Here is a 56,998-nt window from a genome sequence, read left to right on the forward strand (position 1 = left end):
AGTTATCCTTGATCGTCAGCTCATAAGAAGCATCAATGCCGGATAACGCGCTCCACTGTGTCAGCCACTTTTCCAGACGCTGCTCCAAGCTCCCTTCCTCCGGCAAGGCGCGCAGGTTGAAAATGGCTTGGCGTACATGATTGTCGATCGCAGAGACAGCGACACGAGCATCGTCGAGCTGGCCCTGCCGCAGTTTGACATTCAAAAAGAACAACGACTGGGCGATTCCGTCATGCAGCTCGCGAGCGAGCCTCTCTCTTTCTTCGTAGACTGCGCGGCGGGCTTGTTCCTCTACAATCTTGCCATTCATCCGCTCAATGGTGCGAAACATCCACGTGGCAAACAAAAAGGATAGCAGCAGGGTCAGCAGCGTGATGTAGACATTCCCTGTCTCCATGGACATATACGGTAATAAAAAATCGTGCCGGACAAATTCGAAGCCACCAATGGTGACGGTGGGGACCAGGACGGTCAACCAGTAAAAAATGCGGTAGCTCATAGTGGAAATCCCTTCCTTGCCTGTATCAATCAATCCTAGTATACCGAAGCAGCCGGTCGGATGATATACTCGGTATCAGAACAAGCGTCTGCAGGAGGGAGAATATGAGCAAGAGAGCAACAGCGTTAACGATAGCAGGATCGGATAGCGGCGGCGGTGCAGGGATTCAGGCCGATCTCAAAACTTTTCACCAGCTCGGTGTTTACGGAATGAGCGCCATCACGGCAGTGACGGCTCAAAATACATTGGGTGTCGCAGGAGTGTACCCCATTCCTGTGGAGGCAGTATCCCAGCAGATTCGTGAGGTGCTGAGCGATATCGGGGCGGATGCAGCCAAGACTGGCATGCTCTTTGACGCAGCCATCATCCAGGCAGTCGCAGAGGAGATACGCGCGTTTGGCATTCAAAAGCTGGTAGTCGATCCGGTGATGGTGGCAAAAGGCGGAGCCAAGCTTTTGCTGGATGAAGCCATCGCGGCGCTCAAACAGCATCTGCTACCGGTAGCAGAAGTGGTCACTCCAAACCTGCCGGAAGCGGAATGTCTGACTGGCATGCCTATTCGTACACCTGAGGAAATGAGGGAAGGAGCACGTGCCATACACGCGCTGGGGGTACGCAACGTCCTCATGAAGGGCGGTCATCTGGAGGGGGATGTCGTCGTTGATATGCTGTTTGACGGACAGTCTTTTTACGAAATTTCCCACGAACGGGTCCAGACTCGTCACACCCATGGGACAGGCTGCACCTTCTCCGCTGCTCTGACTGCCGAGCTGGCCAAGGGAACGCCTCTGGTTTCCGCTGTGGAACGGGCGAACCGTTTCATTTTCGAAGCGATAAAAACAGCGCCGCAGCTGGGCGGCGGCCATGGTCCGACCAATCATTGGGCTGTGGTTGATTAAAAAGGGAAGCCCCCGAAGTGGAAATTGGGGGCTTTTATTATTTATTCAGTGCTTCACTTCAACGGTGAAGCCTTCAGAAAGGCGTGTCGGATAGTCCGCGAGAGTGAAACTATACGTGTCGGGAGCACCTTTCGTTGTCGTCCGTTTGTACAGCTCACCATACATTTGGCTCGAATCGGTATCCCCGGAAGACGCTGTGGAACTCACGCTCTCGTACTTGTTTCCCCGATTATCGGTGAGTTCGTTTCCGAATGACATGAAACGATGTTCGTCCATTTTATCGACTAGCAGGGTAAAGTCCATTCCCACTACATTTTCATTTTGCCTGATGGCTGTAAGCCGTAGGCGGGAGTCTGGCGACTTGATCAAGGTACCCTTTTTGCCATCAATGATGACCTGAAGCTTGTCTTTGTCCAGTGCGCGGATTCCATCCGCTTTGAGGGTCAATTTTTGCGGCTGTTCAAAGTAAAGGCTCTCCAAATTGTAGGTGATCTTGTTTTCCCCCTCTTTCTTGGAGGGAATACCGTTTCCCCAGAATGCATAAGTATGCCCTTTCTCATCTTCCAGACGCAAACGGTCGAAATCAAAAATATGCTTGGTATTCTCAGGATCAAATTCGATGGTGACCTCGGTCTGTGTCGGGTATACGACCATTCGGGAAACAGTGAAGCGCTGGCCATCTACAGTCACTTCCCGATAGACGGGATAGACGCTTTCCTCCAATGTCTCGTACTTGGTTTTGTTGATGGGAAATGTGACTTCGAAAGGAGCATCAAGCTTCTTTTTGTCTACGGAGATCGTGACTTTTGCGGTTACGCTATCCGGAATGGGGGATGTTTCCTCCCAGTAAATGTCCACTCGGTTTTGCACCTTGCTTGCCGGCCCCATATCTCCGTTGAACGACCACGAATAGCCCGCTTTCGATTCTTCTCCATTTTTGTCGTAAAACGTCATTTTCTCCAAATCCAACGAATGACCCTCGAGCTCATGCTGGATCGTATAAAAGAGCAGCATCCGCCTCTGATCCATAAGCACCTGGTTCACGGTAAAGCTCACTCCGTCATGAGACGCAGTAGCCCCGATGGATTGCACCAAGTCATGCTCGGCAGCCATTTGCAGTCCTTTGTCATCCCGGATCAGGTCCACGAGTTTTTCCATGCCGGGCAGATGGCTTACATAAGCGGCAACAGCGGGGGAGAGGCGTATTGAAAAGAACATCCCTACCATCAGAATCCCAACGACGATCGCCGATCCCCATCGGTTTCTGACGATCCGCCGATCTCTTGCTTTCCGTTGCTTCGCCTGCTGCATTCCGCTGCGTATATAGGAATCAATGTCACTCGGTACCGTGACGTTGTCCATCCGCTCCTTTTCATTCCACAATTCTTGCTCGAGCCTTGTGAAGGTCTGATCCTCATGCATGCTTTTACCACTCCTTTCCCAGATCGTTGCGAAGCGCCCCCAATGCCTTGTGCAGCCACGTCTTGATGGTGCCCTCGGGATGCCCCAAAACCGCAGCAATTTCTCGAATGGTCAAATCCTCAAAATATTTCAGGATAATCACGTGACGATGCAAGGGGGCGAGCCTGGCAAGCGCATCCTCCAGATGCAGCCGGGTAGCAGCTTGATCGCTCATGAGAGGCTCTTTCCTCTCCCGATGGTCCAAGTGGGACGAATCCAGAATCCAACGCTTTTTCCGTTTTTGCTCATCCATGCACACATGAATGACGATGCGTGTCAGCCATGTCGAGATATATTCCGGCTGCCTGAGCTGGGAGAGCTTGAGATAGGCTCTGCAAGTAGCTTCCTGGATGGCTTCGAGGGAATCCGCTTCATTGCGAAGAAACGCGTACGCCACTTTATACAGTTTGTCCTTGTGCAGATAGATGAGTTGGTAAAAAGCCTCATCGTCTCCTCGCTGCGCCTCGGCAACCAGCTTTTCGAGTTTCACGTTCACCCCTCCTACATGATTAGACGCGCGAGCAGGGGAAACGGTTTTTTAAAAAGGAAAAAAGTGTGGGAGCGAGGGAGAACGGCGAACCAAACGCCTAGTTGGCGCTTACTTTATTAAGGAAAAGAAAGGTGAGGCGAAATGAATGTGGATCAAATGGGTAACGATTCATGAGTCGTACGGTCTCCCGCGGGTAGCCCAGGAATGCCGCCTCTATTTGGAGGGGAAGGGGATTCGGGTCAGGCTTTTTTCCAAACAGACGAAACGGGCCGGGCATCTTTACATGCTGCAGGTACCTTCTGATCAAGAAGAAGAGGCGAGGAACTGGCTGCGGGAATTCAAGAGCTCCTTTCAATAAATAAGGGGCAAACGAGACTGCCAGCCTCCTCCTGAAGGGTAGAGCCTGTGGCGGGGTCATACTAACCTGAGGGGGAGTCAAACCATGACCACCACAGTTTTGGAACCGCCAAAGCAACAGTTCGAGCAAAAGAGGTCACAGCTATTTGTACCCGATTTCGTATTTGTGGAGCCGCATGCCCTGGATTACCCGCTCGGGCGAGAGCTGTACGAGCGCTTCAGGCGAGAGGGCATCCCGATCCAAATGACCACGAGTCACAATCAAGTACGCGGGATACCCGGTGACACGGATGTGGAAAAATACCGCAATGCCAAACGGACACTGGTGATTGGCATACGAAAAACGCTGAAATTCGAGACGTCCAAACCATCCGCTGAATATGCCATTCCTTTGGCAACTGGGTGTGCGGCGCACTGCCATTACTGCTACTTGAATACCAACGTAGGAACAAAACCGTACATCCGTGTCTATGTGAACACGGATGAGATTCTCCATCAGGCAGAAAAGTACATTCTCGAGCGTCCGGGAGAAATTACTCGCTTTGAGGCTGCATGTACCTCTGACCCCGTCAGTATCGAACATATCACGGGAAATTTGAAGCGCGCGATTGAGTTTATGGGCAGGCAGGAATTTGGCAGGCTGCGTTTTGTCACCAAGTTTCATCACGTGGATACCTTGCTGGACGCGAAGCACAACAAGCATACGCGGTTTCGCTTTAGCATGAACGCGGATTACGTCATCAAGAACTTTGAGCCAGGCACCTCCAGCTTTGAGCAGCGTTTGGAAGCAGCGGGCAAGGTGGCGAGGGCAGGGTACCCTCTGGGGTTTATTTTGGCGCCCCTCTACTGGTTTGAAGGCTGGGAAGCAGGCTACACCGATCTCTTGGAGCGATTGCGCAGCCAGCTGGTTCCGGAAGCGTTGGAGGATTTGACCTTTGAGCTGATCCAGCACCGTTTTACGAAGATCGCCAAAAATTTGATTCTGCAGCGCTACCCGAAGACGAAGCTGGAGATGAATGAAGAGGAAAGAAAGTACAAGTGGGGCAAGTACGGAAAAGGGAAGTACGTCTATCCAGACATCAAGGCGAAGGCCTTGCAAGCCCATTTGGAAAGGGAAATCAAACGCCTATTTCCGCAAGCGAAAATCGAGTATTTCACATGAGAACGGAAAAGGAAAACTGCCTGGTTAACGGGTGGTTTTTTCTTTTTTGACAGGAAACGAATCTTTTCGACAAACGTATGCAAGCATGCTAGAATATGGAGTGCTCTCATTTTTTTGAAAGGAATCGAAGGATACATGAAGTCCATACTGATTACCGTTGAGGGGCCTATTGGGATCGGCAAGACATCGCTATCTCGGGAATTGAGCAAAGCCTTTCAATTGGAGCTGCTGGAAGAAATAGTGTACGAAAACCCGTTTTTGGGCAAATTTTATGAAAACATAGCGGAATGGAGCTTTCAGCTCGAGATGTTTTTCTTGTGCAATCGGTACAAACAGCTGCAGGATATTCATTCCCAGTACTTAAATCAGGGAACCTCGGTCGTCGCCGATTACAATATTTTCAAAAATACGATTTTTGCCAAACGAACATTATCCGGCGACAACTTACCCAAGTATCTCAAGATCTATGATATCCTGACAGAGGACTTGCCGCAGGCGCATTTGGTCATTTATTTGACGGCCTCCATCGACACGGTCATGAAGCGAATCGCTATGCGCGACCGTGATATTGAGCGAAGCATGGACATCGCATACATGGAAAATCTGATTGCGGATTACAACGAATTCATGCAAGCCTTTGAATTGCACCATCCAGAGGTGCCAGTGATCAAGTTCGACTGCGATCAACTGGACTTCGTGCATCGGCCAGAGGATTTGCGCTACGTTCTGGAGACAATCGCGCCAAAAGTACGGCAGCTGCAGGCAGAGCAGGGCTAAAACGATAGGACGAGCTTTACGCTAGTATGTGAATAAGGAGTTGCGTACATGTCGAGGTTTCAAAACAGCCACATTCGTGAAAAATACGGAATACCAAGTAATGCGGTCATCACCATCGGGGGTACAGTAGGTGTCGGCAAATCAACTTTTACCCATGCGCTGGCCGAGCAGCTGGGCTTTCGGGTGTCTGTAGAAAAAGTGGACAATAACCCGTACCTGAGCCGTTATTACGGTGATCTGTCACGTTGGGGCTTTCATTTGCAAATATTCTTCCTGGCTGAGCGCTTCAAGGAGCAGAAGCGGATGTTTGACTACGGCGGGGGATTCGTTCAGGATCGTTCCATTTACGAGGATACCGGTATCTTCGCCCGCATGCTGTACGAGCAAGGAAATATGACGGAAGAGGACTACCGCACCTATACCGAATTGTTTGAAGCGATGGTCATGACACCGTATTTCCCGCATCCGGATATTCTGATTTACCTGGAAGGCAGCTTTGACGACATTGTCGACCGCGTAAAGGAGCGGGGGCGCCCCATGGAGCAGCAGACCCCCGTGGACTACTGGCAGGACTTGTTTGGCCGTTACGAAAAGTGGATCGGGTCGTTTACTGCCTGTCCGATCCTGCGAGTCAATATCAACGAGTACGACGTGGTAGAAGACCCTTCATCCGTCGAGAGCATCATCGCCCGCGTAGGGGAAAAGATTCGCATCGGCAGGGCGACTCGCCTGTAGAGCCATTATCTATTGATTTTTTGCGTACCCCTTTCATGGCTACTCAGCCCGGGAAGGGGTATTTTTGTGGACGAAGGCCGTACTTCCATGGAAGGGAATTCAGCCTCGAACAAACCCCGGTGTGGTATAATCATCCTAATCTTAGATCAAAGGAGCTCATACATGGCAGAAGAATGGTTTGAACGCAGCTTTCGCGAAGATTACGTGCTGGTGTACCGGCATCGAGATGATTCAGCCGCCGACTCAGAGGTTGCGAATCTTCTGGCACGATTGCCAATCAGGGACACGGGGCGCGTGCTCGATCTTTGCTGTGGGAGCGGGCGTCATTCCCGTGCGCTGGCTCGCCGGGGGTATGAAGTGGTTGGCGTGGACTTGTCGCCTGTTCTCCTGCAGCTGGCAGAGGAGCAAAACGATTTTCCGCAGCTGAGTTTTACCCGCTGTGACATGCGCAACATCCCGTATCGGGAAGAGTTTGACATTGTCGTCAATCTGTTCACCAGCTTTGGATACTTTTCCACTGACGAGGAAAACGCAAAAGTGGTGCAGAACATGGCGCAAGCATTGAAATCGGGGGGAGAAGTCGTCATTGACTATCTCAGCCCAGTCTACGTAAAACAAAATATCGTGCCCGAATCTGACAAGGAAGCGGAAGGCATGTTGATTCATGAGAAGCGATGGATAGAAGATGGCTTCGTTAAAAAGCGGATTACCATCACCGACGATTCTTCCAAGGAACCGCGCGAGTATATGGAGCAGGTGCGTTTGTTTACAGTCGATCAGATGATTGCCATGCTGGAGGAAGCGGGCTTTCGGGAGATTCAGGTATTCGGCAACTACCAGTTTGAGCCGTATGTCGCCAAGGAATCTCCACGGATGATTTTCTACGCTATCAAGCAATAAAAGGCGTTTGATCTGCGTGACTATCCAGTTTGTCCGGTGAATATGATGGTGTTACAACCGTTCATCGGACAAAAGGGGGGCGCTGCTTTTGAGCAAGCTGTCTTTGGAGCAGGTCAAACTGTATTTGGGCAAGGTGCCTGGTTGGAAGCTAATCGAGGATCGGATGGCGTTATCCCGCACTTATCAATGTCGTGATTTCGGTACGGCGATCAGCTTCGTGAACCGGGTGGCAGAGCTGCTGGAATATGACGGCCAGCATGTGGAAATCCACGTAGTGGGCGGGATGGTAACGTTTACTTTGGCGACCCGCGAAGCAAAAGGACTGACCGGCAAAGACTTTGCTCTTGCCCAAATCATCAGCAAAGTGAGCTAGACCAGCAGGGATGAGCCGCTTCGTCAGTTGAAGCGGTATTTCTTTTGGCTTTCGGCATCAGGTCTGCTATGATGGGCAATAACATCACTTTCGGAGGGATAGACATGGATATTCAGAAGCACGAACAACTGCTCCGCCTTTTGACGGACCAATTTGAAAATCAACAGGCGCTCATCACTTTTACCCAATGGGATACAGAGCGGGAAGACGAGGAAGAAGAGACTCAGTTCAAGGGAAAGCTGACCGGATTTAAGCTGTCCGACAATGAGTTTGACGAAAAGGATCTCCTGCTCCTGTTTGTAGACGAAGAGGCTGAAACCGTGGAAATCCTCATGGAAATTCCAGGAGAGGAAGTGGATTTGGCCACTTTTGAAGAAGGACGTCTCTCCATTTTCGGCAACGAATCGGAAGTCATTCTGGAGAAATGAAGCTGCAGCAGCGATATCGATATGTGGGTACGCCAGAGCCGATGACGCAAAAAGAGGCGTATCACTGTGAAAAATACATGAAGAAGCATCGGGATGATTTCATTCGGGCAGGCGAATACTTGGTCGATGTGTCGGCTATGCTTGCTCTCTTTCACCTCGATTGCTGGAATTGCCGGTCAGTTCATCGCGAGACATGCTGTGAAGGTGGGCAGCCTTATGCTGTAGAACAGCCGCAGATCCCCATTTTGGAAGAGGCTCTCCCTTCGATTTCAGCTCGCTTGAAGGATGAAAGGGAGCGTGCCAATTGGCAGGAGTACGGCATTTGGGATAGGGGACAAGTACCCGGCACGATCCGCATGCGCCACGGGAACTGTCTTTTTTATCAAGAGAACAACGGGAACTACGGCTGTGCCATTCATGCCTATGCCGAAGACGCCGGTCAGCAGGTCACGCCGCTGAAGCCCTTCAGCTGTCAACTGTACCCGATTGACCTGATCGAGACTGAGGAAGGAATCCTGCTCACAGCGGTTACGACAGAGACCTCGAGCTTCTCGCGCTGGGGGACTGATTATCTGGAGCATTTTTACTGTGCAAGTCCAGACCGACGAAAACAAGCTGCCCATATGGATGAGGACTTGTTTTCGCTGGATGGGTACCGTCCTGCCTACGAATGGAATTTTCCGTTGCTAAGGTTTCTCCTGAAGGAAAACGCTCCTCGTGTGGAAGCCCTTCTGGCAGAACGCCATCAAAGCGTAGGTGCAGGTATGTGATTGGAACGACGGTTGCCTTGTGATATGATGGGAACGTCATTTAGTAGATTCGCAAAGGAGCAGCAGCAATGAAATTCAAGACAACACAAGACTCTCGGACCATTCAAGCTTCTCTCGTTCAGCCTTCTGATACGAATTACCACGGTACGATCTTCGGGGGCACGATGATGGCCTATGTGGATGAAGTGGCTGCGATCGCTGCGATGCGCCACTCGCGCCGCCCTGTCGTAACGGCTTCTATAGATTCCATCGATTTTCTGGCGCCCGTGAAAATGGGGCACTCCATTTGCCTCGAAGCGTTTGTTTCTTCCACAGGCAGAACATCCATGGAAGTGTTCGTGAAAGTCATCTCGGAAAATCTCCAATCGGGAGAGCGGATTTTGACAGCAACCTCGTTTCTCACCTTCGTCGCTTTGGACGAGGCCGGCAATCCTACGGAGGTTCCTAGCGTAGTTCCGGAAACGGACGAAGAGAAGCGACTGTTGGCTTCTGCGGAAGAACGCAAAAAAATGCGCAAAGAGCGCAAAGCCAACACACAGGCGTTTATTAGCCAGCTGACGATCGAAAAGACAATCTAAGCACAGGCCGCAACTGAGCGACAGTTCGCTCAGTTACATAGGCTGATGAAGGGGAGGGATTTGCATGAAGTATCGCAGACTGGGGAAGACGGATCTGTCAGTATCTGTGGTTGGCGTGGGGACATGGCAATTTGGCGGAGAATGGGGTATGGATTTTTCCCAGCAAGATGTGGATCAAATCCTGAACAAGGCAAAGGAACTGGGAATCAATCTGATCGATACGGCTGAATGCTATGGCGATCATTTGTCTGAGAGCCTGATCGGGGGATACCTGCGAAAGGATCGTCGAGAAGACTGGATCGTAGCCACCAAGTTCGGCCATCACTTTCATGACAAATTTGCCCGTACGAATGAGTATGGAGCGGCAGATGTCTTGCAACAGCTGGAGCAATCCCTGGCAGCACTGAAAACCGATTACATTGACCTGTACCAGTTCCATTCCGGTCCGGATGAAGCCTTTGACAACGACGAGCTCTGGACGATGCTAGACAAGCAGGTTCAGGCAGGGAAGATCCGGCATCTGGGCCTGTCCATCGCGAAGAATACTAACCTGCATCAAACGCAGTCCGCTTCCAAGGTGCATGCAAAAACCATTCAAGTCGTGTACAACCGGCTCGACCGCAATCCGGAGGAAGCCGTCTTTGCTTCCTGCGAGCAGCAAGACTTGGGAGTCCTTGCACGTGTGCCGCTTGCGAGCGGATACTTGAGCGGAAAGTACAAGCCAGGCTCCGTATTTGCAGGAAATGACGTCAGACATCGTCATGATCAGGAGCATGTCGCAAACCTGCTCAAACAGGTAGAAGAAATCAAGCAAAATGAGGTGCCTGAGGGGATGGATATGGCACAGTGGGCGTTGGCCTGGTGCCTGCGTCATCCCGCAGTCACAACCGTCATCCCGGGTAGCAAAAGCCCTGCCCAGGTAGAAGCGAATGCAAAAGCGGCAGATCTCGTGAGCGATGAACATCCGCAAGCGATTGCCCGATGAGAGGCAAGGAAAAAGTATAAAAGAGACAGAGGCAGTCCAGGATAAGAAAAAAGTCCAAGGGCTGCCTCTCCCATTGCAGGCTGACTACAAAAGGGGCTGTGTCTAAGACACGCCCCTTTTGGCTGGCACGATTTTCTATTCCAAAAAACGAGATCGGATGTCGGGAGTAGGCAGCATGCAATGCTGGGACTGCCCAAACCAGCGATAGCGGTTTCGTGCGATCCAATCGTACATCGCATCACGAAGCTTTTGCGGGAGCGCCATCCCTAAAAACGATAGGGTAGGCCATGCACCGCTCAGCTTTCGTCCTACGCGCAGGATTGCATCCGATCTTGTATATAGCACTCCGTCCTCGATCAAAACGACCGATTGGAGACTGTCCGGATAGGCGTAGGCAGCGAGAAGGTCCTTCCCTTTTTCCGATTGCAGGGAAGCAAAGTGGATTCGGCCATGGGGATCACGCTGCAGAATAAATTGAACGGCACCGTGACACATATGGCAGACGCCATCAAAAAGTAAAATAGCTGCGGGTTGGACTGGCTGTTTGGATTCTTGCATGGAGCAGCCCTCCAGTTTACGATTGCTTTCTCCATCATCATAACAGACAAAAGCCGTAAAATGAATGGGGCAGTACTGGACAGCTTATTCCCACATGAGCACACCCTCACGCACCAGATTTTCGGCTTGGAGCAGATCGGGCTGCATTTCCCTGTCATCAGTCAGGCGAGGGATGACTTTGCGAATTTGCTCATAGGCGCGGCTGGTACCTTCACCCAGCGCACCCGTACCAAATTCAATCGCCTGCGCTGCCGCCAAGTACTCGATAGCGAGAACCTTCGTGGTATTGGAAACGACAGTCCGCAATTTTCGGGCAGCCGTCGTTCCCATGCTCACATGATCCTCCTGATTGGCGGAAGAAGGGATTGAGTCGACTGATGCGGGATGACACAGCACTTTATTTTCAGAGACGATCGAAGCAGCCACGTACTGGGTAATCATAAACCCGGAATGCAGCCCGCCATTTTCTGTCAGGAATCCGGGAAGACCGCTTAGCTGGGGATTGACGAGTCGCTCCGTACGACGCTCCGAGATGTTGGCCAGCTCTGCAATGGCGATAGCCAGAAAATCGGCTGCAAAGGCCATCGGCTGACCGTGGAAATTACCGCCGGAGATAATATCGCCTGTCTCGGTAAACAAGATCGGATTGTCAGTGACACTGTTGCATTCGCGGGTAACCGTTGTCCAGACGTATTCCAAGGTATCGCGAGTTGCGCCGTGCACCTGCGGGATGCAACGCAGGCTGTACGGATCCTGCACGCGCAATTCGCCTTGATCGGTCGTACGCTCACTGCCATGAAGATGGATGAGCAGCTTGCGTGCCGATTCCTGCTGGCCAGGATGAGGGCGAACGAGATGCAGCTGCGGGTCAAACGCTTTCGGTATTCCGCGGAGTGCCTCCACGGTCATGGCGGAAATCACCTCTGCACTCTCCATGAGAACGCGGGAGTCGTAGAGAGCCAAGCAGAGCTGTGCGGACATGGCTTGTGTCCCGTTGATGAGGGCAAGCCCTTCTTTTGCCTGCAATCGAATCGGAGCGAGGCCCACTTGCTCAAGAGCAGCTTTACCAGATAAGCGCTGACCGTTCACCTCCGCTTCCCCCCTGCCCAGCATGACCAAAACCATGTGAGCGAGAGGGGCGAGATCTCCGCTTGCTCCCAATGAACCCTGCTGAGGTATCACGGGATGGACTCCGCGATTGCACAGCTCTACGAGATGAAGCAGTGTTTCGACGCGAATACCCGAGAAGCCTTTGGCTAGCGCGTTAATTCGAAGGGCCATGATCGCGCGGACGACTTCCGCAGGATAAGGATCTCCCATGCCGCAAGCATGGCTCATGATCAGGTTCTCCTGCAGATTGCTCACATCTTCCCCGGAGATCATGACATCCGAAAATTTCCCGAAGCCGGTCGTGATTCCGTACACCACGCGCTGCTCCTTGATGATTTGCTCTACCATATTGCGCGAATTGCGTACATTTTCGATTGCTTCGGGTGTCAATTCAATTTGGACATTGTTTCGTGCGATTGCTACCACATCCTCGATGCGCAGGTGATTCCCATCCATTTTGCGTACATTTGCTGGCTGATTCATTTTTCTTTTCCTCCTTTAGCATAGCAGAGAACGAAAAGAAAGAGGGGTTAGGATACTAGATCCTAACCCCTCTTCCTGGGCGTGTATGTGATTGGGCAAAACGTGAAAGCCTGTTTCCAAGCATACGTCTTTCCTCACTTTCGTCCGCGCGTAGCTGTCTGATTATTTTTATAAGTATTTCAATTGTAACCTATGCATCTGCGCAGTCAAGTGGAATGTTGTCACGGCGACTACACTATTTTTTCAAAAAACGGGCTTAGTCCTTTTTCTCAAAATGGGCGATTGTCGTTTCTTGAGCGGGATAAATGTCATACCATGTACTGTGTGATTTTACTAGAAAGGACGTGTTTCATCCGTGGAGAAACGACGTAAAGTACCACCGAGTATGGCACCGATGCCTCCGGCAATGCCGAGAAGGCCGAAAGAGATGCCGAAGGAGATGCCAATGCCAAAACAGGTGCCAAAACCGCCTTCGATGTCACCATCCCCGAATATGCCGTCGCCGAACCTTCCATCGCCGAACCTTCCATCTCCGAACGTGCCGTCGCCAAATGTACCATCGCCAAATATTCCATCACCAAATATTCCATCGCCGAATCTGCGTCCGTCGCCAAACCTGCCATCCCCTGAAATGCCGAAACGGCCGAAGCCGGAAAAACCAATGCGTCCCATGCCGCAACGGCCGATTCTTCCCGTGCCGAATCAATCGATCCCGAAGGCACCGAACAAAATGCCTGCTAACCCGATCGCACCGAATCGCAGACCTGCCAATCCGATGCCACCCAATATGGGGATCCCGGCTCCGAATCGCAGACCAGCCAATCCGATGCCGCCAAACATGGGAATCCCGACTCCGAATCGCAGACCAGCCAATCCGATGCCGCCAAATATGGGGATTCCAACGCCGAATCTCAGACCTCCTAATGCTTCCCCTAATATGCCGCACCGCAGAATGCCAAACTCTCCACCGAACATGATGCCGAACCGCAGGCACCCAAATTCTTCTCCAAACATGATGCCGAACAGAAGACATCCAAACTCTTCTCCAAACATGATGCCGAATTGGGGCTCGCCAAATGCATCGCCTAATGCACGGGCGCCACGAGAAAATGCGGGTGTGGAAATTGAATTGTACCTGTTCAAATTCCAATTCCACATGGATCGCATGCAGTATTATCACCACAAATGCGAGGAGCACCGTGAAAATCGCCGCAAATACAGCGAATACCACAAACACTACAAGCATCATAAGCGTCGGATGAAATACTACCACGACCGGTGCCAAGCATGGGATCACAAAGGAAGCAGCTCATACGGTTCACATGGGCGCAGGGGATCTTCTTCAGGATGCGACTGCGATTGCGGCTGCTCCCTATAAATGGCAGAAAGACGCCACTGCTACAGCGGCGTCTTTTTTCTTATTTCAGGCCTGTGACGCAAAGGCTTCTGAGTCAATTCCGCGTTTTTTCAGCTCCCGCCGGAGAGTCAGCAGTGCATCGTCCTTATTTTTGCATTCCAAGATGATATCGACGTTGTAAGGGGCCAGGGAAGAAATGAATTTCACGAACTCCTCTGGATGAATGTTGTCAGCGTGAGCGCGAAAATCTTTTTCCGACTTGGGGGAGGACATGTGCATTTTTGGTGTTCTTTCTCCCCAGGTCTGGATGATCCGCGGCAAGTAGTCCACCCAGTTTTCTCCATGATTCAAGCAGTGATGATGATGAATGTCCAGGACCATAGGGATGCCAAGCCTCTCGCACAGCTCTAATGCTTCCACCATCGTGAAGGAAGTGTCATCATTCTCGACGACCAATCGTTTCTTTACGGAATCAGGGAGCAGCTCGAAATGGGCAGCGAACCTGTCGAGAGCAGCGGCTTTATCCTCGACTCCTCCTCCGACATGAGTCACCAGGACCGAATTGTCATCCAGACCGAGTAAATCAAATACTCGGGCATGATAGCTGAAATCCGTAATCGCTGTCTGCACGACGGAGGGCTTGTCGCTGTTCAAGATACTGAAATGTCCGGGGTGGGCGGTCATCCGGATGCCATGGCTACGTATGAATTCACCTGCTTTTTGAAAATCCCAGGCGAATTCTTTTGCCCAGTCCCAGTTTTCTGCAACAGGGTGAGTGGCAAGCGGTACAAATTCTGAGGGCAGGCGGTATACAAAGATGTGATTCTCGACGTTGTAGGCAAGCAGGTCCATCAAATTGAAAAAGTTTGTCTGCAAAATCTGCCTCAGTTTCTTCAAGCGTGCCTGCGGCTCTAATTTATTCAGCTGCGCGACTGTCGTTTTCTTGTTTGGGTTGTTTTTGGTATTCACGCTAATACAGGCATATCCCAAACGGAACAAGGCGCTCACTCCCTTTACGGCGTCGTCGTCGATTTAGTATCCCCGTCTTGCACATGTTTTTCGTGATCGAAAAGTTGGCAGAACGAAAGCGATGCACGGCTGCGCGCTTCTTGTCAGTTGAAAATAAAAGGGATAAGATAGGGGGATATTGCCATGTCCCAATGAATGAGACTCCGGTTAAAGGGGAATGAAATGAATACGCTCAGCCAAACCTATAATCTTGCACTCGTTTCCTTTTCTTATTTACTTGCGGTTTTAGCTTCATATACAGCTTTGAACGTGAGCGCGCGTATTCACCGATCTCCAAGCAAGGGACGTTTGATCTGGTTATGTACAGGTGCAGTCTCAATGGGGCTGGGAATTTGGGCGATGCATTTTGTCGCGATGCTGGCTCTGCACTTGCCAATAGACGTTCATTACGATGCTGCGATTGTCCTATTATCGATCCTGTGTGCCATCATCGCATCTGGCATTGCCCTTTGGGTAATCAATACCGAAACCCTGACGGGCAAAAGACTGATAACAGGTTCCCTGTTTATGGGAATCGGGATCGCTTCCATGCATTACACCGGAATGGCAGCCATGCAGATGAAGGCGGTCATCCGATACGATTGGTTTTGGTTTGCCATATCCATTCTCGTCGCGATCATCGTGTCTGTCGTGGCTCTGCTTCTGACATACCGATTTCGAAATGAAGACAGCGTCAAGGGAGTGGGATGGAAATTGCTGGCGGGCATGCTGATGGGGGCTGCCGTTGCCGGGATGCATTATACAGGCATGTACGCAACAAGCTTCATTGGCGGCCATCATTCAACCGTCCAGCAATCGTATATGGCAGCTGATACGAGGATGATGGCCTATGCCGTGGGGATCGTCACGACTTTCATTCTCGGTGCGACGCTTGCATCCATTTACATGGACAAGCTGTTTGCAGGGAAAACCTTTCGGATCATGGAGAGTGACCAGCGATATAAATCCTTGTTTGAGCATAATTACGACGCTGTCATGTTTTACTCGATCAATGGCGAGGAAAGTGTATTAAATCCTGCTGCAGTGCGATTGACGGGAGAAAAAAGCCTGCCCCTGCGTACGTTCATTCGGATGTGCAGCGCCGAGGATGGGGAGCGAGTGGCAGCTAATTTTGAAGAAGCCGCTCGTGGAGAAGCGAGAAATTATGAGATTGTCATCGCGACACAAAAACGCCAGATTCATCTGAACTTGACCAATGTTCCCGTATTTGTGGACCAGAATGTGGCAGGCGTCTTTATCATTGCGCGTGACGTCACGATACAAAAGCAAGACGAAGCCAAGATCAATTACCTCGCCTTTCATGATGCGCTGACAGGGCTTCCCAACCGCAGATTCGTTGAAGAAAAGCTGGATTTGCTGATCGAAGAAGCCAGGCGGGCGAGCTTTATGGTGTACGTCATGTTCTTGGACCTCGATCGTTTCAAGCTCGTAAATGATTCGCTCGGCCATGATTACGGTGATTTGCTGTTGAAGGAAGCGGCGATTCGTCTATCCAATTGCATAGGAGATAGGGGCACTGTCAGCAGATTGGGCGGTGACGAGTTTATGGTCATTATGGCAGACGTAACACAGGAATGGGTCGTGAAAGTCGCCGACTCCCTGAACCGTACGATCGAGCAGCCATTTCTCATCAATGGCCACGAGCTCTACATCACCACGAGCATCGGCATCTCCCGGTATCCCATGGACGGGGAAGACAGGCATGATTTGATGAAAACAGCCGATACCGCGATGTACTCTGCGAAAGAGCGGGGTAAAAACAGCTATCATATGTTCGCTCCTGATCTCCAGAAAATAACCAGCGATAAAATGTTCATCCAAAACGAGCTCAACCGGGCGCTTGCACTAGGGGAGCTGACCTTGTATTACCAGCCCCAGGTGAATGCGAAGGACGGAGCTATCGTAGGGATGGAAGCGCTGATTCGGTGGAATCATCCTGAGCGTGGTCTCGTCTCCCCCGATCAATTTATTGCCGTCGCAGAAGAAACCGGCCTGATTGTGCCCATCGGTGAGTGGGTCTTGCGGACTGCGTGTCAGCAGAACAAAGAATGGCAAAACCAAGGCCTGCCGCCCATTCGCGTAGCGGTGAATCTATCCGCCCGCCAGTTTTTGAAAAAGGACTTTACCCAGATGGTCGCTTCCACGCTCGAAGCTACGGGCCTCTCGCCACAATATCTGGAGCTGGAAATAACCGAGAGCACGATGATTGACGTGCATCGGGCAAGCAACACGCTCGCAGAATTAAAGCAGCTGGGTGTGCATATCGCAATCGATGATTTTGGAACGGGATACAGCTCCTTGTCGTATCTCAAGGAATTTCCGTTGAATCGGCTGAAAATTGATCGCTCCTTTGTACGAGATATGAAAAAAAGCCCGGGCAACCGCGCAATTGTCTCCACGATTATTTCAATGGCGCACAATCTTGAGCTCAATGTGATTGCAGAGGGTGTGGAAACGGATGACGAGCTTGCGTTTCTGCAGGAGAACCTGTGTGAAGAGGTGCAAGGCTATCTGTTCAGCAGGCCGCTGCCCCGAGATGAAGTTACGACATTCATGGAAGAACAGAAACGAAGAATATCATGACGCAGTGGCACCAAGCGCAGGATCGCTCCTGCGCTTTTTTCATTCCGATGGAAACATTCAGCGTACGCCTTTGGTTGGTATAGCCTCTTGTTTCATACGTACAATGTACTAATCTTGTGGTCTTGACCATGTGATGAATCTGGGAAAAAGGAGGGGGACACATGCTCTGGCTTGGTCTGCTGTTGATTGTTGTGACCATTGGAGCCGCGATCGCCATTGGGTATCGGGCAAATGAAAGTGTACGTCGCTTTGAGGAAGACGAGCACGAGAGCTTCATCGGCTCGAAGGCAAACACGTAAGGGGGGATCACGCATGCAGCAAGATAGAGAACATCAATTGCTGGAGGACAAAAAGGACTTAAATAAGTTCGGCTACGCGCAGGAGCTTCTACGCGATATGGGGGGCTTCTCCAACTTTGCGATCTCTTTCTCCATCATTTCGATTTTGACAGGCGCGGTATCTTTATACGGACACGGGCTTCTGTATGGCGGTTCAGGCATGATGGGCTTTGGGTGGACGATCGTCGCCTTCTTTGTCATCTTGATTGCGGCTTCGATGTCAGAGCTGGCGTCGGCGATTCCGACCGCGGGTGCCTTGTATCACTGGGCTGCGATTTTGGGCAGCAAACGATGGGGCTGGTATACAGCCTGGATCAATCTGATCGGGCAGATCGGAATCGTCGCCGGCATTGATTATTCCTTCTCGTTGTTTGCAGACCCGCTCCTCGCAAGTGCGTTCGGGTATACGTCTACGGAAACGACGACATTGGTTCTGTTTGGTATCACTTTACTCTTGCACGGCATTTTCAATCACATCGGAATTCGACTGGTCGCCCGTCTCAATGATTTTTCCGCTTGGTATCATATTGGGGTTGTTGTGATTCTCGTAGGCAGTCTGGTTTTCTTTTCTCGCCATGAATTGCAGCCGCTCGATTACCTGTTCCAGGTCGGGCAGACTTTCTCCGACAAACCGTACGCCATCGCATTCCTGATCGGTCTTTTGCAGGCACAGTGGACGTTTACGGGCTACGATGCCTCCGCCCATACGATCGAAGAAACGATCAACCCGCGGGTACGCGCAGCATGGGGAATCTTCACTTCAGTGGCCTTTTCTTTTATTTTTGGTTTTATCATGCTCGCGTTCGTTACCCTTTCCATCAAAGATGCAGCGTCAGCAAGCGAGGCGCCAAATGCCTTCATCTATGTGATCAGTGAAGCCTTGGGTGGGACTTTTGGCTCGGTCGTCTTATGGCTGGTCACCTTTGCGATGTGGTTCTGCGGCTTGGCATCCATCACCTCCTTCTCCCGGATGCTGTACGCTTTTTCCCGCGATAAGGGGATGCCGTGGAGCCGTCATTGGGCAGAAATATCGAAAAAGTACCGGACGCCGGCGAAAGCCATCTGGCTCGTCGTTATTTTATCGTTTGCGCTGGCCTTGTTTGATTACATCGTAAAGAGGATCAATCCGGACACGACGTATACGACACTCGCTTTCCTGACTGCGGTAAGCGTCGTCGGCCTCTATGTAGCCTATGGCATACCCTTGTATCTCAAGCTTCGTGCGGAGGCTAAAGGGCTCTTTTTACGCAAGCATTACGGGCCGTGGAATCTGGGGAATTGGAGCAAGACGATCAACGTATTGAGCTTGATTTGGATCATCTTCATCTCGATTGTGATGGTCATGCCACCGAATCAGACAGCAGGCTACGCGCTGATCGCCATGTTTCTTTTACTGCTGATCATGGATCTGGCTTATTACAAAAATCATTTCCCCGGTCCGCAAGCCGCACTGAACAAATCAGAGGAAGAGATTCAAATTCAGGAAGCGAAATTTAGAAACAAGTAGGGAAACGGAAGCAGCCAATAACAGCTTTTCTGCCGTTGCGGGGCAGAGAGCTGTTTTTTTTGCATAGCGCAGGGCGGGCTGCGGGGAAGCTACTACCAAAGATAGTCTCGTAATGAAGGAGCAACGACCATGAGCAGATGGAGAAAAAGGCTCCATGCGATCTGTGCGGCCTGCTGCCTGATCGCGTGGCATACGGGCATCGTGGCAAGCATGCCGATCACGCTTGCGCAAGAGCCGGCCAATCGCTATGAAGTCGCAGGGATATCCGATCCGAAAGCATTCGAAGCGTTTTATGGGAAGCTGCAGAAATGGGTGAGTAAAGGGAACAAGTCGGCGATCGCCCATCAGGTACAGTATCCGCTGCGCGTGAATCGAGAGGGGCTGAGCCGGTTTATCGCGGGTGAAAAACAGTTTCTGGCTGAGTATGATCAGATCATGACGGAGAAGGTCAAGCAGGCGTTGCTTCAGCAAGAAGTGAAGGACACGTTCGTCAATTATCAGGGGGTCATGGTGGGTGGCGGGGAGCTGTGGCTGCGTCAGTCCGGCAACAAATTCGTGATCGTGGCCATCAATCAATGAACAACGAAAACCGGTCAATGACTCGTCCATTTATCGAGGAGGCTGGTTTGGTCAAAATAGTTTTATCATTCATAATGTTTGTTTAGGATGGACATGTTCGACGGAATTATCTAAAATGTCTTATAAATCGAGTGGGATTGGAGGACAAAAACAGCGAAATGTCCACCCTAAATGGACGTTTGTCATTTCCGCAAAACCATGTTATATTCACTTAAGGTTATCTTTTTTAGTTTTATTTAACAATTAGAGACAGTCAGAGAGAAGGAGTGGTTGCGAGTGACTTGGAATCCTGAGGCTTTAGCAGCTGAAGTGGCAGACCAGGTAGTGGCGTGGCGCCGGCATTTGCATCAAAATCCAGAGCTTTCTTTTCAAGAAAACAAGACTTCCCAGTACGTGTATGAAACATTGGCTTCCTTTGGCAATCTTGAATTGTCACGTCCGACTCCGACGAGCGTGGTCGCCAGGTTGATCGGCAAACAGCCAGGTCCTGTTCTCGGCATACGTGCGGATATCGATGCATTGCCGATTCAGGAAGAAAATCAGGTGCCTTATGCTTCCACCCAAGCAGGAGTCATGCATGCATGCGGGCACGACGGTCATACGGCCATGCTGCTCGGAACAGCCAAGATCCTGTCTCAGTTCAAGGATCGGATCAAAGGAGAAGTGCGGTTCTTTTTCCAGCACGCGGAGGAATTGCCGCCAGGTGGAGCGGCAGAAATCGTCAAGACCGGTGCAGCTGACGGCATGGATTCCATTATCGGCATTCATCTTGCGTCCTATATGCCTGTCGGAAAATTCGGTGTTCTATACGGGGCGCTCACTTCTTCAACCGACCGCTTTGACATCACCATTCAGGGCAAGGGAGGACACTCTTCCCAACCGGAAATGACAGTAGACCCGATTGTGATCGGGGCCCAGGTCATTACTCATCTGCAGCAAATCGTCTCCCGCAATGTCAGTGCGTTGGACAAGCTCGTCATCTCCGTCACCATGCTGAATGCAGGGACAGCCTACAACATCATACCGGACACGCTGACGCTGACAGGCTCTACCCGGTGTTTTGATGCAGAAATCCGCAAGAATATTCCGATGTGGATCGAACGCATTGTCAAGGGAGTCACGGATGCTCACGGCGCTTCCTACGAGTTCACCTATTCGCTCGGCTACACATCCGTAGTGAATGATACGCAGGTCACGAGGATGATGGAAGATACGATTCGCGAGCGCTGGGGAGAGGAAGACATCATCTATATTGACCCGCTGATGCCGGGCGAGGATTTTTCAGCGTATCTGGAAAAGGCACCTGGCTGCTTCATCCAGCTCGGGGCAGGGAATGAAGAAAAAGGCTTTACGTATCCTCATCACCATCCGCGTTTTGACTTCGATGAGGATAGCATGATTCGCGGTGTGGAGCTTTTCATTCGAGCGGCAGAAAAAGTGGTAATGAAATAAACAATAAGGATCTACGGGGGGTACATCATGACGGAGCAACGCGTTAATGTGTTCAAGCTGCACTTCATTGTACTGATACTGGTCGCTCTCACGGAGTTCATCGGTACGAAAAAAATCAATATCGGGATCGGGGTCATCGCCTTGTTTCCCATGCTTTATGCACTAATACTCGGGGGCTTCATCAGCTGGCCGAAGTTCAAATGGCTGAAGGAAAAAGAAATGAATGCCGCAGCCAGCATTTTGGGGCTTTCCTTTTTTCTATTCATCTGCAAGCTGGGAGCCAACATCGGTCCTGAGCTGCCCAAATTGATGAGCTCTGGTGTTTCCCTTCTGTTCCAGGAAGTCGGTCACATCGTGGGTACGATTGCGCTGGGCTTGCCTGTCGCTCTGTGGATCGGTCTGAAGCGTGAGGCGATCGGTGCGACGTATTCTCTCGACCGTGAGCCAAACCTCGCCATTATCGTGGAAAAATTCGGTGCGAATTCTCCTGAAGCGCGCGGAGCACTCGGGGTATACATTTGCGGAACGCTCTTCGGTGCCATTTACATGTCGATTTTAGCTAGCCTCTTGGGCAGCAGCGGGCTGTTCCACCCGATTTCCCTCGCGATGGGTGCAGCAGTAGGCTCTGGCAGCATGATGGCGGCTGCAACCGGCTCATTGGCTGTCATCTTCCCGGAAGCGGCAAAAGACATTGCGTTTTACTCCGGGGCAGCCAATCTGATCATGAGCATTATCGGGACGTATGTATGTATTTTTGTTTCCCTCCCACTCACTCAGCGCCTGTATAAATCGCTGGAGCCGATCATTGGGCGCAAAAGCAAACATCATCAGAACCACCAAGAAGGGGGGCAGCATAGCGCATGAATCAAGTACTGACGATTTTACTCATTGGCGTTATCGCTCTTTTGGGCAACTGGATTGGTTACAAGGTGCCTCCAATGGAATCGGTTCCAGGCATTTTGCTCTTGGCTGTTATCACGTTGATCGGAATGGGCTTTACCCGGATCTTGCCATTCAAGTCTCCTGTCATCGTATGGATTTCCTTGTTCGCCATGATCGCAACTTCTCCGTTTTTCCCAGGCAATGCGTTTACAGCGGCCGCGATCGGAAAGATCAATCTGCTGGCACTCGCTACTCCGATCCTCGCTTATGCGGGTCTGTCGCTGGGGAAAGACATTCATCTGTTCAAGCAGCTCAGCTGGCGCATCGTGGTCGTTTCATTGGTCGTCTTCACAGGGACTTTCCTGTTTGCCACGCTGTTTGCGGAAATCATCTTCAAGATTCAAGGGAAATTTTAAGATTCGTGTCTCATTTGAAAGCCTCCATGCGCGATTGCGCCGTGGAGGTTCTTTATGTAGGCAAAAAGAATTGATCGATCAGGAAATGACGGGTATACTCGTAATAATCAGAACATTGCGGGATCATAGAGAGAGTCGGGAGTGGAGAAAACATGATTATCGATGTCAAAAACGTCAGTTGGGAGCGGGATGAGACGTCCATTTTGGACAACGTCAATTGGCAGGTCAAAGAAGGAGAGCACTGGTGTCTGGTCGGTCTGAATGGCTCCGGGAAGACAAGCTTGCTCAAAATCATCAGCGGGTACACATGGCCGACCAAGGGCGAAGTGAAAGTGCTGGACAATTTGTACGGGACGGTAGACCTAAGGGAAGTGCGCAAATCGATCGGATGGGTCAGCACGGCATTGATGGCACAGCTCCATGAGCACGAGACAGCCTTTCGCATTATTTTGAGCGGGAGAGAAGCTACGATTGGCCTGTATTCGGCTCCGAGAGAAGAGGATGTGAGGACCGCACAGGAACTGCTGGTGACCTTCGGCTGCGAGGCATTAAAAAATCGTCCCTACGGCGCTCTTTCCCAAGGAGAACGGCAAAAAGTGCTGATTGCACGAGCGCTCATGGCGAAGCCTCGCCTGCTGATCTTGGACGAGCCTTGTACAGGACTCGACCTGCTGTCTCGGGAACAGCTTCTTCAGATGATCGAGACCATCGCGAAGCAGCCGGATGGACCTACCTTGGTGTATGTCACGCATCATATCGAAGAGATATTGCCCTGCTTCACGCACACGCTTTTATTGAAGGACGGCAAGGTGGATCAGTCAGGGGAAACGGATCAGGTATTGACGCCAGAGGAGCTGACTCGCTTTTTCGGAGTGAGCGTAGACATTCGTCGTTCACAGGGGAGGGCTTGGATCAGCCTCGGCGAAGAGGCTGTTATCCGCTAAGTTTTACAGGGAAAGCACGCTCGAGTATGTTTGTGTATAATAGGAGTAGGAACTGTATCTGGGAGGAGAGGAGAGATGGAGGCATGACCAATGTGGTTGCACCGATCGCAGACTCCACCTGGGCGATCATCACCTATGAAGATGCGTGGAAAAGCAACATTAACAGCTACGTAATCAAACAAGGTGACTCGTATGTATTGATCGATTCCCAGCTGCGTAAGCATCGCGCCTTTTTGCAGAAATCGCTTGAGGATATCGGGGCCAAAGCCGAGAAAATCGAATACGTCTATTTTACGCATCGTCACCCCGATCATATCGGCAACGCTGACTTGTTTCCATCCCGGAACAACTGGATACACCTGGACGATTATTATGAACTGGACGATTTTTCTCAGACGCTTTTCGGTCATACCTTTACCGGAAGCGGGGGAGATCTGCCATCGTTGCGATTTCGACAACTTTCCTATCACACAGAAGGCTCCGTGGCCTTATTTGATCCGCAGACGAAGGTTTGCTTTACAGGGGATCATCTTTGTTTTCCCGATGCAGATCTGGGGAGCATCGTAGGGGAAGAGCCTGAGGTTCGCCAAGCGTATAAGCAATATGTACAGATGTGGAAAGTAAAAGAGCCGGATCGTGTTCAGGAATACGCCGAAGGATTGGAAATCTTGCTGGATTGGCCCATCGAGATATTGGCTACGGGTCATGGACCGATTCTAAAAGGGGATATCGTTCCGTTCATTCAAGAGATCCTTTCCATCGTTCGCAGCTAAAACCAAAAGACTTGTGCGGCCCATCGGGTGCTGACACAAGTCTTTTTGCATGGGATTATTCTTTTTTGTCTTTTTCCTTTTCTTGCAGGGTAGGGTCCATAATTTCTACATGGTATTTTTTATGCAGGTCTTCGAGCCACTTATCGATATTGGCTCTTCTATTTTTGTCTTTCACTTTTTCAGCGATTTCAGGACGTGCTTGCTCCAGCGTTTGCTTTGCATATTTGTCCTTGTTTTTCTCGTAGTAAGCCTTGATCTGTTCATCGGTTACCGGGAACGCTTTTTCCAGCAATTTATCACGCATCATAATCAGGCGCGTCTTTTCACGGAATTCCTGCTCCGTTGTTTTTTTCTCATCCAGATACTCCTGGAATTTCTCCGGAGTGCCCAGCTTTTCTTTTATAGGATTGATGAGCTTGTCCAGCTCTTGATCGGAGACCGTGACCCCCTGCGCCTTTGCTTCTTGGCGGAAGAGCTCAGCAGCCACAAGCTGTGTCATGGCAGATGCTCCGGATTTTTTCTTGAGCTCATCGTACACTTGCGTTTGCGTGATGGTAGTATTTCCAATCTTGGCTGCCACTGCTTCGGAGGTCGTCTCTTTCGCTTGAGATACACCAATCACGGCGAGGCCGAGTATTAATACGGATACAGTAAGGACGGATACATCAAATTTCTTCATCGAGTTGACCCTCTCTTTCATTGCGTTTCTGCAAAAACAGTATAGGGCGTACATACGGGAGAAATATGTAACCCTCTCTTACAAGAATTCCACAATTGCCGGGCTGTCTTTTAGGGTTCCATGCAGGCAAAGAAAAAGCCGCACAGCCATTGCGTTTGTGCGGCTCGTGAACCAGATGGAAATCTATGCGTCATCCAGCCTGTGTGGATGCTTTTTGCCATTCTTCCAGACGTTTCTCCAATTCTGACCGATTCAAATGGAGGAAGCTGGATGAGGATTTGCCCATCAATTGGCGCAGATGGGTGAGAGCGCGTTCGTAATTTCCTTTGGCAGCTTCGATTTCTGCGAGGCAGAACAGCTTCCACTCCCGTGCTGAACGCTTGGAGGCAATCAGTTGATACGCTTCCCAGGCACTTTCAACTTCTCCCAGACGTGCGTGAGAGCACGCGATCAGAGCCAAAGAATCTGTCATTCCCTGGTCGCGCTGATAGATGCGAAACGCAACCTCCAATGCTTCACTATAGCGACCGGATGAATAATAGACAATCGCCAAATTGTAGAACAAATAGTGAATCATGGCTTGATTGAACAGCGAGGGCTGGTCCTTGCAGACATGAATCCCTTGGACGATGAACTTTTCCGCCAGTTCATAATTGCCGGTCATGATTTCATGTGTGGATTTATCGAGCATCGCTACTGCACGCGAGCGGTTCTTTCGATAGGAGGCGTCAAGCCATCTCAATCTCGCTTCTGCGCGGCGTTTGTTCAGGTTTGCCATATATTGAAAGCGGAATGGCCAGTGCAGTCGGATAAACATGACCAACAGCACAACACCCAGCCCCGCCAATGTTGACGTCAGATTCAGATTCAAATAATCCACGCAGATGACACCCTCTCTTCCCAGCTGCTTCTACTCATTCATCTTAGCACAGAACCAGTTCGCGTGACAGGGCATTGCCTTTATTTCGTCAGGGAGAGTCTGCCCAGCTGGCGGTTGCTGGAAAGCTCCTGGGCTGCGACGAAGCCTTCCGATACGGTGTAAAGCGTGTCATCGATGGTGAGGATTCGGTTGATATTATTCTTGCTGTCGTACCAGCCGTCACCTGCTTTTTTCAGCTCTTCGTCACTGAGATGAGTGATTTTGCTGGTCAGGTGAAAGCCCGATTTCAGATCCAAATGATAGACGTAGGCACCCTGAAAGGTGAATGATCCGTATTCGCGGATGTCTTTTTTCGCTCTCTGTTCGGCACTCCGTTCATAGACGGTCACAGGAAAGGCTAGCAGCTCCTTCTCTTTGGAAAAGAGGAGGGCTTTATGGTTGGATAGCAACTCCGAATTCGTTCCCCGGTCGCCGATGACCGTCTTGAATTTTTCCTTTGGATGCGCGACATCTGACACATCAAACAGAGCGATTTTCATGCCTTGATAAAAGGCCATGTCTTTGTCGGACTCGGCTTCCTTGCCAAAGCCGATGATGTGGTTTTCGTCATACGGATGAAGATAATCGCTGTAGCCGGGTATTTTCAGCGCACCGAGAATGGAAGGCGCAGCAGGCTTAGACAGGTCAATCACAAACAGCGGATCCACTTGTTTAAACGTCACCAGATAAGCGCGATTTCCGATAAAGCGAGCGGAATAGATGCGTTCCCCGGGCGCGATTCCTTCGAGTTTGCCATAGGTTTTCAGTTCCTTGTCGAGCACGTACAGATTGTTTTTGGACGTATTTTCATCCTGGCGCCACATCTCTCCGCTGGTCGTCGCGATCCGCAAATACCCATCGTGCTCATCGAGGGAAAACTGGTTCAGAATGCGGCCAGGCACTGTTCCTTTCCCCGAAAAGGAGAGTTTTCCGTCTGTCATCCCGAAGCGGTACACAGTCGTATTGCTTTTGGTGACGACGGGGACGAATGTCGGGGTTAAGGATTCCTTCAACGGTTTGGCGTTTTGCGGCCACTCATATTCCGTTACCGCTACGTAGAGATTGTCCTTGGAGGCATAGATGTTCTCGCCGGCACCGAGGTACGTGGAAAGCGACATTTTTTGTTCGGGACGATCCAGATTGACGCCTGCGACCATCAAATAATCGGGCTGAATGCTTTCCGGAAAATAACGGATGTCCGAATAGGGAACCGTTTGGAATTGCTCGCCTTGCACGCTGTCCCGGTACTGGGGTCCAGGTAGTTCGTTTTTCTCTTCGAGGATTGCGTAGGTATTCACATACTGGTTAGCGGTCAGGTACAGATTGGCACCGATCTTTCTCGATGACAGGTACTGTCCCTCCACATCCACCTGGCGGGTCAGTCGCGGATGAGTCTTGTCCCTGATGTCGTAGATCATGGCTTTTACGGTTTGATGATCCTGTACGTAAGGAAGTCTTCGCTTCGACACGACCGATGATTGCATCTTCACAGACTCACTGGCTTGCCCGATGACAATCAATCGCCTCTCGTCTACATAGAGCTCAAGCGGCTGGAAAAGTCCGTTTTCATACGTGATGCGACTGCTGATTTTCATGCCGTCAGCAGGGGTGGCCAAAATGATCCGGACTTCCTGAGGAGTTGCCTGATAGACGTACTGGCCATCTGTTTTGACGATGTCGGCCTCATCGACTCCCTGCACCTGGGTGTTCGTCGTCGAGAAGTCGGCGGATCCGCCTAAAGCGGTGTCGGCGCTTTTGGCCATGGGAGCGGCCGGAGCCGCGACGGCAGCGGATTCCATGTAGATCGGGCCAGCATTGGTTCGCGAGTTTTTCTCCAGCAGTTTCTTCAGCTGGCTGTATGATCCTACGACAGGCAAAACGTCTTTTTGCCGGGACGGCAGCTCTTCCTCACCGAATGCCCCGGCTGCTGTGAAAAATGGCGTGAGTGCCAGCGTGAGAGCAGTGGCGACAAGCAGGTAGGGCCATTTTTTCTTCATCGTATTCCCCCCGAAAAGATATCTAGTAGCGGTACGGTTTCTGATAATAGGACGATGGGTTTCGGCAAATGTTTCACACTTCTGCTGGCACATTCTACGGACAGGTGGGAGAGCGTGTGCTATAATAATAGGCGGTTTATGATACCAATCACACCACTTCGTCAAAAGGGGCGTCATAGATGGAAAAGTTGAAACAAAGCATCCTTGAGCTGATTACGGATACGTCTACAAACCTGCCACCGGACGTGCGCCGCGCGGTTAATGCCGCAAAAGTGCAAGAAGATTTGGGCACTCGCGCAGCGCTTTCTTTGTCTACAATCGCACAAAACGTAGTCATGGCAGAAGAGAACGTTTCTCCAATCTGTCAGGATACGGGTATGCCGACATTTGAAGTGAAAACACCGGTTGGAGTGAACCAACTGATCATCAAAAAGGCAATCAAGGAAATGATCGCAGAGGCTACCAGAACAGGCAAGCTGCGCTCCAACTCCGTAGATTCCTTGACAGGATCAAACACAGGCGACAACCTCGGACCTGGTACTCCAGTGATCCACTTCGAGCAATGGGAAGAAGATGAGATTGAAATCAAGCTGATCCTCAAAGGCGGCGGCTGTGAGAACAAAAACATCCAATATTCCCTGCCTTGTGAACTCGAAGGCCTCGGAAAAGTGGGCCGAAATCTGGACGGCATCCGCAAATGCATCCTGCACGCGGTCTATCAAGCACAAGGTCAAGGCTGCTCCGCTGGGTTCATCGGCGTAGGTATCGGTGGTGACCGCACTTCCGGTTACGCGCTGGCAAAGCATCAGCTGTTCCGCAAAGTGGAAGATGTGAATCCGATTCCGGAACTGGCTGAACTGGAAAGCTACATCATGGAAACCGCGAACCAACTGGGCATCGGTACCATGGGCTTCGGCGGAAATGCGACTCTGCTCGGCTGTAAAATTGGCGTAGAAAACCGCCTGCCAGCAAGCTTCTTCGTATCCGTTGCGTACAACTGCTGGGCGTTCCGCCGTCAAGGTGTTCGCTTGAATGCAGAAACAGGCGAAATCCTCCGCTATCTGTACAAAGATGAAGAGGTAAAAATGGATCTGACTCCGGTTGCGGCGACGGAAGCGAAAGAAGAGCGCAGAGAGGTTGTCCTGCAAGCTCCGATTTCCGAAGAGCAAATCCGCAGCCTGAAAGTGGGCGACGTCGTCATCATCAACGGCGAAATGCACACAGGACGCGATGCCCTGCATAGCTATTTGATGGAAAATGATTGCCCAGTAGATATGAACGGCGGAATCATCTACCACTGCGGTCCGGTTATGCTCAAAGACGAAGCTGGCGAATGGCATGTGAAAGCGGCTGGTCCGACCACCTCCATTCGTGAGGAGCCGTACCAAGGAGAAATCATTAAAAAGTTCGGCATCCGTGCGGTCATCGGAAAAGGCGGCATGGGTCCAAAAACACTGAAAGCGCTGGGTGAGCACGGTGCCGTGTACCTCAACGCAATCGGTGGTGCGGCTCAGTACTATGCGGAATGCTTGGAGAAAGTAGAAGGCGTAGACTTCCTGGAATTCGGTGTTCCAGAAGCGATGTGGCACCTGCGCGTAAAAGGCTTTGCAGCGATCGTTACCATGGATTCGCATGGCAACAGCTTGCACGCGGATGTAGAGAAGTCTTCTCTGGAGAAATTGGCGCAATTTGCTGCACCGGTATTCAAATAAAACACTAGATCCAAACCTTTGGCATCCGCTTTGGCGCCAAAGGTTTTTTTATTTTGCTTTCAAATCGCATCCCCCTCTCATACCCTATTGCAGATACCGGATCTGTTAGGAGGGAACAGAATGCGGTGGGTATATAAAAAAACGATGACTAAAGAGACGCGCAAACAGGTTTGGGAGGTAAAGGACAAAGCGGGGAATATCGGCTATTTCAAGTATCCGAACCATAAATTCTATAAACACCGCCGGATGATCGCCAACGAATACATCGCGATTTCACTGGCAAAAAACTTGGGATTCCCCGTGGCGAAATTGGTGCCCGGTACTGCGAAAGGACCTAATAAACGCAAGGTGAGAGGCTACATTTCCCCATGTGTGAACGCAAGAGAAGTCATTACCTGGAAAAGGGCAAGTGAAGAAGTCAAACAGCAGCCGGCCATGCATGTGAACGATGTAAAGCTGCTTACGCAAGTGATTGTGTTTGATGTCTGGATACTGAACAAGGACCGCACCAGTGTCAATTTGATCTTGTACCGGGATCATCCGGGAGAAAAATACAACTGGTATCTGATTGATCATGGGAGCGCATTGCTGGGATCGCACAGGAATACGCCATTTGATCGGGTGAGGGGTATCAAGCATCCCCAGCTTAATAAGAGCATTCGAATACCAAGTGGTATGAAGAGCCTTGTCCTCCAAGACGGGAAAGCGGTTGAAGAAATGGTAAAGAAGGTGAAAGCCCTTCCCGTTTCTGTCATTAAGCGAGCCATCAAAAGCGTTCCCAAGCGGTTGTTGACGAAAACGAATCAGAGGACGATCAGAAAAATACTGCGTTATCGCAGAGATAGGATCGATCGGATCATGCGGGATATTCTCGCTCAATTAGACCAAGGGAAACCTCCCGTTTTATAAGTCTGTCGAGTATTTCACTTCAGCGTAATTGTTTCCTTGGGTGAGAGCCTGCAACGGCATCTGTCATGGGTGTTTGACCATTCTTGGGAAAATGGGTATTGGTTTAGGTTCTCCCCAGGCGGGCGGGCATAGGTTAATAACGAAACATATCCGATAGAGGAGTGATCGCGAGTGAACTATGTAGTCCGCGCAGGAGACACGCTGAACAGCATCGCAGCCCGTTTTGGCGTGCCTGTACAGGAACTGATCCGCGTCAATAATATTGCGTATCCGTACTATATTTACGTCGGCCAAACGATTTACATCCCCACAGCCACCACCCCAGCCCCTACGCCTCCGCCAATGAGTGATTTTGACCGTCGATTGACTCGCGCCGAGTACCGCATCGATGCTCTGCGTGATGACTATACAAAGCTGAGCGACCGAGTAGATCGTCTGGAGAACCGCATCGGCCGATTGGAAACGCGTGTCACCAATCTGGAGCGTCCAGTTCCAACTGCACCTCCGCGCCCACGCCCCACAACTGCCCCGCCACCTCGTCCTACTGCCACTCCAACCCCGCGCCCAAGACAATAACAAGGTGAGAAGTGCCACATAGAAAAATGCCCGAAAATCGCCTTCGGGCATTTTGTGCATTCATTCGTAATTTTTTCTTACAGGGTGATTTCCCCCAAACGCATTGCTGCATAGGGTGATAGGAGAGGATCAAGAGGAGGTGTGCCATGTTTGGGATTAACGGAAAGATCATACGGCATCACTTCATGGGCGTCTATGGAAAAGTGGTGCAGATCAGAGAACTGGTGGAAGTGTTAGATAATGTGTTTGATTCCTTTCACAAGGTAAACACGATCAGCAAGACGATGCTGGGACCTCGCAAGCCAAGTGCCAAGAAGCTGGATCGCCTTCGCTAGAAGAACAGACGAAGAAGCCCCGCTGTAAGCTCGCGAGCTAAACAGTGGGGTTTCTTCGTGGTTTCAGGATTTTCGTTATTTTTTCTCTAGCATTGCTTGCATGCCCATGCGAATCATTTCCTTCACCATGCCTCCTCCCAGGCGGCCACCGATTCGACCAGCGTCATGGGAGCTTAGTTGGCCGTTGTAGCCATTCTGCAAGGGAACATGTAATTCTCGCGCCACTTCATATTTCGCCTGATTCGGGTCGGCGACCTGTGCGACCTTTGCCTTCAATGCATCCAGTCCATGGCGGGAATCGGCAACGAGCGGGCGTCTGCGTCTGCTCATGTTCTTTCACCTCTACAACTAGCTTGCCCGATTAGATCAAAGCTTTGCGCGAGGTGAAGTCGGTTTCGCGGTAGTAGGTATTGGCAACCAGCAGATTCGGGCCGGCACATTTGGCCGCTGGACAGAAGCAATTGATCTTTTGATTGAGCGGATGCTGCTGCCAGGTGTCGAACATCGATTGAAGCTGATCGGATTGAATGTTGCCGAGCGGCTCTACATCACCGAAGTCGGTCACGATCACGTCGCCAGTGAAAATGTTGATGTTGAGTCGATTGCGGCCATCCGGGTCGTTGCGCGTCGTCACATTTTTGGCATCGCGCAAACGTTTGATCAACTCGCGGTCCGCTTCGATCGGGCTGCAAGCGAAGAATGGCAAGGTACCGAACAGCATCCACAGTTCTTCATTGCGAATATCAAGCATGCGGTGAATAGCGGCGCGCAATTCATCCAGCTGCAGAACGTCCAGATCACGGGCGAAGTCACTCGCATACATGGGGTGTACTTCGTGGCGCCGCGCCCCCATGTCCTGGATTTGCTGATGAAGTACCTCAAGCTTTGGCCAAGTCCGATGATTCAGCATCGTTTCCGCGGAGACGAAAACGCCTGCGTCCGCGAGTTTTTTTGAGCTTTCGATCATGCTGTGAAACAGCGCCTCAGCCTGTTTGGATGAAACCGCCTGCCTGGCTTTTGCGTAAACAATATCATGGAATTCCTCCGGTGTAGACCAGTTCCATGAAATATGCATGACATCTATGTACGGTAAGATCAGTTCGTAGCGCGAAAATGGCATGGACATATTGGAATTGATCTGGGTGCGAAGCCCGCGATCTGTTGCATATTTCAGGATCGGCAGGATGACCTCTTTGACGGTCCGTTCACTGTACATCGGTTCGCCGCCTGTTATACTGAGAGTGAGAAGATCACGCGCTTCATCCAGACGACGCAGAATCAGGTCAACGGGCAGAGCGGGATCGTCCTTGTAACGCAATGTATCGCCGACTGCACAATGCTCACAACGGAGATTGCACAGATTCGTTACGGTAAATTCGACGCTGGTCAGCTTATAGGCCGGTGGTGTCGCATTTGTCAACGGCTCCCATGGATCTTGCGCGGGTGTAAGGGGTGTAGTCGGAACCATGCGGATCAATGGTGGAAACCTCCTTCATACTGTGTACATTCAACCTATTATAACGACATTCGAACGGAAGGAGAATAGCGAACAGATGATTATGGGAATGTCTTTTAGTCGTGGCGTCTTATTTCACGATCGGAATGTGCTGGCATGTGCCGAAGTGAAGGGCGGAGTCATCCATTTGTGGGCTGAAAAAATTACGATTCGAACCATCGGCAAGCTCTGGTACCGGATCTTTTTCTCCTTTCCCTGGTATTATCAATTGATTCATTTGCTGCTCGCGGGATATGTGGTGGCAGCTTATCTGAACCCATCTTTTGCTGTGATCGATCCGATGTGGATTGCCGTCTACATAGGGGGCTTTCATTTTGTCTTTCCAAGTGTGATGAAAAAATTCCACGGAGCAGAGCATAAAGTGTTTAGTCATTATGGAAAAAAGAACATGGATGCCATCGGTGAAGTCGCAAAGGCGGACATCGTCAATGCCGGGTGCTCGACGAATCTGGTTGTCTGGTTCTTTATCGGTTTGTTGCTGACCGTGTTTTTCCTGCCCCTGGAATGGAGTGTGGCTTGCGGGATAGCGACGCTGTTGGCGGGAATGTTTGGGGACCGCTACTTGCGTAAATATTGCGGGTTTGCTTACAAGCTGTCCGGTTTCTTTCAAAAGCATTTTACGACCAAGGAGCCGGATCGGGTGCATCTGGAGACAGCGCTTCGATCCTACATCCTGTTTGAGCACATTCGGGATAAAGAACGCTTGGCAGCTTAAGAACATCAGACGAAGAAAAGGAGAGGGGTCCCCTCTCCTTATTTATATACAGATAAGAATTAATAAGATTCTTATCCAGTATAAGTGCAACATAGCGAGACTTCGAACGAAGTGAGATAGCAAGACTTGTGCCCTTTGGGTACTAAGGCTCCGCAAAAGGCTTGGCGTAGCCAAGTTTTCTAATACGCACAGGAGCGATACTTGCCTATCCGGGTTACGCGACATTGTAGTGCGGGGGTCTACTGTCTTATCGCTGATCACTGATGGTAGGAACCGCACGCGTTTTGCGAGAAACAAGCTTTTTCAGATTATCCAGATTGACGAATACGATCCCCACGATAATCGTGATGCCTCCTACGACAGACAAGACGGTTACCGGTTCATGGTAGAGGAGCGCCCCCAGGCACAAGGAAATGAGCGGAGAGATATACAGCCAGGTAGAGGGGAACACCGGGTTGGTTTTGGCTACGAGCCAGTAGTAAATGGTGTGCCCCATCATGGATCCGACGAACACCAGATACAAAAGGGACAGAGCTGCTGTCGGAGTAAACATGGTCTGGACGTTCACCTGCTCTGTAAACAACGATAACAAGAGCAGCAAGAAACCGCCATGCATCATCTGAGCCGCATTCAGGGTGATTGGTGATACATGCTGGAATCGCTGGATGACCTGGCGGGAATAGACGGTGCCACCTGAGTAAAAGACCTCACCGAGCAAGACCACTAGGCATCCAAGCACCCAATACTTGTTAAAGTCAACGGTAAGACCGGGCAGAAGCAGGATGACGACTCCCACGAGTCCCACGAGACAACCGGTCCAGGCTGAGCCGGAGAGCTTTTGACGAGTCAGAAAGGTTTGAAGCAGCAAAATCATCAAGGGTGCTGTTGCAGACAAGACTGCTGCGATCCCGGAGCTCAAATACTGTTCGGCCCAATAGAGGGCAGCAAATACCCCGAAGGTAAGGCCAATACCTGTCAGGAACATTTCTTTCCGGAGCAGGATCGAAAAGCTCGCTTTCTTTCTCCACACCATCCATAGAAGTAAGATGAGGCCTGCCAGAAAGAAACGGATGCCTGCCGAGAAAAAGGGGGGTGCCCCTGCGTCGATCCCCACTTTGATTGCCAAAAAAGTCGTGCCGAACACAAAGCACATGACGATATAGTTGATCATGACCATTGTAATTCCTCCTTTCCCCCAGCATAAGGGAAGAGGAGTAGAACAGATTCTGTCGAACAGAACAGATATCGGTTTTTGCAGTCACAATAGGGAAGAGAAGGAGGGATCGGGATGAAGAGAAGGGGTCTTTCCAGCACGCAGTCCGATAAGCTGTTTGAGCAAATATACGATTACCTGCTGGAACGGATTCGACGCGGAGAGTGGAAGGAGCATGAAAAGCTGCCGTCTGTTCGTGCGCTGGCGTTGGAATTCAATGTGCACCGTCTCACGGTATTTAAAGCGTACCAGCTGTTAAAGCAAAACCAAAAAGTGTATGTCAAAGATAAATCGGGCTATTATGTGCAGCCGGGTCTTGGACTGTCGCTGGAAACACGAAATGATCCCATCATTTCGGCTTACGTGCAGGAAAGCCATCTCTCCGAAATTCATCAGGTGCAGGCTACTTATCAATTTTCCAAAGCGCTTCTCGACCCGAATCTTTTGCCGAACCTGTATTTTTCCGAATACGTGAAAAAGGTGTTTGATCTGTATCCGAAGGTATTGGGCACGTATTCGACAACACAAGGCGATCAGGAGCTGAGGGAAGCTCTATGCCAGTACTTTCACAAGCATTTTCACTTTTACCTGACTGCGGATGAATTACTGGTCTCGGCGGGGTCTCAGGAAGCGATTGATTTGGTAGCCAGAGCCTTGATCAATCCAAGAGATGTCGTTTTTCTGGAAAGGCCGACGTACAGTCCTGCCATCGATGTCTTTCGCAGACAGGGAGCACAGATCGTGCCCATCGAAATCGACGAGCACGGATATGATCTCGATCAGGTTGAACAGTTTATGCAGCTCCATAAGCCCAGACTTTTTTACCTCAATCCTACCTACCAAAATCCGACGGGCTATACGGTTCCCGCCGAGCAGAGAAAGAGGCTGGTGGAGCTGGCAGCGCAGTACCATTGCTTGCTGGTAGAGGATGATCCTTATCGCGATATGTACTTTGGCGAAAAGCCGCCGCTGCCTCTGTTTTCCTACGATACCTCGGGAGCGGTGATCTACATCCGCAGCTTCAGCAAATACATCGCGCCCGGCCTGAGCATCGCAATCATTGCTTGCCGCCCCTCGATCATGAAGGTGCTGATAAAAGCAAAGTCACTCTCAGACAGTGGAACACCCTTATTGAATCAAAAAATTTTTCTGCACTATTTCTTTTCCGAACGCATGCAGCAGCACTTGGAGAAGCTCCGGATTGCGCTGTCCATTCGCCGTGACTTGATGGAAGAGGAGTTTTCCGTCACCGATTGGGAGTGGGTCAGTCCACAGGGAGGCTTTACGTTGTGGATGAAGCTACCTCAGACCGTCCCGATGGATGCTCTGCTCAGCAAGAGCATGGAGCACTCGATCACATTCGTCCCCGGGTTGATTTGTGATCCGCTGCGGGAGTCGAAATCCTGGATAAGAGTCTGCTTTTCGTATCTGAATGAGCAGCAGCTGCGTGAGGGAGCCAGGAAACTGATCAGTGTTTGCAACATGCTGCAGCAGTAGGTGAATTTTCGTTTCGGCTCCGTTTCGTTCATGGAAGGGGCGCGTACAATCGGCAAGTGACGAAGGGAAAACGAAAAGCCGCTTTTGGGAAGCGGCTTTCAATATGGGGCTACTCTCTCTCCAGCGGGGTTTGCTCCAGCTGGCGGTAGGTTTTTCCTTTGTCCACATATGATTGGCGGATGCGGACCAGCTCTTTGTAATCCGCCTCTGTCAGCTCGCGTTTGACCTTGGCGGGGTTGCCGACGACGAGGGTTCGCGGCGGGACCTTCATGCCAGGAGGTACGAGGGCTCCTGCTGCGACCATTGCGTCCTCACCAATTTCAGCTTTGTCCATGATGATGGAGCCCATGCCAATCAATGCTCCGCGCCTTACGATACAGCTGTGCAGGACAGCATTGTGACCGACTGTTACCTCATCCTCCAGGATCAGGGGATTATTCGGGCTTTGGTGCAAAGTGCTGTTATCTTGCACGCTGACTCGGCGACCAATGACTGTCGGGGCGATGTCTCCCCGGATGACGGTGTTGTACCAGATCGAGGAATCCTCGCCGATTTCTACATCCCCAGAAACGACAACACCCTTCGCGAGGAATACGGATGGATGGATTCGTGGATTGACATTTTCGAATGAGAGTAGCAGCATAAATTCCTCCTAGTCAATGTATGTGTGTACAATCGCTCTGCATAGGTCTGGGATGAATGATGGAAAAACGCCCGGTCGCAGCGTCGCAATCGATGACAGTCCCAGTGAGCTCTAGGGCCTCTTCTTCTTGATACAGAAAGCGGATTCCGCTAATATCCAGAATCTGATCGCTTTTTTGGGCTTCCGTAATGGCGATACTGTAAGTGAAGCTTCCACAACCGGTTGTCGTGGGAACCAGTTTGATCCCGAGCTTGTCTGCATCCGGTTCTTCAGCGATCAACAGAGCAAGACGTGCTGCTGCTTGCGGAGTAATGATGATCAAGGTCAACCCTCCTTGTGACCTTTCTATTGTACTACAGGATTGAAAGAATGAACAATTTGGCTGGATTTCCAGTACGCTTTGGTTGACCGGATATGACCCATGTGATAAAGTTAGTCTTACCGATTCGATAACAACAGGAAATGTGGGTAGTCGCTGCCGCGGTCGCTTGCGATCGGCGGTAGAGGAAAGTCCAGGCTCGCCCAGGCTGAGATGCCTGGAGTGTTCGTACCTGGTGCAAACCAGGGCAGTGAGGCACGCCTCGCTGACGGCGTGGAAAGGGCTCTCTCTGAGGCCCGAGTACGCTGAAAGTGCCACAGAAACGTAGCTTTTCTGGCGACAGAAAAGATGGAACGCGGTAAACCCTGCGAGCGAGAAACCCAAATTTGGTAGGGGAACCGTCCTGAAGGAACCAAACGGAGGGACGGATGGCGTCTTAGACGTCATAGATAGATGGCTACCGCTCTTTGTGCGAGGGGAGACCCGATTGAAGCACGGGAGAGACAGAACCTGGCTTACAGCATTTCCTGCTGGATATGAACGCAAAACCGTCTGAGTGATTCAGACGGTTTTTTTGCGTTTATGAAAGACTATGGTGATAAAATCTGAAAACTGTCATAAGTTGGCAGGAAGTGGACATGCAACATTTCCAAGGATACTCACGTCAAATAGAGCACTTGCCCAATACATACGACAAGATGAGGCAAGAAGAGGCAAGAAGAGACAGAAACATACGGGCGATAGAAAAGTAATGGAGGGATCTCAATTGAAAAACTTGAAAACACGATCTGCACAAGATCTGAAAAAATTACTGGCGGGAACCTTGTTGGCCGGGATGCTGGCTGTGCCGAACGCAGGCTTCGCAGCAACTTCCCTTCCGCTATCTGACATTGCGAGCAACACAAACAAAGACGCGATCCTGAAGCTGAATTACGCGGGCGTGCTCAAAGGCTACACCGATGGAACATTCCGACCTGACAAAGAAGTCACACGCGCCGAATTTGCGAAAATCGCCGTACTCGCGATGGGGTATACCGATGCGCAGGCGAATCTTTTGAAAGGCTCCACGAAGTTTAAAGACTTGCCGGCCAGCCACTGGGCGACAGGGTACATCAATTTGGCGGTATCGCAAGGCATCATCAAAGGCTATCCGGATGGCTCGTTCAAGCCGGACAGCACCGTGAAGATTGCGGAAGCGCTCACGGTGTACGTGCAAGGCCTCAAAATCAATGTGAACGCTTCTTCCACAGGCGAATGGTATTACCCGTACCTGCTGGCTGCGGACAAGGCGGGGATCTATGATACGAAAGAAACGCCGACCATTCCAGCCAAGCGCGACATCGTAGCGAAGTACACGGATCGTTTCATGGAAACACCGGTGTATGCAAACGGCTCCTACTATGACAAAGACGGCAATGCAGATGGCACCATCAAGAAGCTGCCTGTTGTGAAAGGAACCGTAGCTTCTTACGACAAAGCGACCAAAAAACTCAAGCTGACAGGACAGAGCGGCGATATCGCGATATCCGACTCGGCTCAGGTGTACGGCAATATCGTCACAGGGGCACAAGTCGAATACATCGTGAAAAGCGGGAAAGTGGCCTTCCTGACGGTATCTACCGCAGATGCAAGCATTGTGGAAGGCGTTGTAAAGACGGGATTGAACTTCACGACAGCGGTAGGGGATGAGAAAAAGTTCAAAGCGATCGTGAACGGCAAAGAGGTCGTCCTGGAAGTAGAGAATGGCGTGAGCGTATCCCGTTCCCAGATCGGCCAAAAATTCGTCGCCGTCATGGATGAGGATGGCAAGGTAGCGTCCATCACGTTCGCCAAAAACACAACTGTGGGAACCGTGGAAAAAGTCTCTTCCGTGAGCGGCTCCAGCTCGAAAAAAGAAATCAAAGTGGATGGAACGACTTACACGCTGACTTCTTCTGCGACCGTGAAAGAAAAGGCGCATCCGCAAGCCAAGGAAGAAGCTAGCTCCTTTGGCGACATCGAAAAAGGCGACCTGGTCGAGCTGACCATGGACGTGGACGGGAAAGTCACAGCTGCTACCATCACCAAGCTTAGCGTCGTGGAAACGATCCGTGTCGATACGGATGAGAACCTGATCAGCTTCGGCGGCTACGAGTACGAAGTGTTGGAGGACACGGACCTCCTCGTGGATGAAGATGAAGTATCCGAACTGGACGATCTGAAGGATAACCAGGTCGCCATTCTCACCTTTGATACGGATGGCAATCTGACGAAAGTGGAGCAAGGCGTAGGAGTTGCGAGCAACAAGCTGATTGAAGACACCACGGCCTACCAGGCTGGCAATCCGGCGAAGCTCGCTACGATCAAAGTAGAAGGCAAAACGTATGAGATCCTGACGACAGCCAAGCTGACGATCGACAAGGAATCCGTTTCCCCTACCTCCATCGGTGCAGACCAGTTGAATGATTACCGTATCATTAGCTGGAAATACAATGTCGGCACCAAAAACATCGTGGAGCTGACTTTGGAAAAACAAACCGTCACAGGCTATGTCACCAAAAAATCCGGCGATAAGATTACCGTCGGCGGAAAGGTTTATCAATTGGCTTCTGGTGTGACGATTGACAGCAATGCGGCTACCAACGACAAGGAATACACGCTCACGCTGAACAATGCAGGCAAAGTGAAAGCAGTCACAGGCGCTCCTAGAAAAGTAAGCGGCGTGGTCGATTCCGTAGAGATTCGCAAAGAGGATGGAAAGATCATTTCTGCGAAAGTGGTAGTCGACGGTGAGAAATACGATGTCAGCGACGAGGACGCCGTCAAGGATGTAGATCAATTCGAATATGCGACACTGACGCTGAATCGAGACGGCGATGTGACAGCGGCAACCGTACAAGGGAAAAAGGCCCAAAGCGACGTGAAGTTTGTCGGCATCGAGTCTCGCGTGAACGGGGACAAATACGTATTCTTTGATGATGTATCCAGCAGCCTGAAGCTGGCAAAAGATGCTCAGATCAAATACTACGATGGCTCTGAACTGGACGAGGATGAATTGGAAACATCAGACAAGATCGACTTGTGGACCAATGGGAATGGCCTTGTCTATGTGATTGTCGTCGCGAAACGATAAGGTAGCCATTCACCCACCCATCTTTTCGCACATTGGTGCGAAAGGATTGGGTGGGTGTTTGTTTTATCAGGGTATTCGTCCAATTTTGTCCCTTTCATGAAACAGCTTGAGAAAAGGGGCGTACTAGCATAAGCCCTTTTCCATAGGGTTTATGGAGGAGGTGAATTCCTTGGATGAATTGCGCATGTTCAAACAGTTTATTCATGCGGCCGAACAAGTCTGGACGCAGATCGCGACTTCGCCCAGAGGCAAACCTGTCTATACCATCGATCGTGTGGATTACGCCCCATTGCCAGAGAGGTACAACTCCAAGCGAAAAATATCCCGCATCTTTCGCCGCTACTGGGGAAGACAGCTAACCGAGACGATGATCCGCAATCTGAAGCTGCGACTGATAAAAGGAAAGCTTTGTGTCCCTTATGGAGCAATCCCTCCACTCCCGACCACAATCCAATCGTTGCAGCTCAAGATGAATCGCCCCAATCAAAAGGTTGTTTCGGCGGTGCTGTACGGAGCCAGCAAAAAGGTTCGCGTGGATTATCGACTGATTCGTGTGGGCGCTGCTGCCCCTTATACGATCATGAAGCGATCCGGCAAGGAATTTGATCAACGCTACCGTCAACCAGCCAAAGCAACAGGACCACAGGCAAAACCGAAACCTACACCGACACAGAAAACGCCAGGAAAGCCAAAACACAAGTCAAACGGCAGAAAAAAGCTCCTCAAAACCCCGTAATGGGGACGAGGAGCTTTTCTCCTTACGCCTCAATCGATACGTGATATTCCCTCAGCCAGTAGTCCAGCTGCCCCAGATAGGCAAACAATTGCGGGGTGCTCATCAGCTGTCCGAAGAAAGGAATGCTCGCAGCCTGCGCATCTGATTCAGCAATGCTGCGGATGGTGCGAACGTCAATGAGCGGCAGCAGAGGGGAGGTAGGATCATTCAGGATATCCAAAAGCCATGTACGGACGCCTTCTGTATAGGAAGGATTGTGCGTTTTGGGGTACGGACTTTTTTTGCGGTAGAGGACTTCATCTGGCAGGAAGCCTTCCATCGCTTTCCGCAGGATGCCTTTTTCCCGGTTGCCGTACGTCTTCAGCTCCCAAGGTATATTCCAGACGTACTCCACGATGCGATGGTCGCAGAAAGGGACTCGCGCCTCGAGGCTCGCTGCCATGCTCATTCGGTCTTTACGGTCCAATAGGGTATTCATGAACCAGGTAATGTTGAGGTAAAACATTTCCCGGCGGCGCGCTTCAAAAGGATTCTCTCCGGGAAGCTGAGGGACTTCATTCAAGGTTTCTTCATAGCGCTGGGCTACGTATTCCTCCGGCTTCACCCAGTCCCTGAGCTCGGGGGAAAGCCAGGAGGCGCGTTCTTGGGTCGCCCTTGCCCATGGGAATGTGCCGGCATTCAGCATCTCCTCCCGATGGAACCAAGGATAGCCGCCAAAGACTTCATCCGCACACTCCCCGGAGAGGACGACGGTCGTCTCTTTCTTGATCTCCCGGCAAAAGAGGTAGAGGGAAGCATCCACGTCAGCCATCCCGGGCAAGTCGCGGGCAAGCGTTGCGATTTTGAGCGCATCGATCAGCTCATCCGTATCAAATTCTATGTTGTGGTGCTGCGTCCCCAAATGCTGCGAGACGAGCTTCACGAATGGAGCGTCTTCATTTGGCTGGAAGGCACTCGCCTGAAAGTGGCGGGAATTGTCTACATAATCGATGGAATAGGTGTGCAAGGTTCCGCGCCCTTCCTTTTTGAAGGATTGAGCGGCGACGGCCGTGATCACGCTGGAGTCCAATCCCCCGGAAAGAAGGGTCGATACGGGAACATCCGCCACAAGCTGCCTGTGAATGGAATCGGTGACCAGCTCCCGGACCCTCCTGGCTGTCTCTTCTTCATTGTCCGTATGCGGACGGCTTTGCAATTGCCAATACCTCTCTTGCTTGACGCCATCTCTGGTGACGACAAACGAGCAGCCGGGGCGCACCTCGTGGACGTCACGGAAAACGCCGTGACCGGGTGTGCGAGCCGGGCTGATGGCGAATACCTCCGCGACACCTTCACGTGAGAGCACTGGCTTTATGTCCGGATGGGCCAGAAGGGACTTCAGCTCGGAAGCAAAGAGAAAAGAGCTGCCCCGCTGTGCGTAAAATAATGGCTTTACACCCATGCGATCTCGAGCAACGAACAAACGCGAGGCTCTTTCATCCCAAATGGCAAAAGCGAAAATACCATTAAGGCGCCTGACGCATTCGGTTCCCCATTCGAGGTAGGTGTGCAGCAGCACCTCCGTATCGGAGTGAGACTGAAACGTATGGCCCGCTGCCAGAAGCTCCGCGCGCAAATCCTCGGTATTGTACAGCTCGCCATTATAGATCATGGTACACGCATATTCGTTTTGGAAAGCCGTCATGGGCTGTTGTCCGCCAGCCGGATCGACCACAACCAAACGACGATGGCCAAACGCTGCCCGTGGGGTGACCCAAAAACCTTCCGCGTCGGGTCCCCGTTTCGTCAAACATTGGGTCATTGCTTGCAAAACTGGCCGCTCCCGGGAAAGGTCTTTTTCCCAATCAATCCAACCTACGATTCCACACATGTCTGTTCACCCTTCCCATGAAGCATTTCACATCAGACAGAGTATGCAAGACGCCCAGTTTGATTGTCTGTCCAGCAGGGAAATCGGACGGGAGGGCGGAATTTATAGAAGATTTCAACACATGTGGAGGATGCAGTGGACAATCTCACACTACTTCTCATCGAAAGAATGGGCATTTTGCTAACGTTAGCTTTTATCCTCACGCGAATCCCGTTGTTCCGTCAATTGCTGGACAAGGAGATTCAAGTGGGGACATCCATATCCTATTCCTTGATGTTCGGGCTCTTCGGGATCGCTGGCACCTATGCCGGAGTCGTCGTGGCAGGAGATTCCCTCTCGCCCGCTTTCTGGATCTTCCCGCTGTCCCCCGGCGATATTATCGCCAACTCGACATTGGTAGGGGTCGTCATCGGAGGATTGTTGGGCGGGCCGCTCGTCGGGTTGGGGGCGGGAATCATCGCGGGGGCTCACATCTATGGGATGGGCGGTTTTGCCGCAGTGCCGGTTGGCATCTCCGTTCCGATGACAGGGCTGCTCGCGGGGTACGTCGCCCGCTTTTTTTCCCAGGAGCGAGTGATTTCACCCTCAAAAGCGCTGTTCATCGGGATGTTTGCTCCTGTTATCCAGATGTCGTTGATGCTGATCATGGCTGGTCCGCCCGATTTGGTGCGGACCGTAGTCAATCAGATCGGAGTGCCCATGGTCTTGACCAATAGCATCTCCATCGCAATTTTCACTACGATGATCCGGGTCGCCCTGCAGGAGCAGGAACGAACCGCTGCCCTGGAGGCGGAGCGAGCATTCACCATTGCAGAACGGATCCTTCCTCATCTGAAGCTGGGGCTCACGCCTCAAACCGCACAAGCAGCTGCTCTGCTGCTGCAAAGAGAAGTCAAAGCGGCGGCGGTAGCGGTTACGGATCTGGAGCAGCTGCTTGCCCATGTCGGTGCAGGGGCCGAGCACCATTTGCCCGGAGAAGCAATCGTCGGCGACCTGGACAAGAGAGCGCTGCTCCTCGGCTCCATAGAAAAAGGGCTGAGCAGGGAGGTGCTCGGGTGTTCCCGGAAAAACTGCGTTCTGCAGGCCGCACTGCTCGTCCCGATCCGCGAAGGCGGAAGCGTCGTGGGTCTGATCAAACTGTATTTCCGCAGACCGCAGCAAATTGGGAAAGTACAGGAGGCGTTGGCCAAAGGGCTGAGCAACCTGATCTCCAACCAGCTGACGCTGACGCTCACAGAAAAAATGAAAGGGCTGATGAAGGATGCGGAGCTGCGCATGCTGCAAGCGCAGATTCACCCGCATTTCCTGTTCAATACGTTAAACTCGATCGTCACCCTGATTCGGATTGATCCCCAATTGGCGCGCCATATGACCGTGCAGCTGGGTAACTTCATGCGACTTACTCTCAAGCTGACCTCGACTCCGCTGGTGCCGGTTCGCCAAGAGCTGGATCATCTGTTTGCCTACTTGGAAATTATCAAAATACGGTTTTCCGAGCAATTCGCAGTGCGCTGTGAAATTGGGGAAGGGGTGGAGGAGGCTTTGATTCCTCCAGGCACGCTCCAGCCGCTTGTCGAAAATAGCATTCAGCACGGATTGCGACAGATGCCGACCGGAGGAGAGATTATCCTGACCGTGGTAAAGGAGGGAGACGCCATCCTCTTCAGCATGGAAGACAACGGCAGCGGCGTGCCTCCCCAGCTGCTTTCCATCTTGGGCAGGATGCCGACGGGAAGCAAGGAAGGCAACGGGATCGGCGTCCACAATGTCAATCAGCGACTCGTCAGTTTGCTCGGTCCCGATGCCCAGCTCGTTTTTTCGAACAAGTCGGAAGGCGGTTGCTTGATCACCTTTTCCATCCCGATTCTAAAAGAGGAGAGTGCCTGATGACGATACGCATTATGATCGCGGAAGATGAACGGCTCGCACGTGAAGAGCTCATTTACCTGCTTCAGCAGGAAGCAGACATCGAGCTGGTCGCCACCGCTACCAATGGACGGGAGCTGTTGGAGTTGGTCGAGCATAGCGAGCCGGATGTCGTCTTCCTGGATGTGAAAATGCCTGAGCTGGAGGGCACCCAAGCTGCGAGGATGCTGGCCTCCCGCAAGCAGCAGCCGCTCATTGTCTTTTGTACGGCATACGAGGAATTTGCGGTGGATGCCTTCAAGCTGTATGCCGTTGACTACGTTCTCAAGCCGTTTGAGCCGAAACGAATTCAGGAAACCCTGCAGCGTATTCGCGAGCGATTGGCCAAGGGAAAAACCGAGCAGGCTGCTCCAGCCAAGCGCACCAAGCTGCTCGTGGAGGAAAACAATCGGCTCGTGGTCATCGATCCGGCTGCGATCGTGTACGCCGTCCGCGAAGAGCGATTCGTCCAAATCCATACGCAGACGGAGGCTTATACGACCCGCATGACGTTGACGCAGCTTACGGAGAAGCTGCAAGGGTACGACTTTTTCCGCACGCACAAAAGCTACCTGGTCAATTTGCAGTATGTGAGCGAGCTGACTCCGTGGTTCAACGGAGCGTACAATCTGACGTTGAAGGGGGAGAACCGGATCCGAATCCCCGTCTCGCGCACGTCTGCAAAAGATTTGCTGCGGAGGCTGGGGGAGTGAGAATCCCATTCGCTTGCAAATGAAGTTGAATAGTTTGCCGTTGGCGCACAATCCCCGACATTTGGCGCAGAAAATCGCCACGATTGCGACACATTCTCTACAATAGAGGAAGCGCTTACAAATTTTCTTGAAAGAGGGGAGATTCCAATGGGCAACTCGGTTTCAGCGCAGAAAAGCGGGGATCAAAGCAAGTCGGCCTCACGCTATGCGGCGATTATCAAGTCTGAGTCGTTTCAAGAATTGTTGAGACGAAAGAAATCGTTCATCCTGCCTTCATCCATCTTTTTCTTCGTATTTTACTTCTCGCTCCCAATTCTGACATCGTACTTCACCGTCTTGAATACAAAAGCGTTCGGAGCTATTTCATGGGCATGGGTCTTTGCCTTCGCGCAATTCATCATGACATGGGGTCTATGTATCCTGTACACCAGACGCGCCAAAGAATTTGACGTCCTGGTCGAGAAAATCAAACAGGAAACAGGGGGCAGAAACGGATGAACGTGACCGCATTTTTACTCTTTTTGGCAATCGTATTGATGACCCTCGTCATTACGTATTACGCTTCGAAGAAAACGAATACGACGAGTGAGTTTTACACGGCTGGCGGAGGCTTGACCGGGTGGCAAAACGGGCTCGCAATCGCGGGAGATTACATGTCTGCTGCGTCCTTCCTGGGAATTGCGGGAATGATCGCGCTAAGCGGATTCGACGGATTTTTCTACAGTATCGGTTTCTTGGTAGCGTATCTGGTCGTCTTGTATTTGGTAGCCGAACCGCTTCGCAATCTCGGCAAATACACCATGGCGGATATGATTGCGGCTCGTTTTGACAACAAACAAATCCGCGGTGTGGCAGCATTGAACACCATCGCCATCTCCATTTTCTACATGATCGCACAGCTGGTGGGGGCAGGAGCCTTGATCAAGCTGCTGCTGGGTATCGAGTATACGACCTCTGTCCTGATTGTGGGCGCCTTGATGACCGTATACGTCGTGTTTGGCGGCATGACGGCTACATCCTGGGTGCAGATCGTCAAAGCAGTCCTGTTGATGCTGGGCACGTTTGTCATTTCCCTCATGGTTTTTGCCAAGTTCGATTTCAGCCTGATGAAGATGTTTGCACAGATGCAGACCGCTACGCCTTTGGGTGAGCAGTTCTTGAACCCGGGCAACAAATTCAAGATCGGGCTCGATACGATCTCGTTAAACCTCGCTCTGGTGCTGGGAACCGCAGGCCTGCCGCATATCCTCATCCGCTTCTTTACAGTGAAGGATGCGACGACCGCGCGTAAATCTGTCGTATACGCGACCTGGATTATCGGGATCTTCTACGTCATGACGGTGTTCCTCGGATTTGGAGCTGCTGCTTTCGTAGGGGCGGCCAACATGGACCCGGCAGGCAACCTGGGAGCGCCACTGCTGGCACAAGCACTCGGCGGAAACTTCCTGTTCGCTTTCGTCTCCGCAGTCGCTTTCGCCACCATTCTCGCTGTTGTGGCAGGTCTGGTTCTCACAGCGGCATCCGCGTTCGCACATGACTTTTACGGCCACGTGCTCCGTCATGGAAAAGCCACGGAGAAGGATCAAATGAAGATGGCAAAATGGGCTTCTGTAGGCGTATCCATCGTCTCCATCATTCTGGCCTTGTTCGCTCAAAAGCTGAATGTGGCATTCCTGGTTTCCCTGGCATTTGCCGTTGCAGCCAGCGCCAATCTGCCCGTCATTCTGTTCACCATTTTCTGGAGAAGATTCAATACCACGGGTGCGGTTACCGGAATGCTGGTAGGGCTGTTCAGCTCGCTCATTCTGGTGGCGATGAGCCCGAACGTCTGGAATCCGGTAGCCGGCAAAGCGATTTTGGTAGGGGAAGCGCTCTTCCCGTTGCCAAACCCGGGGATCGTCTCCATCCCGCTAGGCTTTTTGGCAGCTTGGATCGGCACTATGATATCCAGCTCCCGTAACGATGCCAAATACGATGAAATTTTGGTGAAGGCCAATACAGGAATGAAAGATTCGGCATAGAAAAAGGTAACATAGGAAACTCGTGCCAATGAGAGGCTGGGGGCATCCCCGGCTTCTTTTCTTTTCGAAGCCTGTCCATGCATTTCAACTGCCGGAGGTGCTGCGGATGACAACCATCATCTTTTTTCTAGCCGTCATCATTGGGACCATGGCCATCACGTATTCTGCAGCAAAACAGACGGGGACGACCCGAGACTTCTATGCCGCGGGGAATCGCTTGACGGGCTTGCAAAACGGGATCGCCATTGCCGGTGACTACATGAGTGCCGCATCTTTTCTCGGCATTGCAGGGACCATCGCGATGTACGGATTTGACGGGTTCGTATATGCCATCGGATTTTTCGTCTCGTACTTAATTATCCTGTTCATCATCGCCGAGCCGCTGCACAATTTGGGGAAGTACACGCTGGCAGATGCCATTGCCGTCCGATTCAGTAGTTTGTGGCTGCGCGGGGTGGTCGCGATCACGACTCTGCTCATCACCATTTTTTACATGCTCGCTCAGCTGGTCGGAGCAGGTGCACTTATTCATTATTTATTGGGTGTGGATTACATCAAGGCGGTCATGGTGGTAGGGAGCCTGATGACGTTTTATGTCGTGTTCGGCGGAATGGTAGCCACCTCCTGGGTGCAAATCATCAAGGCTATCCTGCTATTGACGGGGACGCTGGTGCTCAGTTTGATCGTCTTCTCCCGTTTTCACTGGAATCTATCGGAGATGTTCCATCACGTCAGCACGATTACGCCGCTGCAAGAGAAGTTTCTGCAGCCAGGCAACCATCTCAATGAACCACTGGAAACGATCTCTCTTCATTTGGCACTCATTTTGGGCACGGCAGGCTTGCCGCACATCATCTCTCGCTTGTTTACGGTAAAGGACGCCGTCACGACGCGCTACTCCATTTACACGGCGACCTGGATCATCGGCGCATTTTATTTGATGACCATTTTTCTCGGCTTCGGGGCCAGCGCTTTTGTCGGCTATGAAGCATTGCAGCAGGTCGGGTTCGGAGGCAATCTGACGGTCACACTCTTGGCAGATGCCCTCGGTGGCGAGTTTTTGATGGCGTATATCGCAGCAGTAGCATTTGCGACGATTCTGGCGGTGGTGACCGGATTGGTCTTGTCAGCATCGTCGGCATTCGCCCATGACGTGTACAGCCATTTGATTCGCAGAGGCATGGCATCGGAGCGGGAGCAGGTCAGAGTGGCCAAATTTTCTTCTGTGGCTGTCGGGCTGGTGTCCATCTGGCTGGCCATTGGAGCAGAAAAGATGAACGTAGCCATTTTGGTGGGGCTGACCTTTGCCGTTGCGGCGTCGTCCAATCTGCCGCTCTTGCTTTGCACGTTGTACTGGCGCAGATTTACCGTTCAGGGAGCAATTGCAGGGGTGCTTACCGGCTTGATCTCTTCAGTGGTATTGGTGATGATGGGACCGGCTGTCATGGACGCCCAGCATGGCTTGATTCAGCAGGCACCTATTTTCCCTCTGACCAACCCAGGGCTGATCTCCATTCCGCTCGGCTTTTTGGGAGCGTGGATCGGGACGGTCTGCAGCAAGCCTGGAAAAGGGGCGGATGAACAATTTGAACGCGTTCTTTTCCAAGCGCACACCGGAGTCCGCGCTGGCAAACGAGTGACGGCAGACCGAGACAGTGCATAAAGTTGGCGTGCCTGTTCCACCCTATCGAAGGAAGGGGGAGCAGCGAAATGGGCACGAATAAAGAACTAGAAGCCGTTTCAACGAGTCAGCCCGACGTGTATGAAAGGGCGAGGATCGCATTGGTGGAATTGATCGACGAGCTCAAGGAAGCTTTGGATGAGAAGGAGACCACGAAGCACAAGCGTCAGGGCTACGAAATGATCGGAACGTATTTTCGTCAGCCAGTCAATACAGGCGATTTGACCTTGATTTGTGCGTCCGTGCTGGAGGATATCTTGCACAAGCTCGAAATGACGCAGCAGGGAGAAAACGTGTCCATGGTACGGGGTGAATATAGCGTGATGAAGAAGGATGAATGAGAACGACCCAATCAAGGTCGTTTTTTTGTTTCCATTTTTTACAACGAAGGAAGGGATCATGACGTCTAAGGATACGAGAGAACAAAAGGGGTGTCGAGTATGAAGAATTTTGTGTGGGGACTTATCATTGGAGCAGCCTTGGCCAGTTCAACGGTGGCTTTTGCTTCAAGCTCGATTCTGGCGTACTTGTTTCCCGTTCAATTTGAGATCAATGGTCAGTCCGTACCCATGTCAAAGGAGGTAACTGTGCTGAAGGTGGATGGGCGGGCGTATGTACCGATTCGATTCATCGCAGACCATCTTGGGGCGACGATCGGCTATGAGGATGCAGCGAAAAAAATCATCATCAAAAACCAAATGCTGGATATCACGGATCCGGCCTACAAGTCCATTTCAGCGGGCAATCTGATCGTTACCAAAGATGGAAACCGGTCGATGGTAACTGGGCAAATCCAGTTGTCGGGGGTAGGGAACACCCAAAACTCCGTGGAAGCAGCTCTTTCTTTCTACGATGCGGAAAATCAGAAGCTGGGAGAAGCAGTGATCAGCGGAACGCAATTTGGTGCAGATGTGCAGACGTTCGTCACCTATGCAAACGGGGATTTGCGCGGCTACAGGACGGTAATTCTTCATGTGAAGGCTGTGAACAAAGAGACAGTGGCCGATGAGAAGGGGATCGTGTACGAAAATAAGGACTATGCCTTTGGCCTTACGCTGCCGAAGAGCTGGGAAGGAAATTTCGAGATCATGAAAGCACCGAGCGATGGAACCGAGATGACTTATCACTTTATCGATCGTCCGAACAAAGCCTATGGCGGCGTTATTTTTACCCTGTCCGTCTGGAAGCGAGCAGACTGGCAGGAGAATGGGGGATCAATTTTGGAAGCAGGGAGGACGAAAAAGCTTGGGGAAAAGGGAGAGTTCGTATTCACGCTCAGCAGACCGGGAGATGTGCAATATGACCTGGAAGATGAGTCGTTGGCAGAAGAATATGCCCAGATGTCATCCTTTGTCGAGAGGATAGCGACATCATTTCGGGTGAGATGAAGGCGACGGGTAAGCGTTTCTGAGCACAATGGACTACGAAAGATGTTTTTCCAGCGCCAAAATAGGGTATTAGCATCAAGGGAGGATGGAATCGGGAGGAAGACCCCATGAAATATGTAAATGTCGAGCAAGTGGAACCGGGAGATGTGCTGTCCCGCAGTATTTATACGAGTGAAGGTTTGACTCTCTTGCATGCGGGTGTTCAGTTGACTGTCGGCATGATCAACAAGCTGCGCCGCTTCGGTGTGACCATGCTGAGCATCAAAGACCCTCTGCTGGATGAAATCAAGGAAGAGGAAGTCGTGACCGAAGCGACCCGAAAAGATGCCATTCGAAATCTGTCCGCTGCGATCCAATGCGTGCAGAGCGGTAAGCATATGGACACCCGCGGCCTTCAGAAGTCTGTATCAAACATCATCGACGAAACCCTGCGGAATCGCCGTGTGCTGTTGAATCTGGGTGAAATTCGCACAACAGACAATGCGATGTACATTCATGCGCTAAACGTCTGCATGATGGCGACCGTGATCGGCGTCGGGCTAGGCTATAACACGACCCAATTAAAAGAACTCGCTATCGGGTCACTCCTGCACGATGTCGGTAAACTGAGCGTGGATAAAGATGCACCTGCCTATAAGGCAAACAGCATGGAAAATCATCATACCTGGTTAGGCTTTCATCTGCTTCGAAAAAAGCATGAGATGAGCATCGTCTCTGCACATATCCCGCTGCAGCATCATGAATGGGTGGATGGGAGCGGGCTGCCGCGCGGACTTGCGGGGGATGAAATTCATGATTTCGCCAAGATTGTCGCCATCTGCAATTACTACGATAATCTCATTTCTCCGCTGTCCGAAGAAGAGGAAACGCTTCCACCGTACGAAGCGTGTGAAAAAATCATGGGCTTGGCAGAGAAGCGCTTCGACCATAAAATGGTCATTCACTTCCTGCGATCGATTGCCTTGTATCCGACGGGGACTTCCTTGAAGCTGAGCACAGGGGAAATCGGGGTCGTGATTGACCAGAATCGCGGATTGCCCACGCGGCCGGTCGTCAGAGTGATCAGGCGTGATCCAAAGGCGAGCAAGCACATGGTAGAAGAGCACGAGATTCGTGACATTGATTTGAGTGAAGAGACGACCGTTTTTATTTCCGGGGTCATGGAGTAAGGCGAAAGTCAGGGTTTTTTCAATCCAAGATCAGGGAGAGTCCCTACATACGGGGATGCGTGACTGATCTACAATGAAAACAGGCAAGGCACTTGACCTTGACCATGATTAGAGGAAAGGACGTGTTCGGATGTCCCGTATTCTGGTACCCGTTGATTTTTCTGCACAATCCATTCAGGCAGTCCGCTTTGCGGCCGCTTATGCAAAGGACAAGCATGACTTGACCCTCCTGCATGTCATACAGCCATTCCCATCCCGCTATGTCGTGAACAAGCTGGGCAAAGAGGGTGTTGAAAAGATTCAATTGGATGAAGCGAAGGAAGATTTGAAACCGCTAGTCGAGATCATCGAAGCAGCTGGTATAGCTTATCAGCTAGAGATTGTTTTCGGAAACGCTCATGAGGAAATTGCGAAGCACGCTAAGGGTGAGTATGCCGCCGTCGTCATGGGCACCCGCGGTTACGGACGGATGACGGGATTCCTGAAGCAGAGCGTCAGCTATCCCACCATTCACGATTCCAAGATTCCTGTTTTCCTCATTTCGGAGGAGACCGACGCGGCCGATTTCCCTTGGCGCAATGTCTTGCTCACAGTCGATGGTTCCGATCAAGCAATGGCGGCCGTGAATAAGGTCATTGGGTTAAGCGAAGGCATGGATGTCTCGTTTACCTTGCTCACGGTCGTGACGCCTCCCGTGGCCTATACCGGGATGTACGGCGTGGGATGGGAAGACACAGCTACTCTGGAAGAATGGGGACGCGAGACACTGCGTCCGTATGAAGAATTGCTGGACGAGCGCCAAGTCCCATTCGAGAGCAAGGTATTGATCGGGGATCCAGCCATGCTGATTCGTGAAACCGCGCAAGAAAAGGAAGCGAGCCTAATCGCGCTGGGTCACCATGGGCTTGGCGGCATCGCCGGAACGCTGGTGGGTAGTGTGACGTTTAAAACGATCCATCGTGCAAAGACTCCGCTGCTGATCGTGAAATCGTAAGCGAATCGTCCGCAGACAGCTGTCCTTTTACGGGCAGCTGTTTTTTCTTGGCTGCTGCTCCATCGGTTGAGAACACGACCGTATGGGGAAAATGGGTAGAAAGGAAGAGAGGGACAGCGGATGAAGATCGGATGCCACGTGAGTATTCGGCATAGCTATGAAGGGGCAGCGAGAACGGCGCATGGGCTGGGAGGCAAGTCCTTTCAATTCTTCCCCAAAAACCCGAGGAGCTTGGGCGTCAAAGTCTTTGATGAGCGTGATGCGGGAGCTTGCCGAGCCTTTTGCGAGGAGCATGGCATTCTCGCCATTGCCCACACGCCCTACACCGTCAATTTGTGCGTGCAGGACCCGGACTTGTACGAAGCGACGATCCTCTCCGTGAGCAATGACTTGGAGATTGCGGAGGCTTGCGGTGCGCTGGGTGTCGTCGTTCATTTCGGTCAACATAAAGGGAGCGACGTGCTGGAAGGCTACAAACGGATGATCAGCATGGTCAATCGCATTCTCGCGGGATGGGAGGGAAAGGCACGTCTGCTGGTGGAAAACAATGCGGGTCAGGGCAACCGCATGGGGACGACATTGGAAGAGCTGACGCAGGTGAGGCTTTTGGTGGCTGAACCGCAAAAGGTAGGCTTTTGCCTTGATACGTGCCACGCATTTGCGAGCGGGCTGTGGAAGGGAAACGACTGGGAGCAGGTAGCAGAACGCATGCGGGCTCACGATTTCTTTTCCAGCCTGTGCGCCATCCATTTGAATGATTCCCTTTATCCCACCGGATCCTTTCGCGACCGTCATGCGAACATCGGGAAAGGCGAGATCGGCGATGCAGCCTTTGCTGCTTTTTTACGAACCCCCGAGCTGCAAGGTCTCCCACTCGTACTCGAGACACCGGGGCATGGGGAGGAAAGCCACCGGGATGAGATCAGGCATGTACTGAACTTGGTCAATCACTGGCAGGGATGAAGGACTTGTGGTACAGTGTGAGTTGGAATGTGGTCATGGAGGAGGAATACCGATGAAAAGACGAATCAAGGTTACCATCACTGATTTTGAACCGCTCAAGGAAAACTTGAACGACCCAGCAGAGATGGCCCTGTACGAATCAGCCAATGGAAATACATACGATGCCGAAATTGAGCACGACGGGTATGCTGTCGTGGACCTTTCGGAGGATGATTATATCGAGCTGGCTCCAGGCGAGTACCAGCTGATGATCGAAGAATGGACAAATGCAGGCCAGGTCGGCGAGCTTACCCTGCAAACCAAGTCAGACCCGTCTGATGACAAGGCACTGCTGTATCGCACGGTAGATACGGCAGGAAATGAAGCGCAGGCACCCGTTTCGCTGCCGAAGCAAGTGGTGGAGCTGGTCGCCAAAACATGGTTTGGCAAGAAGCAAAAGGCGGATGCAGACGTGTAAGGAATGATAGACAAGGAGAGGAGCGATGATCATCATCGCTCCTTTTGGTTACGAAAAAAAGCCGTTACACCACCAAAAGAGGGGGAGTAACGGCTATTCTTATTTTCATGAACGGGGAATTACATTTCTTCCGGAGCGGACAGTCCAAGGAGGCGCAGACCTTCCTTGAGCACGGCTACCACAGCTGCAACGAGCTGCAGGCGGGAAGCCTTGATGTCCTCTTCTTCCGCGAGAATGCGGACATTCGCATAAAACTTGTTGAACGACTGAGCCAAGTCAATCACGTATTTGCCGATCTGGGAAGGATCGAAGTTTTCGCTGGCGCGCTCGATGACTTCCGGGAATGCGTTCAGAAGCGTGATCACTGCCCATGCTTCCTTGCTGTCCAGAGCGCCGGCTGCCAAGGCAGATGGTGCAGGCTGGAAGTTGCCTCTGCGCAGCAGCGAGCAGGCGCGTGCGTGGGTGTATTGGACGTACGGCCCGGTTTCACCCTCAAAGGTCAGCATTTCTTCCAGCGAGAAGTTGATATCGTTCAGACGGTAGTTTTTCAAGTCGTGGAAAATGACTGCGCCGACGCCAACCTGACGAGCGACTTCTTCTTTGTTGGGCAGGGAAGGATTTTTCTCCTCAATCACTTTTTGCACATCCGCGATTGCTTGGGCGAGAACCTCTTCCAGCAGAACGACTTTCCCTTTGCGGGTAGACATTTTCTTGCCGTCCTTGAGCATCATGCCGAATGGAATGTGATGCATGTCGCGGGACCATTCATACCCCATTTTTTCCAGCACCTTGTACAGCTGCTGGAAGTGGAGGCGCTGCTCATTCCCTACGACATACACGGCTTTGGCGAAATCATAGGTTTCGTGACGGTACAGGGCGGCAGCCAAATCGCGAGTAGCATACAGCGTAGCGCCGTCGGATTTTTTGATCAGGCAAGGCGGCATGTCATACTCGTCCAGGCTCACGACCAGGGCGCCATCGGATTCGGTCAGCAATCCTTTTTCCTCCAGCAAGGTCACGACGCGATCCATCTGGTCGTTGTAGAATGCTTCGCCGTTGGTGGAGTCGAAGGAGACGTTCATCAGGTCGTAAATCTTCATGAATTCTTTGAGCGACTCGTCACGGAACCATTTCCACAGATGCTGTGCTTCCTCGTCCCCGTCTTCGAGCTTTTTGAACCACTCACGCCCTTGGTCTTCGAGGGAAGGATTTTCTTTAGCCTCGTCGTGGAAACGCACGTAGAGGGTCAGCAGCTCCTTGATTGGTTCTGCTTTTACCTTCTCTTCGTCACCCCACAGACGGTAAGCAACGATGAGCTTACCGAACTGCGTACCCCAGTCACCCAAATGGTTGATGCGCACTGGCTGGTAGCCACGCTTTTCCATGATGTTGGCGATGGCATTCCCGATGACGGTCGAGCGCAAGTGCCCCATGGAAAATGGCTTTGCGATGTTCGGAGAGGAGAGGTCGATCGGCACTTTGCGGCCTTGGCCTACATGACTGTCTCCGTAAGCACTTCCTTGGGAGAGGACAGCTCCGATGACTTGCTCTGCCACAACGGCCTGGTCGAGGAACAGGTTGACGTAAGGACCCACTGCCGTCGATTCGCGCAGGGGAGCGCCGCTGATCTGTCCTGCCAGCTCGGCCGCGATCATGGGAGGTGCCTTGCGCAGTGCTTTTGCCAATTGGAAGCATGGGAAAGCGATATCTCCCATTGCCGGGTTTGGAGGTGTCTCCAACATGCCGTATACGGTTTCTTTTGGAAAGTTTTCTACACCCTGCTGTGCGAGGGCGTCGGCGATTTTCTCCGCCACTTGGTGTTTGTAGCTCATGTGAATCTCCTTTCTGATTGGAAAAAGGTTGAGTGCCCCAAATAAAAAAACCTCTGCGTCTCCTGAAAAAAAGAGACGAGAGGTTGTGCTCCCGCGGTGCCACTCCTGTTGTTTCTGCCCGAAGGCAAAAACCGCTTCATCTGCTGTATCGGGCAGTCCCGGCATTTCCCTACACAATCCGCACGAGGCTGGATTTTCAGGACGCATCTCCGAGGTGCGTTTCCTTCCATGGTCCGGCATCGGGCTCACACCAACCCCGACTCGCTACAAGCTCTTTGCATGGAGTACTTTCCTCATCAACGATTCATCTATTCTCTAGCATTATAGCTGGTGTTGTACCTGTCGTGCAACTTACTCTTCCGGTTTTTGCAAAATCTTGTCTAGCTGGGCGAAGTATTGCTTGGTCAATTTTTCTTTTTCTTCGGCGCTCATGTTTTCGGCATTCATCCATTGCTGCTTGAATTGCTCCAGCTGCTCCAGCATGGCCAGTTCAGCGGCAGCTTCTTCTTCCAGATCGTAGTTCTCGGTCGGGTCGAAAGGGATGAGTCGGTTGTCATTGCCGCTGCGCAGGTAAGGATTGCGCCAATGATCCGGAAATTGGTACGGTTGGTCTCCAAACATCAAGCCCAGGACATCATCGGAGTCGAGGGGCATGAAGTGATCGTAATCATCCCGTCGTCCACCCTCCGAAAGATTGATGTG

Annotated in this window: 58 protein-coding genes, 1 other RNA gene and 1 other annotated feature (2 of these 60 only partly in view); of the genes, 40 read left to right on the plus strand and 19 right to left on the minus strand. The window is 51.5% G+C overall.

All coding sequences use genetic code 11. The features are described 5' to 3' along the window. Window positions 1-499, minus strand: partial view of a sensor histidine kinase gene (locus tag JNE38_RS11245; RefSeq protein WP_203356623.1) — the 5' portion only. The gene continues 308 nt to the left of window position 1, outside the view; the window shows 499 of its 807 coding nt (coding positions 1-499); it begins with the start codon at window positions 497-499; the stop codon falls past the left edge of the window. Between the two features lie 104 nt (window positions 500-603). On the opposite strand from JNE38_RS11245, the gene thiD reads away from it, so the two are divergent. After that, window positions 604-1,398: a bifunctional hydroxymethylpyrimidine kinase/phosphomethylpyrimidine kinase gene (gene thiD / locus JNE38_RS11250; protein ID WP_203356624.1), complete on the plus strand. Its 795-nt coding sequence runs from the start codon at window positions 604-606 to the stop codon at window positions 1,396-1,398. Window positions 1,399-1,443: 45 nt separating this feature from the next. Here the strand turns inward: thiD and JNE38_RS11255 are convergent, their stop codons facing one another. Both JNE38_RS11255 and JNE38_RS11260 read right to left on the minus strand, forming a co-directional pair. Continuing rightward, complete coding sequence (locus JNE38_RS11255; RefSeq protein WP_238933625.1) at window positions 1,444-2,820, minus strand: DUF4179 domain-containing protein; 1,377 nt, start codon at window positions 2,818-2,820, stop codon at window positions 1,444-1,446. Window positions 2,821-2,824: 4 nt separating this feature from the next. Next, window positions 2,825-3,349, minus strand: a complete 525-nt coding sequence (locus JNE38_RS11260; RefSeq protein ID WP_203356625.1) for a sigma-70 family RNA polymerase sigma factor — start codon at window positions 3,347-3,349, stop codon at window positions 2,825-2,827. 145 nt (window positions 3,350-3,494) lie between these two features. Between JNE38_RS11260 and JNE38_RS11265 the strand changes: the two genes are divergently transcribed. From JNE38_RS11265 to JNE38_RS11310, 10 genes are all read left to right on the plus strand, one after another. Continuing rightward, the gene (locus JNE38_RS11265; protein WP_203356626.1) at window positions 3,495-3,707 is read left to right on the plus strand and encodes a hypothetical protein; all 213 of its coding nucleotides are present in this window, start codon (window positions 3,495-3,497) and stop codon (window positions 3,705-3,707) included. 84 nt (window positions 3,708-3,791) lie between these two features. Continuing rightward, a complete protein-coding gene (splB, locus tag JNE38_RS11270) occupies window positions 3,792-4,868 on the plus strand; it encodes a spore photoproduct lyase (protein WP_203356627.1) in 1,077 nt (358 codons plus the stop codon). A gap of 135 nt (window positions 4,869-5,003) precedes the next feature. Further along, on the plus strand, window positions 5,004-5,645 hold the full coding sequence (locus tag JNE38_RS11275; protein ID WP_203356628.1) for a deoxynucleoside kinase: 642 nt from the start codon (window positions 5,004-5,006) through the stop codon (window positions 5,643-5,645). 48 nt (window positions 5,646-5,693) lie between these two features. Beyond that, entirely contained in the window at window positions 5,694-6,380 is a 687-nt protein-coding gene (locus JNE38_RS11280; protein ID WP_203356629.1) for a deoxynucleoside kinase, read from the plus strand. Between the two features lie 162 nt (window positions 6,381-6,542). After that, complete coding sequence (locus JNE38_RS11285) at window positions 6,543-7,280, plus strand: class I SAM-dependent methyltransferase (protein WP_203356630.1); 738 nt, start codon at window positions 6,543-6,545, stop codon at window positions 7,278-7,280. An 88-nt stretch (window positions 7,281-7,368) separates the two neighbouring features. After that, window positions 7,369-7,653, plus strand: a complete 285-nt coding sequence (locus JNE38_RS11290) for a 4a-hydroxytetrahydrobiopterin dehydratase (RefSeq protein ID WP_203356631.1) — start codon at window positions 7,369-7,371, stop codon at window positions 7,651-7,653. A gap of 104 nt (window positions 7,654-7,757) precedes the next feature. Then, window positions 7,758-8,081 carry a hypothetical protein gene (locus JNE38_RS11295; protein ID WP_203356632.1) on the plus strand — a complete coding sequence of 108 codons (324 nt, stop codon included), beginning with the start codon at window positions 7,758-7,760 and terminating at the stop codon, window positions 8,079-8,081. Next, window positions 8,078-8,851 carry a DUF3109 family protein gene (locus JNE38_RS11300; RefSeq protein ID WP_203356633.1) on the plus strand — a complete coding sequence of 258 codons (774 nt, stop codon included), beginning with the start codon at window positions 8,078-8,080 and terminating at the stop codon, window positions 8,849-8,851. Before JNE38_RS11295 ends, JNE38_RS11300 begins: the two co-directional genes overlap by 4 nt. Before the next feature lie 68 nt (window positions 8,852-8,919). Next, window positions 8,920-9,429 (plus strand): acyl-CoA thioesterase, encoded by a 510-nt coding sequence (locus tag JNE38_RS11305; protein ID WP_203356634.1) that lies wholly within the window; start codon window positions 8,920-8,922, stop codon window positions 9,427-9,429. A gap of 64 nt (window positions 9,430-9,493) precedes the next feature. Then, complete coding sequence (locus tag JNE38_RS11310) at window positions 9,494-10,414, plus strand: aldo/keto reductase (RefSeq protein WP_203356635.1); 921 nt, start codon at window positions 9,494-9,496, stop codon at window positions 10,412-10,414. Window positions 10,415-10,549: 135 nt separating this feature from the next. On the opposite strand, the gene JNE38_RS11315 is transcribed toward JNE38_RS11310, so the two are convergent. From JNE38_RS11315 to uvsE, 5 genes are all read right to left on the minus strand, one after another. Continuing rightward, on the minus strand, window positions 10,550-10,972 hold the full coding sequence (locus tag JNE38_RS11315) for a thiol-disulfide oxidoreductase DCC family protein (RefSeq protein ID WP_203356636.1): 423 nt from the start codon (window positions 10,970-10,972) through the stop codon (window positions 10,550-10,552). A gap of 84 nt (window positions 10,973-11,056) precedes the next feature. Then, entirely contained in the window at window positions 11,057-12,565 is a 1,509-nt protein-coding gene (hutH, locus tag JNE38_RS11320) for a histidine ammonia-lyase (RefSeq protein ID WP_203356637.1), read from the minus strand. Between the two features lie 333 nt (window positions 12,566-12,898). Next, window positions 12,899-13,237: a hypothetical protein gene (locus JNE38_RS11325; RefSeq protein ID WP_238933626.1), complete on the minus strand. Its 339-nt coding sequence runs from the start codon at window positions 13,235-13,237 to the stop codon at window positions 12,899-12,901. 30 nt (window positions 13,238-13,267) lie between these two features. After that, window positions 13,268-13,732 carry a hypothetical protein gene (locus JNE38_RS11330; RefSeq protein ID WP_203356638.1) on the minus strand — a complete coding sequence of 155 codons (465 nt, stop codon included), beginning with the start codon at window positions 13,730-13,732 and terminating at the stop codon, window positions 13,268-13,270. A 256-nt stretch (window positions 13,733-13,988) separates the two neighbouring features. Continuing rightward, window positions 13,989-14,921, minus strand: coding sequence for a UV DNA damage repair endonuclease UvsE (gene uvsE, locus JNE38_RS11335; protein ID WP_203356639.1), 933 nt, complete (start codon window positions 14,919-14,921; stop codon window positions 13,989-13,991). A 348-nt stretch (window positions 14,922-15,269) separates the two neighbouring features. Between uvsE and JNE38_RS11340 the strand changes: the two genes are divergently transcribed. From JNE38_RS11340 to JNE38_RS11380, 9 genes are all read left to right on the plus strand, one after another. Then, window positions 15,270-17,534, plus strand: coding sequence for a bifunctional diguanylate cyclase/phosphodiesterase (locus JNE38_RS11340; RefSeq protein ID WP_238933627.1), 2,265 nt, complete (start codon window positions 15,270-15,272; stop codon window positions 17,532-17,534). Between the two features lie 161 nt (window positions 17,535-17,695). Beyond that, window positions 17,696-17,833, plus strand: coding sequence for a hypothetical protein (locus JNE38_RS11345; protein ID WP_203356641.1), 138 nt, complete (start codon window positions 17,696-17,698; stop codon window positions 17,831-17,833). 13 nt (window positions 17,834-17,846) lie between these two features. After that, window positions 17,847-19,379, plus strand: a complete 1,533-nt coding sequence (locus tag JNE38_RS11350) for an amino acid permease (protein ID WP_203356642.1) — start codon at window positions 17,847-17,849, stop codon at window positions 19,377-19,379. A gap of 129 nt (window positions 19,380-19,508) precedes the next feature. Further along, window positions 19,509-19,958: a hypothetical protein gene (locus tag JNE38_RS11355; RefSeq protein ID WP_203356643.1), complete on the plus strand. Its 450-nt coding sequence runs from the start codon at window positions 19,509-19,511 to the stop codon at window positions 19,956-19,958. Window positions 19,959-20,234: 276 nt separating this feature from the next. After that, entirely contained in the window at window positions 20,235-21,410 is a 1,176-nt protein-coding gene (locus JNE38_RS11360; protein WP_203356644.1) for an amidohydrolase, read from the plus strand. A 27-nt stretch (window positions 21,411-21,437) separates the two neighbouring features. Then, on the plus strand, window positions 21,438-22,274 hold the full coding sequence (locus tag JNE38_RS11365; protein WP_203356645.1) for a DUF3100 domain-containing protein: 837 nt from the start codon (window positions 21,438-21,440) through the stop codon (window positions 22,272-22,274). Continuing rightward, the gene (locus JNE38_RS11370) at window positions 22,271-22,708 is read left to right on the plus strand and encodes a hypothetical protein (RefSeq protein ID WP_203356646.1); all 438 of its coding nucleotides are present in this window, start codon (window positions 22,271-22,273) and stop codon (window positions 22,706-22,708) included. Before JNE38_RS11365 ends, JNE38_RS11370 begins: the two co-directional genes overlap by 4 nt. 152 nt (window positions 22,709-22,860) lie before the next feature. Then, complete coding sequence (locus tag JNE38_RS11375) at window positions 22,861-23,652, plus strand: ABC transporter ATP-binding protein (protein WP_203356647.1); 792 nt, start codon at window positions 22,861-22,863, stop codon at window positions 23,650-23,652. 83 nt (window positions 23,653-23,735) lie between these two features. Further along, on the plus strand, window positions 23,736-24,425 hold the full coding sequence (locus JNE38_RS11380; protein ID WP_203356648.1) for an MBL fold metallo-hydrolase: 690 nt from the start codon (window positions 23,736-23,738) through the stop codon (window positions 24,423-24,425). A 55-nt stretch (window positions 24,426-24,480) separates the two neighbouring features. On the opposite strand, the gene JNE38_RS11385 is transcribed toward JNE38_RS11380, so the two are convergent. From JNE38_RS11385 to JNE38_RS11395, 3 genes are all read right to left on the minus strand, one after another. Further along, window positions 24,481-25,104, minus strand: coding sequence for a SurA N-terminal domain-containing protein (locus JNE38_RS11385; protein ID WP_203356649.1), 624 nt, complete (start codon window positions 25,102-25,104; stop codon window positions 24,481-24,483). A gap of 190 nt (window positions 25,105-25,294) precedes the next feature. Then, a complete protein-coding gene (locus JNE38_RS11390) occupies window positions 25,295-25,984 on the minus strand; it encodes a tetratricopeptide repeat protein (protein WP_203356650.1) in 690 nt (229 codons plus the stop codon). A gap of 80 nt (window positions 25,985-26,064) precedes the next feature. Next, a complete protein-coding gene (locus JNE38_RS11395; protein WP_203356651.1) occupies window positions 26,065-28,020 on the minus strand; it encodes a beta-propeller domain-containing protein in 1,956 nt (651 codons plus the stop codon). A 179-nt stretch (window positions 28,021-28,199) separates the two neighbouring features. Here JNE38_RS11395 and JNE38_RS11400 point away from each other — a divergent pair, with 179 nt between their 5' ends. From JNE38_RS11400 to JNE38_RS11415, 4 genes are all read left to right on the plus strand, one after another. Then, a complete protein-coding gene (locus tag JNE38_RS11400; RefSeq protein ID WP_203356652.1) occupies window positions 28,200-29,732 on the plus strand; it encodes a fumarate hydratase in 1,533 nt (510 codons plus the stop codon). A 120-nt stretch (window positions 29,733-29,852) separates the two neighbouring features. Next, a complete protein-coding gene (locus JNE38_RS11405; protein WP_203356653.1) occupies window positions 29,853-30,641 on the plus strand; it encodes a HipA family kinase in 789 nt (262 codons plus the stop codon). 171 nt (window positions 30,642-30,812) lie between these two features. Beyond that, window positions 30,813-31,217 carry a LysM peptidoglycan-binding domain-containing protein gene (locus JNE38_RS11410; protein WP_203356654.1) on the plus strand — a complete coding sequence of 135 codons (405 nt, stop codon included), beginning with the start codon at window positions 30,813-30,815 and terminating at the stop codon, window positions 31,215-31,217. Window positions 31,218-31,363: 146 nt separating this feature from the next. Next, window positions 31,364-31,552, plus strand: coding sequence for a hypothetical protein (locus tag JNE38_RS11415; RefSeq protein ID WP_203356655.1), 189 nt, complete (start codon window positions 31,364-31,366; stop codon window positions 31,550-31,552). Window positions 31,553-31,627: 75 nt separating this feature from the next. Here the strand turns inward: JNE38_RS11415 and JNE38_RS11420 are convergent, their stop codons facing one another. Beyond that, a complete protein-coding gene (locus JNE38_RS11420) occupies window positions 31,628-31,882 on the minus strand; it encodes a small, acid-soluble spore protein, alpha/beta type (RefSeq protein WP_203356656.1) in 255 nt (84 codons plus the stop codon). Between the two features lie 31 nt (window positions 31,883-31,913). After that, window positions 31,914-33,029, minus strand: a complete 1,116-nt coding sequence (gene yfkAB / locus JNE38_RS11425; protein WP_203356657.1) for a radical SAM/CxCxxxxC motif protein YfkAB — start codon at window positions 33,027-33,029, stop codon at window positions 31,914-31,916. A gap of 76 nt (window positions 33,030-33,105) precedes the next feature. Here yfkAB and JNE38_RS11430 point away from each other — a divergent pair, with 76 nt between their 5' ends. Beyond that, the gene (locus tag JNE38_RS11430; protein ID WP_203356658.1) at window positions 33,106-33,783 is read left to right on the plus strand and encodes a DUF1385 domain-containing protein; all 678 of its coding nucleotides are present in this window, start codon (window positions 33,106-33,108) and stop codon (window positions 33,781-33,783) included. A 247-nt stretch (window positions 33,784-34,030) separates the two neighbouring features. Here JNE38_RS11430 and JNE38_RS11435 read toward each other — a convergent pair whose 3' ends face one another. Continuing rightward, on the minus strand, window positions 34,031-34,960 hold the full coding sequence (locus tag JNE38_RS11435) for a DMT family transporter (protein ID WP_203356659.1): 930 nt from the start codon (window positions 34,958-34,960) through the stop codon (window positions 34,031-34,033). 111 nt (window positions 34,961-35,071) lie between these two features. Here JNE38_RS11435 and JNE38_RS11440 point away from each other — a divergent pair, with 111 nt between their 5' ends. Next, window positions 35,072-36,493 carry an aminotransferase-like domain-containing protein gene (locus JNE38_RS11440; RefSeq protein ID WP_203356660.1) on the plus strand — a complete coding sequence of 474 codons (1,422 nt, stop codon included), beginning with the start codon at window positions 35,072-35,074 and terminating at the stop codon, window positions 36,491-36,493. A gap of 109 nt (window positions 36,494-36,602) precedes the next feature. Here the strand turns inward: JNE38_RS11440 and JNE38_RS11445 are convergent, their stop codons facing one another. Then, window positions 36,603-37,136 carry a gamma carbonic anhydrase gene (locus JNE38_RS11445; RefSeq protein WP_203356661.1) on the minus strand — a complete coding sequence of 178 codons (534 nt, stop codon included), beginning with the start codon at window positions 37,134-37,136 and terminating at the stop codon, window positions 36,603-36,605. Between the two features lie 13 nt (window positions 37,137-37,149). Then, window positions 37,150-37,458 (minus strand): iron-sulfur cluster biosynthesis family protein, encoded by a 309-nt coding sequence (locus JNE38_RS11450; protein WP_203356662.1) that lies wholly within the window; start codon window positions 37,456-37,458, stop codon window positions 37,150-37,152. 138 nt (window positions 37,459-37,596) lie between these two features. Here JNE38_RS11450 and rnpB point away from each other — a divergent pair. The 3 genes from rnpB to JNE38_RS11465 all read left to right on the plus strand — a co-directional run bounded on the left by rnpB (window position 37,597) and on the right by JNE38_RS11465 (window position 41,303). Further along, an RNA gene (gene rnpB, locus JNE38_RS11455) (RNase P RNA component class B) lies at window positions 37,597-37,978 on the plus strand. Between the two features lie 243 nt (window positions 37,979-38,221). Then, the gene (locus tag JNE38_RS11460; protein ID WP_203356663.1) at window positions 38,222-40,567 is read left to right on the plus strand and encodes an S-layer homology domain-containing protein; all 2,346 of its coding nucleotides are present in this window, start codon (window positions 38,222-38,224) and stop codon (window positions 40,565-40,567) included. A 160-nt stretch (window positions 40,568-40,727) separates the two neighbouring features. After that, a complete protein-coding gene (locus JNE38_RS11465; RefSeq protein WP_238933628.1) occupies window positions 40,728-41,303 on the plus strand; it encodes an IseA DL-endopeptidase inhibitor family protein in 576 nt (191 codons plus the stop codon). 22 nt (window positions 41,304-41,325) lie between these two features. Here the strand turns inward: JNE38_RS11465 and asnB are convergent, their stop codons facing one another. Next, window positions 41,326-43,173, minus strand: a complete 1,848-nt coding sequence (gene asnB, locus JNE38_RS11470) for an asparagine synthase (glutamine-hydrolyzing) (protein ID WP_203356665.1) — start codon at window positions 43,171-43,173, stop codon at window positions 41,326-41,328. Window positions 43,174-43,308: 135 nt separating this feature from the next. On the opposite strand from asnB, the gene JNE38_RS11475 reads away from it, so the two are divergent. The 11 genes from JNE38_RS11475 (at window position 43,309) to JNE38_RS11525 (ending at window position 54,464) form a co-directional block, all read left to right on the plus strand. Further along, a complete protein-coding gene (locus tag JNE38_RS11475) occupies window positions 43,309-45,060 on the plus strand; it encodes a LytS/YhcK type 5TM receptor domain-containing protein (RefSeq protein ID WP_203356666.1) in 1,752 nt (583 codons plus the stop codon). After that, the gene (locus JNE38_RS11480; protein WP_203356667.1) at window positions 45,060-45,791 is read left to right on the plus strand and encodes a LytR/AlgR family response regulator transcription factor; all 732 of its coding nucleotides are present in this window, start codon (window positions 45,060-45,062) and stop codon (window positions 45,789-45,791) included. Before JNE38_RS11475 ends, JNE38_RS11480 begins: the two co-directional genes overlap by 1 nt. 147 nt (window positions 45,792-45,938) lie before the next feature. Next, window positions 45,939-46,289, plus strand: coding sequence for a DUF485 domain-containing protein (locus tag JNE38_RS11485; protein WP_203356668.1), 351 nt, complete (start codon window positions 45,939-45,941; stop codon window positions 46,287-46,289). Beyond that, complete coding sequence (locus JNE38_RS11490; RefSeq protein ID WP_203356669.1) at window positions 46,286-47,812, plus strand: solute symporter family protein; 1,527 nt, start codon at window positions 46,286-46,288, stop codon at window positions 47,810-47,812. The genes JNE38_RS11485 and JNE38_RS11490 overlap by 4 nt, the downstream gene beginning before the upstream one ends. 106 nt (window positions 47,813-47,918) lie before the next feature. Continuing rightward, the gene (locus JNE38_RS11495) at window positions 47,919-49,475 is read left to right on the plus strand and encodes a solute symporter family protein (RefSeq protein ID WP_203356670.1); all 1,557 of its coding nucleotides are present in this window, start codon (window positions 47,919-47,921) and stop codon (window positions 49,473-49,475) included. Window positions 49,476-49,522: 47 nt separating this feature from the next. Then, entirely contained in the window at window positions 49,523-49,834 is a 312-nt protein-coding gene (locus tag JNE38_RS11500; protein ID WP_203356671.1) for a hypothetical protein, read from the plus strand. A 99-nt stretch (window positions 49,835-49,933) separates the two neighbouring features. Next, the gene (locus JNE38_RS11505) at window positions 49,934-50,881 is read left to right on the plus strand and encodes a stalk domain-containing protein (RefSeq protein ID WP_203356672.1); all 948 of its coding nucleotides are present in this window, start codon (window positions 49,934-49,936) and stop codon (window positions 50,879-50,881) included. Between the two features lie 107 nt (window positions 50,882-50,988). Next, a complete protein-coding gene (locus JNE38_RS11510) occupies window positions 50,989-52,050 on the plus strand; it encodes an HD-GYP domain-containing protein (RefSeq protein WP_203356673.1) in 1,062 nt (353 codons plus the stop codon). 130 nt (window positions 52,051-52,180) lie between these two features. Continuing rightward, window positions 52,181-53,044: a universal stress protein gene (locus JNE38_RS11515; protein ID WP_203356674.1), complete on the plus strand. Its 864-nt coding sequence runs from the start codon at window positions 52,181-52,183 to the stop codon at window positions 53,042-53,044. A 120-nt stretch (window positions 53,045-53,164) separates the two neighbouring features. Continuing rightward, window positions 53,165-54,007, plus strand: a complete 843-nt coding sequence (locus tag JNE38_RS11520) for a deoxyribonuclease IV (protein WP_203356675.1) — start codon at window positions 53,165-53,167, stop codon at window positions 54,005-54,007. 52 nt (window positions 54,008-54,059) lie between these two features. Continuing rightward, window positions 54,060-54,464 (plus strand): hypothetical protein, encoded by a 405-nt coding sequence (locus tag JNE38_RS11525; RefSeq protein WP_203356676.1) that lies wholly within the window; start codon window positions 54,060-54,062, stop codon window positions 54,462-54,464. A gap of 119 nt (window positions 54,465-54,583) precedes the next feature. Here JNE38_RS11525 and argS read toward each other — a convergent pair whose 3' ends face one another. Together argS and JNE38_RS11535 are read right to left on the minus strand one after the other, a co-directional pair. Next, window positions 54,584-56,296 (minus strand): arginine--tRNA ligase, encoded by a 1,713-nt coding sequence (gene argS / locus JNE38_RS11530; protein ID WP_203356677.1) that lies wholly within the window; start codon window positions 56,294-56,296, stop codon window positions 54,584-54,586. Window positions 56,297-56,364: 68 nt separating this feature from the next. Continuing rightward, window positions 56,365-56,605, minus strand: a binding site (T-box leader). Window positions 56,606-56,647: 42 nt separating this feature from the next. After that, window positions 56,648-56,998, minus strand: partial view of a hypothetical protein gene (locus JNE38_RS11535; protein WP_203356678.1) — the 3' portion only. It continues 144 nt past the right edge of the window; only the last 351 of its 495 coding nucleotides appear in the window; the start codon falls outside the window, past its right edge — the gene reads right to left on this strand; it ends in the stop codon at window positions 56,648-56,650.

It is taken from the genome of Brevibacillus choshinensis, from assembly GCF_016811915.1.
GTDB classification, from domain to species: domain Bacteria; phylum Bacillota; class Bacilli; order Brevibacillales; family Brevibacillaceae; genus Brevibacillus; species Brevibacillus choshinensis_A.

Excerpts from the sequence above, each read along its gene's own strand:
- JNE38_RS11285 (WP_203356630.1), top strand. The coding sequence starts at position 6,543 with ATGGCAGAAGAATGGTTTGAACGCAGCTTTCGCGAAGATTACGTGCTG.
- JNE38_RS11405 (WP_203356653.1), top strand. The coding sequence starts at position 29,853 with ATGCGGTGGGTATATAAAAAAACGATGACTAAAGAGACGCGCAAACAG.
- JNE38_RS11435 (WP_203356659.1), bottom strand. The coding sequence starts at position 34,960 with ATGGTCATGATCAACTATATCGTCATGTGCTTTGTGTTCGGCACGACT.
- JNE38_RS11375 (WP_203356647.1), top strand. The coding sequence starts at position 22,861 with ATGATTATCGATGTCAAAAACGTCAGTTGGGAGCGGGATGAGACGTCC.
- JNE38_RS11510 (WP_203356673.1), top strand. The coding sequence starts at position 50,989 with ATGAAATATGTAAATGTCGAGCAAGTGGAACCGGGAGATGTGCTGTCC.
- JNE38_RS11400 (WP_203356652.1), top strand. The coding sequence starts at position 28,200 with ATGGAAAAGTTGAAACAAAGCATCCTTGAGCTGATTACGGATACGTCT.
- JNE38_RS11480 (WP_203356667.1), top strand. The coding sequence starts at position 45,060 with ATGACGATACGCATTATGATCGCGGAAGATGAACGGCTCGCACGTGAA.
- JNE38_RS11300 (WP_203356633.1), top strand. The coding sequence starts at position 8,078 with ATGAAGCTGCAGCAGCGATATCGATATGTGGGTACGCCAGAGCCGATG.
- JNE38_RS11330 (WP_203356638.1), bottom strand. The coding sequence starts at position 13,732 with ATGCGATCCATGTGGAATTGGAATTTGAACAGGTACAATTCAATTTCC.
- JNE38_RS11520 (WP_203356675.1), top strand. The coding sequence starts at position 53,165 with ATGAAGATCGGATGCCACGTGAGTATTCGGCATAGCTATGAAGGGGCA.
- JNE38_RS11505 (WP_203356672.1), top strand. The coding sequence starts at position 49,934 with ATGAAGAATTTTGTGTGGGGACTTATCATTGGAGCAGCCTTGGCCAGT.
- JNE38_RS11430 (WP_203356658.1), top strand. The coding sequence starts at position 33,106 with ATGATTATGGGAATGTCTTTTAGTCGTGGCGTCTTATTTCACGATCGG.
- JNE38_RS11295 (WP_203356632.1), top strand. The coding sequence starts at position 7,758 with ATGGATATTCAGAAGCACGAACAACTGCTCCGCCTTTTGACGGACCAA.
- JNE38_RS11490 (WP_203356669.1), top strand. The coding sequence starts at position 46,286 with ATGAACGTGACCGCATTTTTACTCTTTTTGGCAATCGTATTGATGACC.
- JNE38_RS11495 (WP_203356670.1), top strand. The coding sequence starts at position 47,919 with ATGACAACCATCATCTTTTTTCTAGCCGTCATCATTGGGACCATGGCC.
- splB (WP_203356627.1), top strand. The coding sequence starts at position 3,792 with ATGACCACCACAGTTTTGGAACCGCCAAAGCAACAGTTCGAGCAAAAG.
- JNE38_RS11275 (WP_203356628.1), top strand. The coding sequence starts at position 5,004 with ATGAAGTCCATACTGATTACCGTTGAGGGGCCTATTGGGATCGGCAAG.
- JNE38_RS11355 (WP_203356643.1), top strand. The coding sequence starts at position 19,509 with ATGAGCAGATGGAGAAAAAGGCTCCATGCGATCTGTGCGGCCTGCTGC.
- JNE38_RS11485 (WP_203356668.1), top strand. The coding sequence starts at position 45,939 with ATGGGCAACTCGGTTTCAGCGCAGAAAAGCGGGGATCAAAGCAAGTCG.
- JNE38_RS11440 (WP_203356660.1), top strand. The coding sequence starts at position 35,072 with ATGAAGAGAAGGGGTCTTTCCAGCACGCAGTCCGATAAGCTGTTTGAG.
- JNE38_RS11310 (WP_203356635.1), top strand. The coding sequence starts at position 9,494 with ATGAAGTATCGCAGACTGGGGAAGACGGATCTGTCAGTATCTGTGGTT.
- JNE38_RS11325 (WP_238933626.1), bottom strand. The coding sequence starts at position 13,237 with ATGGGACGCATTGGTTTTTCCGGCTTCGGCCGTTTCGGCATTTCAGGG.
- JNE38_RS11315 (WP_203356636.1), bottom strand. The coding sequence starts at position 10,972 with ATGCAAGAATCCAAACAGCCAGTCCAACCCGCAGCTATTTTACTTTTT.
- JNE38_RS11395 (WP_203356651.1), bottom strand. The coding sequence starts at position 28,020 with ATGAAGAAAAAATGGCCCTACCTGCTTGTCGCCACTGCTCTCACGCTG.
- JNE38_RS11445 (WP_203356661.1), bottom strand. The coding sequence starts at position 37,136 with ATGCTGCTACTCTCATTCGAAAATGTCAATCCACGAATCCATCCATCC.
- JNE38_RS11500 (WP_203356671.1), top strand. The coding sequence starts at position 49,523 with ATGGGCACGAATAAAGAACTAGAAGCCGTTTCAACGAGTCAGCCCGAC.
- argS (WP_203356677.1), bottom strand. The coding sequence starts at position 56,296 with ATGAGCTACAAACACCAAGTGGCGGAGAAAATCGCCGACGCCCTCGCA.
- JNE38_RS11525 (WP_203356676.1), top strand. The coding sequence starts at position 54,060 with ATGAAAAGACGAATCAAGGTTACCATCACTGATTTTGAACCGCTCAAG.
- JNE38_RS11340 (WP_238933627.1), top strand. The coding sequence starts at position 15,270 with ATGGGGCTGGGAATTTGGGCGATGCATTTTGTCGCGATGCTGGCTCTG.
- JNE38_RS11345 (WP_203356641.1), top strand. The coding sequence starts at position 17,696 with ATGCTCTGGCTTGGTCTGCTGTTGATTGTTGTGACCATTGGAGCCGCG.
- JNE38_RS11380 (WP_203356648.1), top strand. The coding sequence starts at position 23,736 with ATGACCAATGTGGTTGCACCGATCGCAGACTCCACCTGGGCGATCATC.
- JNE38_RS11365 (WP_203356645.1), top strand. The coding sequence starts at position 21,438 with ATGACGGAGCAACGCGTTAATGTGTTCAAGCTGCACTTCATTGTACTG.
- thiD (WP_203356624.1), top strand. The coding sequence starts at position 604 with ATGAGCAAGAGAGCAACAGCGTTAACGATAGCAGGATCGGATAGCGGC.
- JNE38_RS11265 (WP_203356626.1), top strand. The coding sequence starts at position 3,495 with ATGTGGATCAAATGGGTAACGATTCATGAGTCGTACGGTCTCCCGCGG.
- JNE38_RS11280 (WP_203356629.1), top strand. The coding sequence starts at position 5,694 with ATGTCGAGGTTTCAAAACAGCCACATTCGTGAAAAATACGGAATACCA.
- JNE38_RS11370 (WP_203356646.1), top strand. The coding sequence starts at position 22,271 with ATGAATCAAGTACTGACGATTTTACTCATTGGCGTTATCGCTCTTTTG.
- JNE38_RS11350 (WP_203356642.1), top strand. The coding sequence starts at position 17,847 with ATGCAGCAAGATAGAGAACATCAATTGCTGGAGGACAAAAAGGACTTA.
- JNE38_RS11255 (WP_238933625.1), bottom strand. The coding sequence starts at position 2,820 with ATGCATGAGGATCAGACCTTCACAAGGCTCGAGCAAGAATTGTGGAAT.
- asnB (WP_203356665.1), bottom strand. The coding sequence starts at position 43,173 with ATGTGTGGAATCGTAGGTTGGATTGATTGGGAAAAAGACCTTTCCCGG.
- JNE38_RS11305 (WP_203356634.1), top strand. The coding sequence starts at position 8,920 with ATGAAATTCAAGACAACACAAGACTCTCGGACCATTCAAGCTTCTCTC.
- hutH (WP_203356637.1), bottom strand. The coding sequence starts at position 12,565 with ATGAATCAGCCAGCAAATGTACGCAAAATGGATGGGAATCACCTGCGC.
- JNE38_RS11420 (WP_203356656.1), bottom strand. The coding sequence starts at position 31,882 with ATGAGCAGACGCAGACGCCCGCTCGTTGCCGATTCCCGCCATGGACTG.
- JNE38_RS11385 (WP_203356649.1), bottom strand. The coding sequence starts at position 25,104 with ATGAAGAAATTTGATGTATCCGTCCTTACTGTATCCGTATTAATACTC.
- JNE38_RS11415 (WP_203356655.1), top strand. The coding sequence starts at position 31,364 with ATGTTTGGGATTAACGGAAAGATCATACGGCATCACTTCATGGGCGTC.
- JNE38_RS11515 (WP_203356674.1), top strand. The coding sequence starts at position 52,181 with ATGTCCCGTATTCTGGTACCCGTTGATTTTTCTGCACAATCCATTCAG.